The organism is Mycobacterium sp. IS-836 (genome assembly GCF_001954275.1).
Taxonomy (GTDB): domain Bacteria; phylum Actinomycetota; class Actinomycetes; order Mycobacteriales; family Mycobacteriaceae; genus Mycobacterium.
In genome coordinates this window covers 57672-112084 of sequence record NZ_MBEU01000062.1, presented here as the reverse complement: position 1 = coordinate 112084, position 54413 = coordinate 57672, and the positions used below count along the sequence as shown (strand labels likewise).

The 54413-nt window shown below is 67.5% G+C and carries 65 protein-coding genes (2 of these 65 cut by a window edge); 17 read left to right on the top strand and 48 right to left on the bottom strand.

The genetic code is table 11. The features are described from left to right. The 5 genes from A5747_RS17100 to mmsB form a co-directional block, all read left to right on the top strand. A protein-coding gene (locus A5747_RS17100) for an SDR family oxidoreductase (protein WP_076126304.1) crosses the window boundary here: on the top strand, positions 1-203 show its final stretch. Its footprint begins 676 nt before the window's first position; only the last 203 of its 879 coding nucleotides appear in the window; its start codon lies beyond the left edge, outside the window; its stop codon occupies positions 201-203. 16 nt (positions 204-219) lie between these two features. Beyond that, complete coding sequence (locus A5747_RS17095; protein WP_076126302.1) at positions 220-711, top strand: pyridoxamine 5'-phosphate oxidase family protein; 492 nt, start codon at positions 220-222, stop codon at positions 709-711. Between the two features lie 73 nt (positions 712-784). Next, on the top strand, positions 785-2305 hold the full coding sequence (locus A5747_RS17090) for a CoA-acylating methylmalonate-semialdehyde dehydrogenase (RefSeq protein WP_076126300.1): 1521 nt from the start codon (positions 785-787) through the stop codon (positions 2303-2305). Between the two features lie 6 nt (positions 2306-2311). Further along, the gene (locus A5747_RS17085) at positions 2312-3472 is read left to right on the top strand and encodes an acyl-CoA dehydrogenase family protein (protein WP_076126298.1); all 1161 of its coding nucleotides are present in this window, start codon (positions 2312-2314) and stop codon (positions 3470-3472) included. A gap of 12 nt (positions 3473-3484) precedes the next feature. Continuing rightward, positions 3485-4360: a 3-hydroxyisobutyrate dehydrogenase gene (gene mmsB / locus A5747_RS17080; RefSeq protein WP_076126295.1), complete on the top strand. Its 876-nt coding sequence runs from the start codon at positions 3485-3487 to the stop codon at positions 4358-4360. 15 nt (positions 4361-4375) lie between these two features. Here mmsB and A5747_RS17075 read toward each other — a convergent pair whose 3' ends face one another. The 11 genes from A5747_RS17075 to secY all read right to left on the bottom strand — a co-directional run bounded on the left by A5747_RS17075 (position 4376) and on the right by secY (position 14045). Next, positions 4376-4924 carry a TIGR03086 family metal-binding protein gene (locus tag A5747_RS17075; protein WP_076126293.1) on the bottom strand — a complete coding sequence of 183 codons (549 nt, stop codon included), beginning with the start codon at positions 4922-4924 and terminating at the stop codon, positions 4376-4378. 2 nt (positions 4925-4926) lie between these two features. After that, the gene (locus tag A5747_RS17070) at positions 4927-5424 is read right to left on the bottom strand and encodes a MarR family transcriptional regulator (protein ID WP_076126291.1); all 498 of its coding nucleotides are present in this window, start codon (positions 5422-5424) and stop codon (positions 4927-4929) included. 8 nt (positions 5425-5432) lie between these two features. Beyond that, entirely contained in the window at positions 5433-6479 is a 1047-nt protein-coding gene (locus A5747_RS17065) for a histidinol-phosphate transaminase (RefSeq protein WP_076126519.1), read from the bottom strand. Then, positions 6479-7498 (bottom strand): 3-oxoacyl-ACP synthase III family protein, encoded by a 1020-nt coding sequence (locus tag A5747_RS17060; RefSeq protein ID WP_076126289.1) that lies wholly within the window; start codon positions 7496-7498, stop codon positions 6479-6481. The genes A5747_RS17065 and A5747_RS17060 overlap by 1 nt, the downstream gene beginning before the upstream one ends. A gap of 7 nt (positions 7499-7505) precedes the next feature. Beyond that, positions 7506-8153: an SRPBCC family protein gene (locus tag A5747_RS17055; protein ID WP_076061587.1), complete on the bottom strand. Its 648-nt coding sequence runs from the start codon at positions 8151-8153 to the stop codon at positions 7506-7508. Next, on the bottom strand, positions 8134-9879 hold the full coding sequence (locus A5747_RS17050) for a thiamine pyrophosphate-binding protein (RefSeq protein WP_076126287.1): 1746 nt from the start codon (positions 9877-9879) through the stop codon (positions 8134-8136). The genes A5747_RS17055 and A5747_RS17050 overlap by 20 nt, the downstream gene beginning before the upstream one ends. A gap of 49 nt (positions 9880-9928) precedes the next feature. After that, positions 9929-10684 carry an anti-sigma factor gene (locus A5747_RS17045; RefSeq protein WP_233148077.1) on the bottom strand — a complete coding sequence of 252 codons (756 nt, stop codon included), beginning with the start codon at positions 10682-10684 and terminating at the stop codon, positions 9929-9931. Between the two features lie 78 nt (positions 10685-10762). After that, the gene (locus tag A5747_RS17040) at positions 10763-11308 is read right to left on the bottom strand and encodes a sigma-70 family RNA polymerase sigma factor (protein ID WP_076126283.1); all 546 of its coding nucleotides are present in this window, start codon (positions 11306-11308) and stop codon (positions 10763-10765) included. 63 nt (positions 11309-11371) lie between these two features. Next, a complete protein-coding gene (gene map / locus A5747_RS17035) occupies positions 11372-12175 on the bottom strand; it encodes a type I methionyl aminopeptidase (protein ID WP_076126281.1) in 804 nt (267 codons plus the stop codon). Between the two features lie 2 nt (positions 12176-12177). Further along, a complete protein-coding gene (locus A5747_RS17030) occupies positions 12178-12723 on the bottom strand; it encodes an adenylate kinase (RefSeq protein WP_076126279.1) in 546 nt (181 codons plus the stop codon). Then, entirely contained in the window at positions 12720-14045 is a 1326-nt protein-coding gene (gene secY / locus A5747_RS17025; RefSeq protein ID WP_076126277.1) for a preprotein translocase subunit SecY, read from the bottom strand. Before secY ends, A5747_RS17030 begins: the two co-directional genes overlap by 4 nt. 186 nt (positions 14046-14231) lie before the next feature. On the opposite strand from secY, the gene A5747_RS17020 reads away from it, so the two are divergent. Both A5747_RS17020 and A5747_RS17015 read left to right on the top strand, forming a co-directional pair. Then, positions 14232-15143 (top strand): class I SAM-dependent methyltransferase, encoded by a 912-nt coding sequence (locus A5747_RS17020; protein WP_076126275.1) that lies wholly within the window; start codon positions 14232-14234, stop codon positions 15141-15143. Positions 15144-15150: 7 nt separating this feature from the next. After that, positions 15151-16068, top strand: coding sequence for a class I SAM-dependent methyltransferase (locus tag A5747_RS17015; protein WP_076126273.1), 918 nt, complete (start codon positions 15151-15153; stop codon positions 16066-16068). A gap of 6 nt (positions 16069-16074) precedes the next feature. On the opposite strand, the gene A5747_RS17010 is transcribed toward A5747_RS17015, so the two are convergent. Together A5747_RS17010 and A5747_RS17005 are read right to left on the bottom strand one after the other, a co-directional pair. Then, entirely contained in the window at positions 16075-16740 is a 666-nt protein-coding gene (locus tag A5747_RS17010; RefSeq protein WP_076126271.1) for a GNAT family N-acetyltransferase, read from the bottom strand. Between the two features lie 9 nt (positions 16741-16749). Next, on the bottom strand, positions 16750-18120 hold the full coding sequence (locus tag A5747_RS17005; protein WP_076126516.1) for an FGGY-family carbohydrate kinase: 1371 nt from the start codon (positions 18118-18120) through the stop codon (positions 16750-16752). A 30-nt stretch (positions 18121-18150) separates the two neighbouring features. Here A5747_RS17005 and A5747_RS17000 point away from each other — a divergent pair, with 30 nt between their 5' ends. The 3 genes from A5747_RS17000 to A5747_RS16990 are packed head-to-tail and all read left to right on the top strand — an operon-like array spanning position 18151 to position 20668. Then, positions 18151-19131: an NAD(P)-dependent oxidoreductase gene (locus tag A5747_RS17000; protein ID WP_076126269.1), complete on the top strand. Its 981-nt coding sequence runs from the start codon at positions 18151-18153 to the stop codon at positions 19129-19131. Further along, on the top strand, positions 19128-19790 hold the full coding sequence (locus tag A5747_RS16995; RefSeq protein WP_369805122.1) for an L-fuculose-phosphate aldolase: 663 nt from the start codon (positions 19128-19130) through the stop codon (positions 19788-19790). The genes A5747_RS17000 and A5747_RS16995 overlap by 4 nt, the downstream gene beginning before the upstream one ends. Next, a complete protein-coding gene (locus A5747_RS16990; RefSeq protein ID WP_076126268.1) occupies positions 19790-20668 on the top strand; it encodes an MBL fold metallo-hydrolase in 879 nt (292 codons plus the stop codon). The genes A5747_RS16995 and A5747_RS16990 overlap by 1 nt, the downstream gene beginning before the upstream one ends. Here A5747_RS16990 and A5747_RS16985 read toward each other — a convergent pair. Next, positions 20641-21507, bottom strand: a complete 867-nt coding sequence (locus A5747_RS16985; protein ID WP_076126266.1) for an AraC family transcriptional regulator — start codon at positions 21505-21507, stop codon at positions 20641-20643. The two genes, A5747_RS16990 and A5747_RS16985, sit on opposite strands and share 28 nt — an antisense overlap. Positions 21508-21581: 74 nt before the next feature. Between A5747_RS16985 and A5747_RS16980 the strand changes: the two genes are divergently transcribed. After that, positions 21582-22220 (top strand): class I SAM-dependent methyltransferase, encoded by a 639-nt coding sequence (locus A5747_RS16980; protein WP_369805121.1) that lies wholly within the window; start codon positions 21582-21584, stop codon positions 22218-22220. Here A5747_RS16980 and A5747_RS16975 read toward each other — a convergent pair. After that, positions 22217-23449, bottom strand: coding sequence for a cytochrome P450 (locus A5747_RS16975; RefSeq protein ID WP_076126262.1), 1233 nt, complete (start codon positions 23447-23449; stop codon positions 22217-22219). The genes A5747_RS16980 and A5747_RS16975 overlap by 4 nt on opposite strands. Positions 23450-23456: 7 nt before the next feature. After that, positions 23457-24023 carry a TetR/AcrR family transcriptional regulator gene (locus tag A5747_RS16970; protein ID WP_233148071.1) on the bottom strand — a complete coding sequence of 189 codons (567 nt, stop codon included), beginning with the start codon at positions 24021-24023 and terminating at the stop codon, positions 23457-23459. 611 nt (positions 24024-24634) lie between these two features. Between A5747_RS16970 and A5747_RS16965 the strand changes: the two genes are divergently transcribed. Next, entirely contained in the window at positions 24635-25669 is a 1035-nt protein-coding gene (locus tag A5747_RS16965) for a dihydrodipicolinate reductase (RefSeq protein ID WP_076126260.1), read from the top strand. Here A5747_RS16965 and A5747_RS16960 read toward each other — a convergent pair. Together A5747_RS16960 and A5747_RS16955 are read right to left on the bottom strand one after the other, a co-directional pair. Beyond that, positions 25666-26880 carry a zinc-binding dehydrogenase gene (locus A5747_RS16960; RefSeq protein WP_076126258.1) on the bottom strand — a complete coding sequence of 405 codons (1215 nt, stop codon included), beginning with the start codon at positions 26878-26880 and terminating at the stop codon, positions 25666-25668. The genes A5747_RS16965 and A5747_RS16960 overlap by 4 nt on opposite strands. Then, positions 26877-27653: an SDR family oxidoreductase gene (locus A5747_RS16955; protein WP_076126256.1), complete on the bottom strand. Its 777-nt coding sequence runs from the start codon at positions 27651-27653 to the stop codon at positions 26877-26879. Before A5747_RS16955 ends, A5747_RS16960 begins: the two co-directional genes overlap by 4 nt. A 97-nt stretch (positions 27654-27750) precedes the next feature. Here A5747_RS16955 and A5747_RS16950 point away from each other — a divergent pair, with 97 nt between their 5' ends. From A5747_RS16950 to A5747_RS16940, 3 genes are read left to right on the top strand one after another with little or no spacing between them, the layout of a single operon-like run. After that, positions 27751-28704 (top strand): class I SAM-dependent methyltransferase, encoded by a 954-nt coding sequence (locus A5747_RS16950; protein ID WP_076126254.1) that lies wholly within the window; start codon positions 27751-27753, stop codon positions 28702-28704. Further along, the gene (locus tag A5747_RS16945) at positions 28701-29615 is read left to right on the top strand and encodes a class I SAM-dependent methyltransferase (protein ID WP_076126252.1); all 915 of its coding nucleotides are present in this window, start codon (positions 28701-28703) and stop codon (positions 29613-29615) included. The genes A5747_RS16950 and A5747_RS16945 overlap by 4 nt, the downstream gene beginning before the upstream one ends. A gap of 9 nt (positions 29616-29624) precedes the next feature. After that, positions 29625-30539: a class I SAM-dependent methyltransferase gene (locus tag A5747_RS16940; protein WP_076126250.1), complete on the top strand. Its 915-nt coding sequence runs from the start codon at positions 29625-29627 to the stop codon at positions 30537-30539. On the opposite strand, the gene sppA is transcribed toward A5747_RS16940, so the two are convergent. Further along, positions 30536-32341 (bottom strand): signal peptide peptidase SppA, encoded by a 1806-nt coding sequence (gene sppA / locus A5747_RS16935; protein WP_076126248.1) that lies wholly within the window; start codon positions 32339-32341, stop codon positions 30536-30538. The two genes, A5747_RS16940 and sppA, sit on opposite strands and share 4 nt — an antisense overlap. Before the next feature lie 38 nt (positions 32342-32379). Here sppA and A5747_RS16930 point away from each other — a divergent pair, with 38 nt between their 5' ends. Next, positions 32380-33306 (top strand): LLM class flavin-dependent oxidoreductase, encoded by a 927-nt coding sequence (locus tag A5747_RS16930; protein WP_076126246.1) that lies wholly within the window; start codon positions 32380-32382, stop codon positions 33304-33306. Here A5747_RS16930 and rplO read toward each other — a convergent pair whose 3' ends face one another. The 16 genes from rplO to A5747_RS16850 all read right to left on the bottom strand — a co-directional run bounded on the left by rplO (position 33307) and on the right by A5747_RS16850 (position 43883). After that, on the bottom strand, positions 33307-33747 hold the full coding sequence (gene rplO, locus A5747_RS16925) for a 50S ribosomal protein L15 (RefSeq protein WP_076126244.1): 441 nt from the start codon (positions 33745-33747) through the stop codon (positions 33307-33309). Next, positions 33744-33950: a 50S ribosomal protein L30 gene (gene rpmD / locus A5747_RS16920; protein ID WP_076126242.1), complete on the bottom strand. Its 207-nt coding sequence runs from the start codon at positions 33948-33950 to the stop codon at positions 33744-33746. Before rpmD ends, rplO begins: the two co-directional genes overlap by 4 nt. Next, complete coding sequence (gene rpsE / locus A5747_RS16915; protein ID WP_076126241.1) at positions 33947-34618, bottom strand: 30S ribosomal protein S5; 672 nt, start codon at positions 34616-34618, stop codon at positions 33947-33949. Before rpsE ends, rpmD begins: the two co-directional genes overlap by 4 nt. Before the next feature lie 22 nt (positions 34619-34640). After that, positions 34641-35009, bottom strand: a complete 369-nt coding sequence (gene rplR, locus A5747_RS16910) for a 50S ribosomal protein L18 (protein ID WP_139333486.1) — start codon at positions 35007-35009, stop codon at positions 34641-34643. Positions 35010-35047: 38 nt separating this feature from the next. Continuing rightward, on the bottom strand, positions 35048-35587 hold the full coding sequence (gene rplF / locus A5747_RS16905; protein WP_076061536.1) for a 50S ribosomal protein L6: 540 nt from the start codon (positions 35585-35587) through the stop codon (positions 35048-35050). Between the two features lie 17 nt (positions 35588-35604). After that, a complete protein-coding gene (gene rpsH, locus A5747_RS16900) occupies positions 35605-36003 on the bottom strand; it encodes a 30S ribosomal protein S8 (protein ID WP_076061534.1) in 399 nt (132 codons plus the stop codon). A gap of 19 nt (positions 36004-36022) precedes the next feature. Continuing rightward, entirely contained in the window at positions 36023-36208 is a 186-nt protein-coding gene (locus tag A5747_RS16895; RefSeq protein WP_011739072.1) for a type Z 30S ribosomal protein S14, read from the bottom strand. 4 nt (positions 36209-36212) lie between these two features. After that, on the bottom strand, positions 36213-36776 hold the full coding sequence (gene rplE / locus A5747_RS16890; RefSeq protein ID WP_076126237.1) for a 50S ribosomal protein L5: 564 nt from the start codon (positions 36774-36776) through the stop codon (positions 36213-36215). Next, positions 36776-37093, bottom strand: coding sequence for a 50S ribosomal protein L24 (rplX, locus tag A5747_RS16885; protein ID WP_076126235.1), 318 nt, complete (start codon positions 37091-37093; stop codon positions 36776-36778). Before rplX ends, rplE begins: the two co-directional genes overlap by 1 nt. After that, a complete protein-coding gene (rplN, locus tag A5747_RS16880; protein ID WP_076061527.1) occupies positions 37094-37462 on the bottom strand; it encodes a 50S ribosomal protein L14 in 369 nt (122 codons plus the stop codon). A gap of 175 nt (positions 37463-37637) precedes the next feature. Further along, positions 37638-38174, bottom strand: a complete 537-nt coding sequence (locus A5747_RS16875; RefSeq protein WP_076126510.1) for a DinB family protein — start codon at positions 38172-38174, stop codon at positions 37638-37640. A gap of 15 nt (positions 38175-38189) precedes the next feature. Further along, complete coding sequence (locus A5747_RS16870; protein ID WP_076126233.1) at positions 38190-39662, bottom strand: HNH endonuclease signature motif containing protein; 1473 nt, start codon at positions 39660-39662, stop codon at positions 38190-38192. Positions 39663-39697: 35 nt separating this feature from the next. Beyond that, on the bottom strand, positions 39698-40537 hold the full coding sequence (locus A5747_RS16865; RefSeq protein WP_083667624.1) for a DUF4436 domain-containing protein: 840 nt from the start codon (positions 40535-40537) through the stop codon (positions 39698-39700). A 302-nt stretch (positions 40538-40839) separates the two neighbouring features. Continuing rightward, a complete protein-coding gene (locus A5747_RS16860; RefSeq protein ID WP_083667622.1) occupies positions 40840-41799 on the bottom strand; it encodes a DUF4436 domain-containing protein in 960 nt (319 codons plus the stop codon). A gap of 209 nt (positions 41800-42008) precedes the next feature. Next, a complete protein-coding gene (locus tag A5747_RS16855; protein ID WP_076126229.1) occupies positions 42009-42905 on the bottom strand; it encodes a formylglycine-generating enzyme family protein in 897 nt (298 codons plus the stop codon). A 36-nt stretch (positions 42906-42941) separates the two neighbouring features. Further along, on the bottom strand, positions 42942-43883 hold the full coding sequence (locus A5747_RS16850) for a DUF4436 domain-containing protein (protein ID WP_076126227.1): 942 nt from the start codon (positions 43881-43883) through the stop codon (positions 42942-42944). A 210-nt stretch (positions 43884-44093) separates the two neighbouring features. Between A5747_RS16850 and pstS the strand changes: the two genes are divergently transcribed. Beyond that, positions 44094-45212 (top strand): phosphate ABC transporter substrate-binding protein PstS, encoded by a 1119-nt coding sequence (pstS, locus tag A5747_RS16845; RefSeq protein ID WP_076126225.1) that lies wholly within the window; start codon positions 44094-44096, stop codon positions 45210-45212. Between the two features lies 1 nt (position 45213). Here pstS and A5747_RS16840 read toward each other — a convergent pair whose 3' ends face one another. From A5747_RS16840 to rplC, 13 genes are all read right to left on the bottom strand, one after another. Continuing rightward, the gene (locus A5747_RS16840; RefSeq protein ID WP_076126223.1) at positions 45214-46134 is read right to left on the bottom strand and encodes a DUF4436 domain-containing protein; all 921 of its coding nucleotides are present in this window, start codon (positions 46132-46134) and stop codon (positions 45214-45216) included. A 53-nt stretch (positions 46135-46187) separates the two neighbouring features. Further along, positions 46188-46790: a hypothetical protein gene (locus A5747_RS25510; RefSeq protein ID WP_233148070.1), complete on the bottom strand. Its 603-nt coding sequence runs from the start codon at positions 46788-46790 to the stop codon at positions 46188-46190. A 28-nt stretch (positions 46791-46818) separates the two neighbouring features. Further along, on the bottom strand, positions 46819-49179 hold the full coding sequence (locus A5747_RS16830) for an arylsulfatase (RefSeq protein WP_076126221.1): 2361 nt from the start codon (positions 49177-49179) through the stop codon (positions 46819-46821). 74 nt (positions 49180-49253) lie between these two features. Beyond that, positions 49254-49652, bottom strand: a complete 399-nt coding sequence (gene rpsQ / locus A5747_RS16825; protein ID WP_139333432.1) for a 30S ribosomal protein S17 — start codon at positions 49650-49652, stop codon at positions 49254-49256. Further along, complete coding sequence (gene rpmC / locus A5747_RS16820) at positions 49649-49882, bottom strand: 50S ribosomal protein L29 (RefSeq protein WP_076126217.1); 234 nt, start codon at positions 49880-49882, stop codon at positions 49649-49651. Before rpmC ends, rpsQ begins: the two co-directional genes overlap by 4 nt. Beyond that, positions 49882-50298: a 50S ribosomal protein L16 gene (gene rplP, locus A5747_RS16815; RefSeq protein ID WP_076061509.1), complete on the bottom strand. Its 417-nt coding sequence runs from the start codon at positions 50296-50298 to the stop codon at positions 49882-49884. The genes rpmC and rplP overlap by 1 nt, the downstream gene beginning before the upstream one ends. Before the next feature lie 3 nt (positions 50299-50301). Further along, the gene (rpsC, locus tag A5747_RS16810) at positions 50302-51129 is read right to left on the bottom strand and encodes a 30S ribosomal protein S3 (protein ID WP_076061507.1); all 828 of its coding nucleotides are present in this window, start codon (positions 51127-51129) and stop codon (positions 50302-50304) included. Then, positions 51129-51737 carry a 50S ribosomal protein L22 gene (rplV, locus tag A5747_RS16805; protein WP_076126215.1) on the bottom strand — a complete coding sequence of 203 codons (609 nt, stop codon included), beginning with the start codon at positions 51735-51737 and terminating at the stop codon, positions 51129-51131. The genes rpsC and rplV overlap by 1 nt, the downstream gene beginning before the upstream one ends. Further along, positions 51734-52015 (bottom strand): 30S ribosomal protein S19, encoded by a 282-nt coding sequence (gene rpsS, locus A5747_RS16800; protein ID WP_007167837.1) that lies wholly within the window; start codon positions 52013-52015, stop codon positions 51734-51736. Before rpsS ends, rplV begins: the two co-directional genes overlap by 4 nt. A gap of 12 nt (positions 52016-52027) precedes the next feature. Then, complete coding sequence (rplB, locus tag A5747_RS16795; protein WP_076126213.1) at positions 52028-52870, bottom strand: 50S ribosomal protein L2; 843 nt, start codon at positions 52868-52870, stop codon at positions 52028-52030. Positions 52871-52899: 29 nt separating this feature from the next. Next, positions 52900-53202 (bottom strand): 50S ribosomal protein L23, encoded by a 303-nt coding sequence (gene rplW, locus A5747_RS16790; protein WP_076061501.1) that lies wholly within the window; start codon positions 53200-53202, stop codon positions 52900-52902. After that, entirely contained in the window at positions 53203-53865 is a 663-nt protein-coding gene (gene rplD / locus A5747_RS16785) for a 50S ribosomal protein L4 (protein ID WP_076126212.1), read from the bottom strand. Beyond that, positions 53865-54413, bottom strand: partial view of a 50S ribosomal protein L3 gene (gene rplC, locus A5747_RS16780; RefSeq protein WP_076126210.1) — the 3' portion only. It continues 105 nt past the right edge of the window; only the last 549 of its 654 coding nucleotides appear in the window; its start codon lies beyond the right edge, outside the window — the gene reads right to left on this strand; the stop codon is at positions 53865-53867. The genes rplD and rplC overlap by 1 nt, the downstream gene beginning before the upstream one ends.

The window sequence follows — 54413 nt, the reverse complement described above, 5'->3', positions numbered from 1 at the left end:
CTATGCGCGCGCTCGCCGAGGCCATCGGGCGCCAGCTCGATCTCCCCACGGCCTCGGTGCCCGCCGAGCATTTCGGGTTCCTCGGCGCCATATTCGCCCGTGATCAGCCGTCCTCGAGCGAGTTGACCCGGGACAGATTCGGCTGGCGGCCCACCCATCCGAGCCTGCTCGAGGACCTGGAGGCGGGGAACTACCCCCGCTGAGGCTACGGTCGCGACCATGATCAGCTGGAGAGAGTTCACGGCAGCAGCCCCGCGAATCGCGACCATATTCCTCCGCCGCCACGCCGCGACCGGCAACCTCTGCATCTTGGGCACGCTTCGCTCGGACGGGTTTCCCCGGATCAGCCCCATCGAGCCGAGGTTCTTCGAAGATCGGCTCTGGATCGCCGGGATGCCGGGGACGACGAAATTCCATGACCTGTCGCGCGATCCGCGCTTCTGCCTGCACACCGCCACCGTCGACACCGAGGTCAAGGACGGCGACGCAAAGCTGTTCGGCGTTGTTGAGGACGTCCAGGACAAGGACTTGCATCAGCGGTACGCCGAAGCGCTCTACGAACAGACCGGCTTCGACATTCGAGGGCAGGATTTCGATCACCTTTATCGGGCCGACTTGATCGGTGGGTCCGCGGTCGAGGTGACCGATGGCCACCTGGACATCACGATCTGGAAGGACGGCGAAGCCGAGCGCGTCGTGCGCAAGCACTGAGCGCCTTGCTACGCCCGAGCCAAGTTACTAGGATATCCAAGTATTCGCTGCGTAACGACGACTCGAGGCCACCATGACCACACAGATCCCGCACTTCATCGATGGGAAGCGCACCGCCGGCCAATCCAGCCGCACGGCCGATGTTTTCAACCCCAGCACCGGCGCGGTGCAGGCGAAGGTGCCGATGGCCGGTAAGGCCGACATCGACGCGGCGGTGGCCTCGGCCGTCGAGGCCCAAAAGGATTGGGCGGCATGGAATCCGCAGCGGCGCGCCCGGGTGATGATGCGCTTCATCGAGCTGGTCAACGCCAACAGCGACGAGCTGGCCGAGCTGCTGTCCCTCGAGCACGGCAAGACGGTCGCCGACGCCAAGGGCGACATCCAGCGCGGCATCGAGGTGATCGAGTTCTGCATCGGGATCCCGCATCTGCTCAAGGGCGAGTACAGCGAGGGCGCCGGCCCGGGCATCGACGTCTATTCGTTGCGTCAGCCCCTGGGTGTGGTCGCGGGCATCACGCCGTTCAACTTCCCGGCGATGATCCCGCTGTGGAAGGCCGGACCGGCCCTCGCGTGTGGCAACGCGTTCGTGCTCAAGCCCAGCGAACGTGACCCGTCGGTCCCGGTGCGTCTGGCCGAGCTGTTCTTGGAGGCCGGCCTGCCGCCCGGCGTGTTCCAGGTGGTGCACGGCGACAAGGAAGCTGTCGACGCCATCCTGCACCATCCCGACATCAAGGCCGTGGGCTTCGTCGGCAGCTCCGACATCGCCCACTACATCTATTCGACCGCCGCGGCGACCGGCAAGCGGTCACAGTGCTTCGGCGGCGCCAAGAACCACATGATCGTGATGCCCGACGCCGACCTCGACCAGGCCGTCGACGCGCTCATCGGCGCCGGCTACGGCAGCGCCGGCGAACGCTGCATGGCGATCAGCGTCGCGGTGCCGGTCGGTGAACAAACCGCGGAACGGTTGCGCGCCAGGCTCATTGAGCGAATCAACAACCTGCGCGTCGGGCACAGCCTGGACCCCAAGGCCGACTACGGTCCGCTGGTCACCGACGCCGCGCTGACGCGGGTGCGCGACTACATCGGCCAGGGCGTCGACGCCGGCGCCGAGCTGGTGATCGACGGCCGCGAGCGGACCAGCGACGACCTGACCTTCGGGGACGCCAACCTCGAGGGCGGATTCTTCATCGGCCCCACGCTCTTCGACCACGTCACCCCCGACATGTCGATCTACACCGACGAGATCTTCGGGCCGGTCCTGTGCATCGTGCGCGCGCACGACTACGAGGAGGCCTTGCGGCTGCCGTCGGAGCACGAGTACGGCAACGGCGTGGCGGTTTTCACCCGCGACGGCGACGCCGCCCGTGACTTCGTCTCCCGGGTTCAGGTCGGCATGGTCGGTGTCAACGTGCCGATCCCGGTCCCGGTGGCCTATCACACTTTCGGCGGCTGGAAGCGCTCCGGCTTCGGCGACCTCAACCAGCACGGGCCGGCATCGATCCAGTTCTACACGAAGGTCAAGACGGTCACGTCGCGCTGGCCGTCCGGCATCAAGGACGGCGCCGAATTCGTCATCCCCACAATGAATTAGGGCATCATGTTCACTCTGAACGATGACGAACGCGTCATCACCGAGACGGCGGCCGCGTTCGCCGCCAAATGCCTCGCCCCGCACGCTCTGGAATGGGATACCACCAAGCATTTTCCGACGGACGTGTTGCGCGAGGCCGCCGAGCTCGGCATGGCGGCGATCTATTGCCGCGATGACGTCGGCGGCAGCGGGCTGCGCCGGCTCGACGGGGTTCGGATCTTCGAGCAGTTGGCGATTGCCGACCCTACGACGGCCGCGTTCATGTCCATCCACAACATGTGCGCGTGGATGATCGACACGTTCGGCACCGACGAGCAACGGAAGGAATGGATTCCGCGGTTGGCGCCGATGGACGTCATCGCCAGCTACTGCCTGACCGAGCCGAACGCGGGGTCGGACGCCGGCGCCCTGAGCACGCGCGCCGTCAGGCAGGGTGGCGACTACGTGCTCGACGGGGTCAAGCAGTTCATTTCCGGCGCCGGAGCCTCCGACGTGTACGTCGTGATGGCCCGCACCGGCGGCGACGGCCCGCGCGGCATCTCGGCCTTCATCGTCGAAAAGGACACGCCGGGGCTGAGTTTCGGCTCGCCCGAGGAGAAGATGGGCTGGCACGCGCAACCCACCGCGCAGGTGATCTTCGAGGGTGTGCGGGTCCCCGCCGACGCGATGCTGGGCGGCGCGGATGGCGAGGGTGCCGGCTTCGGCATCGCGATGAACGGTCTCAACGGTGGTCGGCTCAACATCGCGGCCTGCTCGCTGGGCGGCGCGCAGTCCGCCTTCGACAAAGCGGGAGCCTATGTGCGCGAGCGGCAGGCGTTCGGCTCTCCCCTGCTCGACGAGCCCACGATCCGGTTCACCCTGGCCGACATGGCCACTGGGCTGGAGACCTCGCGAATGTTGTTGTGGCGCGCGGCGGCTGCGTTGGACGCCGACGACGCCGACAAGGTCGAGCTGTGCGCGATGGCCAAACGCTATGTCACCGATACCTGCTTCGAGGTTGCGGACAAAGCCCTGCAGCTGCACGGCGGCTATGGCTACCTGCGCGAGTATGGTCTGGAAAAGATCGTCCGCGATCTGCGGGTGCATCGAATCCTGGAAGGGACCAACGAAATAATGCGGGTCGTCATCGGGCGGGCCGAGGCCGCGCGGTTCCGGGCCGGCGTGTAGGAGAGGGAGCCAATGTCGGCGATCGCGTTCTTGGGACTGGGCAACATGGGCGCGCCGATGTCGGCGAATCTGGTTGCCGCCGGACACATCGTGCGCGGGTTCGATCCGGTGCCGGCGGCGGCAGCAGCCGGAGCCGCGGGTGGCGTCACCATATTCGACAGCGCCGCCGAGGCGGTCGCCGCGGCCGACGTGGTGATCACCATGCTGCCCAACGGCGAGTTGGTCAAGCGCTGCTACGTCGACGTGTTGCCCACCGCGCGGGCCGGCGCGCTGTTCATCGACAGCTCAACGATCTCGGTCAACGACGCCCGCGAGGTGCACTCGCTCGCGGAATCGCAGGGGGTTTCGCAGCTGGACGCACCGGTCTCCGGCGGGGTCAAGGGCGCCGTCGCCGGGACGCTGGCGTTCATGGTCGGGGGCGACGAGTCCGCGCTGGAGCGAGCGCGGCCGGTGCTGGAACCGATGGCGGGCAAGGTCATCCACTGCGGTGCGGCCGGGGCCGGGCAGGCGGCCAAGGTGTGCAACAACATGGTGCTGGCGGTGGAGCAGATCGCGATCGGCGAGGCATTCGTGCTGGCCGAGAAGCTCGGGCTGTCGGCGCAGGCGTTGTTCGACGTGATCACCGGCGCGACCGGGAACTGCTGGGCCGTGCACACCAATTGCCCGGTGCCGGGCCCGGTTCCGACATCGCCGGCCAACAACGACTTCAAGCCGGGATTCGCGACCGCGCTGATGAACAAGGACCTGGGCCTGGCGATGGACGCGGTGACGTCAACCGGCTCGTCGGCGCCGCTGGGCACTCACGCCGCGGAGATCTACGCGAAGTTCGCCGCCGACCATGCCGACGAAGACTTCAGCGCGGTGATCGAGGTGCTGCGGGGCGGCTGAGCCAGAAACGGTGCGTCACTGGACCTTTCGGCCCAAAAACGCGGCGAGTTGATCCGCGGTCACACGCTCGGGTGCACACGGCTGCTCCTCGGCGAAGGGCTTGCCCCGCCCGCGGAACTGGGGCCCGACGAACGCCCGCACCGCGGCGAGTTGCTCGGCCGCCAATTCCGGATCGAGATCCGTCGGCTGCCCGGTGGCGGTCGCGAGGTCCCACGCGTGGGTCAGCACGTCGCTGGTGCGCAGTCCGATGAACATTTGTCCGGGGATCTCGGCGAATGGCAGCTTGAACATCATGGACATCCCGTCCGGACCAGCGAAGACGGCCTGTGCCGCGGCGGCGGACCCCCGGTGCGCCGCCGCGAGGTCGTCGGGCCGGGCCGGCGGCTCAATGGGGGTCTCCGCCCAGAGCCCAACGTGCTCGTTACCGCCGATGACGTGTTCGATCAGATCCCCGATCGCCCACTCCGAGCAGGGCGTCGGGGCGCCCAGCTGGTCGGGGCTGACGTTGGCGAGGACGCGGGCGAACGCGTCCTGAGCGCGCTGGTGAGCAGTGAGTGCGTCCATGCCTAGAAGTCTCCCGCGTTGCGCCGCAGACTTTCAATGGACGACACCAACGCCTGCGATTCGTCGGCCTTCATCCCGATGTCGGCGAACACCTGCTCGTTGAGGGTGACGGTGGCGTCCTCGACGGTGGAGCGGCCGAGATCGGTGATCTGCACCAGGGTCGTCCGGCCGTCGGTGGGGTGCGGCACCCGCTGAACCAGCCCATCGGCCTCCAGCCGGCGGATGGCATGGGTCACGCTGGTGACGTGAACCTGCAGCCGGTCGGACGCCTTGGTGATCGGCAGCGCGCCGGTGCGGCTGAAAGCCAGCAACCGCAGCAACTCGAAACGGGAGAAGCTCAAGTCATAGGGGCGCAGCGCGCTCTCGACGCGAGCCAGCAGGATCTGATGGGCGCGCATCACCGACGTCACCGCGACCATCCCCTGCGAAACATCGCCCCACCCGGCACGCTCCCAGTTGGCGCGTGCCGCCGCGATCGGATCCCGTTTGGAGGCGGCCACGCCCTTTCTTACCGCACTTGGAGCCCCGGCGTGGACTTTCCCACCGCGGACAGCACCGCCTGTGTCGACGCCCGGTTGCCCACGGTGACGCGTGCGCCGCCGTCCGCGTAACAGCGAACCTGCAGTCCGCTGTCGGCGAACGCCTCGCGCCACAGCCGACCCCTCGACGGCAGGTACACGAAGTTGGCGTGGGCGTCGGTGGTGTATATCCCCAGGGCGCTCAGGCGCATCCGGAGGTAGCGACGCTCGGCGGTTATCGATCGGATCCGTTGCAGCAGTTGGCCTTCGGCGTGGTAGGACGCCGCGACCGCGGGCAGGCTGGTCATCGCGATGCCGAACGGCAGCTGCTGGGACCACAGCATGCGGGCCAGCTCGCCGGAGGCCAGACCGTAACCGATCCGCAGGCCGGCCAGCCCGTAGGCCTTGGAGAAGGTCCGTACCACCACGACGTTCGGGAAGCGCCGAACCAGCGCCGCCACATCGATGCGGTGCTCGGCCGCGGCGAACTCGATGTACGCCTCGTCGAGCACCACGGCGGTATCGCGTGGCACGCGGCGCAGGAATCGGAACAGCTGGGCCGCCGGCTCGAGCGTGCCCGTCGGGTTGTGCGGCCGGCACACCACCACCACCCGCGCGGCCGCGGCGGCGTCGGCCAGCCCGTCGAGGTCGTTATGACCGTGCTCATCGAGCGCGACGGTCACCGACCGCAGCCGCGTCATCTCGGCGATGATCGGATAGCCGTCGAAGGTCGGCGTCGACATGGCGATCGCGTCCCCCGGCGCGGTCAGCGCCTGCAACGCCTGCAGCACCACCCCGGTCGCCCCGGCGCCCAGCACCACCTGGTCGGCGGGCACGCCGATGCGCCCGGCGATCAGGTTGCGCAACCGCTCGGGCAGAAACTCCGGATAGCGGTTGGCCGCATCGATGGAGCGGATCAATACCGACCGCACCGCCGGCAGCGGTGGAAACGGGTTTTCGTTCAGCGACAACGCATGCGGATCGATCGCGTCGGGAAACGCGTCGTCGAACTCGACCGCCAGGGGGCCCGCGACCATCAGCCTCGTCCGCCCCACCGCACCGCGGCCGCGCCGGCGAAATCACCGGCGTGCGCGAAGCCCGCCATCATCACCACGTCGCCCGCCCGGACCTGTCCGTCCGATATCGCGCGGTCGAGGTTCACCGGGATCCCGGCGCCGAACAGGTTGCCGCACTCTTCGAAGGTGTCGCGGTGACGTTCCTTGGGCAACTCGAGCGCTTCGCGCCAGTTGCGCAGGAACGCCCGGTTCGGTTGGTTGGTCACCAGCAGGTCGATTTCCTTGGCGGGCAGGCCGATTCGGTCGCAGACCGCCAGCGCGACCTCGGGAACCTGCCGGTTACCCCGGGCGAGCACCTTGGTGATCTTGTTTTCGGTGAACCCGATGCTGCCCTCGCCGAGCCCGGCCGCCCACCACTTGCGGGGCGGGTCGTAGGAGAGCGTCATCTCGCCCGCGTATTCGCCGTAGGTGCGGCACTCGACGTCAAGGATGGGCGAGTCGTCACCGACCGTGACCAACCCGACAGCCGCGCCGTCACCCGGCACCGCCGACTGCGCCTTGCGCCTGATCGTCGGTTGATCGAAGAACTGACCGGCCGCGTTCTGCGCGATGGCGATCAGCGCGCTGTGACCCTCGCCGGTCGACAGCAGCTTACGAGCCACGTTGAGCGCCAACACAAATGCGGCACAACCGCCGTTGTTCAGGTCCAGCACCCAGGAGGGTCGCAGGCCAAGCCGGTGAGCGATGCCGCCCCCTTCGCCGTAGAAGGCCATGTCCGGCACCTGGGTGTGGGTGATCAACACGTCCACGCCTTCGACGGCGTCGTGGCCATGGCGTTCGATCAGCCCCTGCGCGGCTCGTTCGATCATGTCGATCGCGGTCTCGTCCGGCGCGACGTGATGGCGGTACTTCGGGGCGCGGAACATGACGTTGTCGCGCAGGTCATCGGATTCGGCGAATTGCGCGTAGTACTCGGCGCCGATCGGCTCACCCGGCAGATAGGTGGAGACGTCGATCAGGCTGACGGCGGGCTGGCTCACGGTGTCCTCAGCTCATCCATTTCGGGGTGACCGGCAGGCCGTTGCGGTGGCGGTACTCGGCGATTGCCTTGAGGTTCTTCATCTCCAGCAGGTGGCCGGCGCCGAACATGTCCCAGAAGTCACCGACCCACACCGGGCGCCCGGGCGGCGCGGTCTCCGGATACGGGTTGTGGTCGTAGAACGGATGATGGCAATTGGTCCACAGCACAACCGAACCCGGCTTGTCGAGCACCACCTGAGCGTCGATGACGCGCATCAGATAGATCATCCACAGGTGCTTGCCCTGATCCCAGGCGCAGTGGTAGTCGACGGTCCGCGCCTGCTCGTTGACGACGGTGCGGGTGTAGATCTCGGTTTCCGAGCCGAGCCGGTCGTGGGCCAGCCACAGGCCCGGCTCGTCGGTGGTGGTGAAGCCGCGCAGGCTGTACGTCCACTCCTCGAGGCTGCGCGTGTCGGACATGTACTCGAACAGCTCGTCGGGCGGGCAGTCGATGTAATCGTTGACGGTGCAGTATTCGCCGAACACCTGGTCGTGCGGGTAGACCGAACGCATCATCTCCATGATGATCGGTGTGGCCTTTTCCCTGGGGCTGGTTTCGATGCGGACGACCCCGTCGATGGGTGTCGGAATGTCCTCAAGCGCTGGCAGCGACATCGGTTCGGTTCTCCTTCGAGGTTGGAATCTTTTCTGGGGCAGTGGCTTTGGTCGGCGCCTGGGCGAGGAACGGTGCGAACGGAGGGATTTCGTCGGCGGCGCACTCGACGCTGACCACCGCCGGCCCGTCGGCGTCCAGGGCCACGCGCATCGCGGCGGCGAACCCGCCCAGATCGGTGGCGTCAACGGATGTCAGGCCCGGGAACATGGCGGCCAGGCCCGCGCCGAGCCGGCTGGGACGGAATCGGTTGTAGCTGTAGAGATCGTCGTAGAACAGCTGCTCGCGAGTCACGCACATGGCGTGGGCGTTGTTGTTGAACAGCACGAACGTCACGGGCAGCCGGTACTGCACGGCGGTGTGCACCTCCATGCCGTGCATGAAGAACGCCCCATCGCCCGCGATCACCACGGTGCGGCCCCGGGACCGTCCACTCGTGGCTCGCCCGAACGCCATCCCGATGCCGGCCCCAAAGCTGTATCCCATGCCGCCCATGCCGAGCGCGACCGCGAACCTGCCGCCGCGGCGCGCACCGAGGTAATGGATCGCCGCCGCGCCGGTGTTGCCGGCGTCGACCACGATGTCCGTCCCGTCGGGCAGCGCATGGTCCAGCACCGCCATGGCGTCGCGGTAGCGCACACCATCGCCCTCGCAGGGAGGCGGCGTCAGCTCGGTGCGCCGCACCACATCGGGCACCCGCACGCCCGTCGGTCGTCCCCGCCCCGTCAGCGCCTGGGTGAGCATGCGCAGCGAGCCGCGCAGGTCCTCGGTGTGCACGTGAGTGCACGAAACATACGGCGGCGCGGACCCGATCGAGACCGTCCGCACCGCGGCCAGCGCATCGTCCAGTCCGGTCCGCGCGGTGACCGACAGCCGGGTGCCGACCACGAGGCAGACGGCGCTCGCCGCCACCGCTTCGGCCACGCCCGGGTGGCCCATCACGCCGGTCACGCCGAGCGACGACGAGGACCCGAGGCCCGGCGTGCCCGCGACGTCCTTGGCGTCGGGCACGGTGGCCACCCGCGCCCGCAACACCGCACGCAGCGCTTCGAGCTCGGCGCGGGCGTTATCGCGGGCGACCTGCTCGCCCGCGATGATGGTGACCGGGCCCTCAGCGTCGCGTAGCACCGGAACGATCGGAGCCGGATTGCCGATGGGACGCAGCTCACGGGCTGCATTGGCGCCGTCACCATCAATGTCGACGTATCCCTGCTGAATATCCTTGGGCAACAACAACACTGCCGGGCCGCCGGTGCGTGCCGCGGCAATGGCCTCCGACAGCGCGGGCGCGATGTCGGCCGGCGAGAGCACCCGCCGGCACCACAGCGACACCGCGGAAAACACCGCCTCGGCGTCCAGCGAACCGTTGCTGCCGCTGGTGTCCTGAAAACTGCCCCGGCCGTCCATCGTCGTGGCGGTTTGGCCGACCAACGCCAACACGGGAACGCGGCTTGTCAGCGACTCCCCGAGGGCCGCAACCAGGTTCAGCGCGCCGCCGCCCGAGGTTGCCGCGACCACACCCAGTCCGGCCCCGCTGCGGCTGTAGCCATCGGCCATGGTGGCCGCGGAGAATTCGTGCTTGGCCAAAATCGCCGTGATGTCTGTACGGAAATGCGCGGCGTCGTAGAGATCCTCGATGTTGGCACCATCCACGCCGAAGATGTGGTCGACTCCGATGGACGCGAGACGCTCGACGACGTGGTCGACCACGCGCTGCTCCCGAGGCATGTGTGTAACACGACTCGCGGGTAACTTCAGTTCACCGCGGGTGCGAAGTTTAGAGCGAGCGCTGCAGCAAGACCTGTCCGGTATCGGCGGATACCACCTGCACGGCGGCGATCTGGTCGATCGGCGTCGAGATGCTGCCCGCGGGCGTGGCGGTGTGGCCCGGTTCGGCCACCCAGGTCGCCAGCCGCGTCTGGCTGCCGTCGCGACCGACCACGACCATCGCGAGCGTGTCGTGGTGCGCATAAATCGGTGCGAGGCAGACGCACTTCAGGTTGATGAATGTCCCCCAGTGCTGGCTGGACAGCGACACCGTGGAGGTCAGCAGGGTGGTGCCGACCTGCGACATGTCCTGCGCGGACGCGACCTGTTGCGGCGGCGTCGAGAAATGCCCCTGCACGCCGACCAGCACCCCGACCCCCAACACGGCGGCCGCAGCGGACGAGGCCACCCAGGTGGTCACGCGGGTACGGCGGCGGCGCCAGCGCACCGTTGCCAGCAACGACGGCAACAGTTCCGGCGACATCTCCGGCGGGGCCGCTTGGGCGGGGCCGGATTCGCCGATCGCGGCCACCTCGTCATGGTCGAGTTGCGAGAGCAGGGCGGGCACGCCGCTGAGTTCGGCGACCGCCTCGCGGCACGCCGGGCAGCCGGCCATGTGCGCCTCGAATTCGCGGCGGTCGACGGCAGACAACGACCCCAGCACGTATGCGGCATCCCACATCGCGTAACGGTGGCTGTCTTCGATAGTCAAGCCAAGTACCTCGTTGTCACCGGGCGGGCCGATGCCCCATTGCGGCGTCCTCATGTCATCCATCTCCCGTCACCCTCAAGTATTCGGAGCCGACGACCGCCCGGATGGATCCTCGAACACAACCCCGGGCCGTCATCGCGTGACTCCAAGTTCCTGCAGAGTGAGCCGCAATGCCCGTACGGCATAGTGTAGTCGCGACTTCACTGTTCCTTCCGCGATCTCGAGATCCGCAGCAATCTGCGCGGTGGTCCATCCGCGGTAGTAGGAACGCTCGATGACGGCCCGGTGCTCCGCGGATAGTTGCACCATGGCGTCGGCGATCAGCAGCCGATCCAGCGCCGCGTTCACCTCGTCGGGCGTGGATTGCTCCGGCGCGCCCGCCTCGTCCAGCGAACCGACCACGTTGCGGTACCGCGCACTGCGCCGGTCGTCGATGATCATGTTGCGGGCCACGGTGAACAGCCATGCCCGCGCCGACCTGTCGGTGTCGCCGATGACTTCGGGGTGTTGCCACGCCCGCAACAATGTCTCTTGGACCACGTCTTCCGATTGGCTCGGGTCTCCGGTCAGGCGCAGCGCATAGCGCCACAAGACTGCGGCATGTTCGTCGTAGAGCGCCTTCATCAGAGCGGCTTCGGCAGACCCGGACGCCCTCCAAGTGCCGGCAACCCGAGCCACTCGATCACCTCCTGCCAACTGGAACGAGTCGAGCAGGTATTTAGTTCACTAAAGCGTCGGGGGTCAGGACGCGAGCGTCAGAATGCGCGGCCCGGTCTCCGTCACCGCGACGGTGTGTTCCCAATGTGCCGCCCGTGAGCCGTCGGTGGTAGTGACCGTCCATTGGTCGTCCAACACGGAGGTTTTGCCCGTGCCAAGCGTCAGCATGGGTTCGATGGCCAGCACCGATCCGGGGGCCAGTAGCGGGCCCCGACCCGGTGAGCCCTCGTTGGGCAGGAACGGGTCCATGTGCATGTGCCGGCCGATGCCGTGGCCCCCGTACCCCTCCACGATCCCGAATGCGCGGCCGTAGCGAGCCTCGGCGGCATGGGTGCCGGTCTCGATGGCAAACGAGACGTCGGTCAGGCGGTTCCCCGCCACCATCGCCGCGATGCCGGCTTCCAGCGATTCCCTGGTGGCCGCGCACAGCGCGTCGTCGGCCGGATCCAGCGCGCCCACCCCGAAGGTGATCGCCGCGTCACCATGCCAACCGTCCAGGACCGCGCCGCAGTCGATGGATACCAGATCCCCGGGCGCCAGCGTTTCCGCGGCGGACGGGATGCCGTGCACCACCCGATCGTTGACCGACGCGCAGATCGACGCCGGGTACCCGTGATAGCCCAGGAACGACGGGATCGCGCCGGCCTCGCGGATCACCGACTCCGCGATCTGGTCCAGGCTTAGCGTCGACGCCCCCACGACAGCCGCCGCGCGCACGGCGTCCAGCGCGGCCGCGACCACGGCGCCTGCGGCGGCCATCGCGTCGAGTTCCGCCGCACTGCGCTGCGGCACGACCCTGCGACCCCGCAGCCGTGCCAGCGGGCTCATCGCTACTTGCCCAGCGCTTGCAGCGCGCGGGCGAACACCTCGTCCATCGAGCCCACGGCGTCGACGGTCTTCAACTGGTCGCTGTAGTACTCCAGCAACGGGGCGGTCTCGTCGCGGTAGACGTTCATCCGATTGACGATGACGTCGTCGGTGTCGTCGGCTCGGCCCCGGCCCTTGAGCCGCTGGAACAACTCCTCCTGCGACACCCGGAACTCCAGCACCGCGTCGATGTCGGTGCCACGGCGTCCGAGCATTTCATGCAGCGCTTTGGCCTGCTCGAGCGAGCGCGGATACCCGTCCAGGATGAAACCGTTGGCCGCATCCGCATCGTCCAGCCGGTCGTCGACGAGCTGGTTCGTGAGGTCGGAGGGCACCAGGTCACCGGCGTCCAGATAGCGCTTGGCTTCCAGGCCGAGTTTGGTGCCGTCCTCGATGTTGCGGCGAAACAACTCGCCCGTGGAGATTTGCGGGATCCCGAGCTTCTCGGCGAGCCGTCCTGCCTGCGTCCCCTTGCCCGCGCCCGGCGGTCCCAGCAAAACGACTCTCACTTGAGGAACCCTTCGTAGTTGCGCTGCATGAGTTGACTCTCGATTTGTTTGACCGTATCCAAACCGACGCCAATCATGATCAGAACCGCCGTACCGCCGAAGGGCAAGTTCTGGACCGCTCCGCCATTGCCGATCTGCAGGAACAGGTTCGGCAGCACCGAGATCGCGCCCAGGTAGATCGAGCCGGGCAGGGTGATCCGGCTCAGCACATAACGCAGGTAATCGGCGGTCGGCTTGCCCGGCCGGATGCCCGGAATGAAGCCGCCGAATTTCTTCATCTCGTCGGCGCGCTCGTCGGGATTGAAGGTGACCGAGACGTAGAAGTACGTGAAGAAGATGATCAGCCCGAAATAGATGCCGATGTAGACCGGGTCGCTCGGGTCGGACAGGTAGCTGCCGACGAACTTGTCCCACCAGCTATTGCCCATGCCGCCACTGCCACTGCGGATCAGCTGGGTGATCAGGTGCGGTATGTAGATGAGCGACGACGCGAAGATGACCGGAATGACGCCGGCCTGGTTGACCTTGAGCGGCAGATACGTCGACGTTCCGCCGTACATGCGCCGCCCCACCATGCGCTTTGCGTATTGCACCGGGATGCGGCGCTGGCCCTGCTCGACGAACACCACGCCGACGATGATGATCAGCGCGGCCACGCACACGGCGGCGAAGATGACGCCGCCGCGGCTGTCCAGGATGGTTTTGCCCTCGGAGGGAATGCGCGCGGCGATACCGACGAAGATCAGCAGGGACATGCCGTTGCCGATGCCACGTTCGGTGATCAGCTCGCCCATCCACATCACCAGCGCCGCGCCGCCCGTCATCACCAGCACGATGACGACCAGCGTGAAAATGCTCTGATCGGCGATGATGTCCAGCGAGCAGCCCTGCAGCAGCCCGCCGTTGGCCGCCAGGGCCACGATGCTGGTGGCCTGCAGGACGGCCAGCGCGATGGCCAGATAGCGGGTGTACTGCGTCATCTTGGCCTGGCCGGACTGGCCCTCCTTGCGCAGTTCCTCGAACCGCGGGATGACCACGGTGAGCAGCTGCACGATGATGCTGGCCGTGATGTACGGCATCACCCCGACCGCGAACACGGTGAGTTTGAGCAGCGCGCCGCCGGAGAACAGGTTGATCAGCGAGTAGATCTGTCCCGCTTCGCCGCCGCTGGCCTCTTTGATGCACTGCTGCACGTTCGGGAAGTTGACGCCGGGCGACGGCAGTGCGGCGCCGAGCCGATAAAGGACGACGATGCCAAGAGTGAAGAGAATCTTCCGTCTCAGGTCGACTGTCCGCAGCGATGAGATGAAAGCCGAAAGCACTCTTCCTCCTGCGCAGCCGTGGGTGGCCCTCCGTCACGCGCCCAACACCCGCAGGCCAGGACGTACGGCCGTCCTATATCTCCAGCGCGTCAAATCGTGTACGAGACTAACAGCTGACTTGCGTAGGCCCCGCAAGGCGTAGAGTTCTGGTGGCTCGTTGCATTTGCTAAATAAGTGGGGAGCGCGATGACACGGACCGATCAAGACAGCTGGGACCTGGCCTCCAGCGTGGGTGCCACCGCGACGATGGTCGCCGCGGCGCGGGCGCTGGCCAGTGGCGGAACCGACCCGATCATCAACGACCCGTACGCCGCGCCGCTGGTGCGCGCGGTCGGGCTCGATTTCTTCCGCCGCCTGGTCGACGGTGAAATCGTCTCCACCGAAAAGCCCGACGGCGGCGAACGCGACCTGGCGCTCGAGACCGATTCGATCGCGGTGCGCACCCGCTTCTTCGACGACTTCTTCCTGAACGCGGCCCGCGACGGGGTTCGCCAATCGGTGATCCTGGCCGCCGGCCTGGACGCCCGCGCCTATCGGCTGTCCTGGCCGCCCGGCAGCGTGGTGTACGAGGTCGATCAGCCCCAGGTCATCGAATTCAAGAGCGCCACGATGGCGGCCCTGGGCGCCGCGCCGTCCGCGGACCGGCGAACCGTCAGCATCGACCTGCGAGAAGACTGGCCGGAGGCGTTGCGCGCCAGCGGGTTTGACGTCACGCAGCCGACTTCCTGGAGCGCAGAGGGCCTGCTGATGTACCTGCCGCCCGAAGCCCAGGACCGGCTCTTCGACAACATCACCTCGATGTCCGCGCCGGGAAGCAAGCTGGCCACCGAATACCATCCCGACTCCGGTATAGCGATGTCCGATCGCGCCGCCGAATTCAACCACCGGTGGGCCAATTTGGGCTGCGACATCGACCTGTCCGGGCTGTTCTTCGACGGCGAGCGCAGCAACGTCATCGAGTACCTGAGCGGTCGGGGCTGGCAGGTGCACTCGCGGCCACGGCGGGAGATGTTCGCCGATTACGGTCTCGTCTTCCCGGACGACGACGAGCTGGCGCAGTTGCGCAACATCACCTGCGTCACCGCAACCCTCGGTTAGGACGCCCATGACACAGAGCGACACCAAGCGATTCGACGGCGACAGTTGGGATTTGGCGTCCAGCGTCGGAGCCACCGCCACCGCGGTGGCAGCCCGGCGGGCGATGGCGTCCAAGGGCCCGAACCCGCTCATCGACGATCCATTCGCCGAGCCTCTGGTGAACGCGGTGGGTGTGGACGCCTTCATCCGGATGATGAACGGGGAAATCGAAGTCGCCGAGGACGATCCGGCCTTCACCCCGCGCCGCCTCGGTGAGGGGATGGCCGTTCGCACCCGGTTCTTCGACTCCTTCTTCATCGAGGCGGCCGAGGCCGGGATACGCCAGGCCGTCATCCTGGCTTCCGGCCTCGACACCCGCGCCTACCGGCTGCCGTGGCCGGCCGGCACCGTCCTCTACGAGATCGACCAGCCGAAGGTGATCGAGTTCAAGACCCGCACCCTGGCCGACCTCGGCGCGGCCCCGACCGCCGACCGCAGGGCCGTCGGGATCGACCTGCGCGACGACTGGCCGGCGGCGTTGCGCGACACCGGATTTGACACCACGCGGCCCGCGGCCTGGATCGCCGAAGGCCTGCTGGGGTACCTGCCGCCGGACGCGCAGGACCGCTTGTTCGACAACATCACCGCGCTGAGCGCCGCGGGCAGCAGGCTGGGCACCGGCTACGTGCCGAACATTCGCGAACGCATCGAAAGGCGGGGGCAGGAGATCAGCGAGCGCTGGCGGCGCCTCGGATTGAACCTCAACTGGGCCGACTTGGTCTATCCCGGCGAGCGCAACGACGTGGTCGACTACCTGGGCGACCGCGGCTGGCGGGCGACGGTGCACAGCACGCAGGAACTCTACGCCGCCAACGGTTTTGAATTCCCGGACCAATCGATGGTCGCGTTCGGCGATATCCGATACGTGTCGGCAGAGCTGACTTAGGCTGACTTAGCCCGGTTTGGCCGCCGGGGTCCGGACCACCAGCGGAACGGCGGGGAAACACCACGCCATCTCCGAGCGCGACTTGCGCAGCGCGGCGGTGCCGTAACCCTTCTTCCGGTGGTCGGGGTGGATCCAGATCCGCACGTTCACCTCGCCGTTGACCAGCTCGCCGAACACCATGCCGACCTTCTGCCCCGAATCGACGGCCACGAACCACGCTGCCTCTTCGTCGTCGACACGTCGCAGCGCGGCGCGGATCTCGTCGTCGAGGTTGCCCGCCGGTCCGCCGGAGCCGTCGCCGGCGGCGCCGACGTCCTCGGTTCGGGTGGCGAAGATGTCGCGGTCGTGCTTGGCGGAAAAGGGCCGCAGCTGCAGGGTCTCGCCCGAGCTGGCCGGCCGCTCGCCCACCGTGAAGCTCAGCTGTTTGTTCAGGTCCTCGAGTTCGGCGAGGATCTGCCTGCGCGAGTTGATGGTGAGTTGGTCGAAGGACATGCTCATCACCGCCTCGGCGGCCACGTGCGACGTGTCGAGCAATTTGACGATCGCCTCGACCGCGGCCGCCTTGTCCTCGGACTCGACCACGACGTCGGCGATTTCATGCCTGCGTTCGAGGGCGTTCAACAGGGCGTCGGCGATCTCGCGGCGGGCGGCTTTGCGGTCGTGGTCGGTCATTGCACAAGCCTAGAACGCGCCCGGCGGTGTCGCCGGGGGTATCGCCTCGGATCGCCGATTTCCCAGCTCCAGGAACCGGCGATAGCGGTCCTCGACCGCCCCCACCCAGGCGGGGTCGGGGTCGACGACGCGGTCGGTGGCGGCCCAGCGGGCCGCGTCGTCGATCGTCGTCTCCAGGCCGGCGGCGATGCGGGCGAGGAAAGCCGCTCCCAGCGCCGCGCCCTCGGCGACCGCGGACACCTCGACCGGCCGGCCGGTGGCGTCGGCGATGGCCTGCATCCAGGGCTGTAGGCGGGTACCACCGCCGGTGGCGACGATGCGCGATACCGACGCGCCGCTTAGCTCGATGAGCTGACGAACGACGAAGCCCGACGCCTCGTATGCGGCCCGGCGCAGCGAGGCGGCGTCGTGGGTGAGATCCAGGGCGTCGAGCACGGCGCGCCGGTCCGGGTCGTGGAACGGCGTGCGCTCCCCGCGAATGTACGGCGACCACACCGGCACCCGGCGCGGGTCGACCGACTCGGGGTCACCCGGCCCGAGGAGGCGATCGACCCAGCCGAGAAACAGCCCACCGGCATTGCTGGCGCCGCCGATCTTGCTCAAGCCGGGGGCGGTGTGCGGGATGGTCCACAGGCCGGGCACCTGCCGTGACTCGGGGATCGTGTTCCACACGATCAGGGTGGTGCCACACAGCACGAGGACGTCGCCGTCGCGGTCGGCGCCGGCGACGATCTGTTCACACAGCGCGTCGATGGCGCCGATCGCCAATACGGCGTCCGTCCCGGGGAGCTGCCCGGCGGCCGTTCCGATCGTCTCCACCCGGGGCATCTGCTCGACGGTCGCGCCGCGGTCGGCGCATGCCGCCGGGTCCCAGCCTGTCCCGTCGAACAGGGGGAAGGCGGTGGCCGCCGTGGCGACGTCGATCAGCGCTTCGCCCGCCAGGGCGTGGTTGGCCACCGCCGGTGCCGGCCAGTATCCGGCCGCGCCGGGGGCCTCGGCGGCCGTCCAGCGCAGGAACTCGGCGGCCTCGCCCAGCGCCGGCAGCGGCTGTTGGTCGGCGCCCGGCACCCGGCCCCTCTCGTCGCCGTATAGCAGCCCCGGTGTCAGCGGCGTGCCCGCGGCGTCGACTGCGGTCAGCGAGGGGACCATCGCCGCGACCGCCACCGCCCTCGCATCCGGACGGTCCAGCTGCGCAAGGGCGGCCGAAGGCCCCCGGCGCCACGCCTCGTCGGCGTCGTGTTCCAGCCGGTTGGGCGCCGGAACCCGCAAGGCGTGCGGAATCCGCACCCGGGCCGCCACCCGGCCGTCGGCGTCCGCGGCCACCGCCTTGACCGCGGTGCTGCCCACGTCGATGCCGATTGTCAGGCCTTCACGTGACACGGGCGTCACCGTACGCCAGCATTGGGGTTCGTGACGTCAAGACCGCGCGCCTTGGTGACCGCCCCGCTGCGTGGACCGGGGTTCGCCAAGCTGCGGGAGCTGGCCGACGTGGTGTACGACCCGTGGATCGACCAGAGCCCGCTGCGCATCTATGGCCCGGAGCAGCTGGCCGAGCGGATCACCGCCGAGGCTGCCGATGTGGTTGTGGTGGAAAGCGACTCGGTCCGCGGCCCGGTGTTCGACTTGGACTTGCGCGCCGTCGCGTCCACCCGCGGCGACCCCAACAACGTCGATGTCCCGGGCGCCACCGCCGCCGGGATCCCGGTGCTGAACACCCCGGCGCGCAATGCCGACGCGGTCGCTGAGATGACGCTGGCGCTGCTACTGGCCGCCACCCGTCACCTGCTGACGGCCGACGCGGATGTCCGCGGCGGCAACATGTTTCGCGACGGCATCATCCCGTATCAGCGGTTCCGCGGCTGGGAGATCGCCGGGCTCACCGCCGGGCTGGTAGGCCTCGGTGCCGTCGGCCGCGCGCTGCGCTGGCGGCTGGCCGGGCTGGGCATGCGGGTCATCGCCTACGACCCGTACAACGACGAAGCCCGCCACGGCCTGGACGAACTGCTGGGTGAGGCCGACGTCGTCTCGCTGCACGCGCCGGTCACCGACGACACGGCCGGGATGATCGGCGCCCAGCAGTTCGCGGCCATGCGCGACGGCGTGGTCTTCCTCAACACCGCGCGGGCTCAGCTGCACGACACCGACGCGCTCGTCGACGCCCTACGCGCCGGCAAGGTGGCCGCCGCCGGCCTGGATCACTTCGTCGGCGAATGGCTGCCGACCGATCACCCGCTGGTGGCCATGCCCAACGTCGTCTTGACCCCGCACATCGGGGGTGCCACGTGGAACACTGAGGCTCGGCAGGCGCAGATGGTTGCCGACGACCTGGAAGCGCTGTTGTCCGGCAAGACACCCGCCAATATCGTCAACCCGGAGGTGCTAGGGCCATGACATCCGTGAAATACGTGGCCGACCCGGAAACCGCGGTGCTGGACGCCGCCAAGGACATGCTGCGCCGGGGCCTGGTCGAGGGAACCGCCGGCAACATCTCGGCCCGGCGCTCCGACGGCAACATCGTCATCACGCCGTCGTCTGTCGACTACCGGGACATGCAACTCGACGACCTGGTGCTCGTCGATCCCGAGGGCGCCGTGCTGAAGGCCGCGGAGGGCCGGGCGCCGTCGTCGGAGATGAAGCTGCACCTGGCCTGCTACCGGGCTTTCGACGACATCGGCAGCGTCATTCACAGCCATCCCGTCTGGGCGACGATGTTCGCCATCGCCCACGAGCCGATTCCCGCCTGCATCGACGAGTTCGCGGTCTATTGCGGCGGCGACGTTCGGTGCAGCGAATACGCCGCGTCCGGCACACCAGAAGTGGGCCTCAATGCGGTGAAGGCGCTCGAGGGCCGGGGCGCGGCGCTGATCGCCAATCATGGCCTGGTGGCCGTGGGACCGCGCCCCGACAAGGTCATGCACATCACCGCGCTGGTTGAGCGCACCGCGCAAATCGTCTGGGGCGCAAGGGCTCTCGGTGGGCCGGTGGATATCCCCGAGGACGTGAACCGCAACTTTGGGATGGTCTACGGCTACCTGCGCGCCAACGCCTGATGGGCCGGGTCCGGTTCGGCCGCGCGAGCGTGGCGCGGGTACTGGAACTTCCGCTCGAATTGGGTACCCGGTTCTTCCCCGCGACCCCGCCGTCCGGGTGGCGGGACAACGCCGACCTGCTGGTGCCGGACTTCTTCGATCCCGACACCGATCAGTGGCACGCCGCGGTCCAGAGCTGGGTCATCGAGGTCGACGGGCTGACCGTCGTCGTGGACACCGGCGTCGGCAACGACCGCGAGCGCCCGCACATGCCGTTCCTGGACCACCTGAACACCGGGTTCCTGGCGGCGCTTCGGTCGGCGGGCATCGACCGCAGCGCGGTGGACGTGGTGGTCAACACCCATATCCATTCCGACCACGTCGGCTGGAACACCATGCGCGAGAACGACGCCTGGGTGCCGACGTTTCCCAACGCCCGGTACCTGGTGCCGGCCGCCGACTACCACCACTTCTCGCCGGACGGACCCGCGGGCCAGGAGCCCGGCAATCAACTCGTGTTCGCCGACAGCGTCTTGCCCGTCGATGGGCAGATCGTGCAATGGTCGGATGACTATCGGATCAGCGAGTCGCTGCGGCTGCGGCCCGCGCCCGGCCACACGCCGGGTTCGTCGGTGCTCTGGCTGGACGCGGGTCGGCCCGCGGTTTTTGTCGGGGATCTCACCCACAGCCCGCTGCAGCTGCGCCGTCCCGACGACGCCTGCGCCTTCGACGTGGACGCCCCCGCCGCCGCGGTCACCCGTCGCCGGATATTCACCGAGGCCGCCCGCGCGAACGCCGCCGTGATACCCGCGCACTATGCCGGCCGCGGTGGTGCGACGATTCGCGCCGTCGAGGATCGCTTCGATGTCGACTACTGGCTGGACATCGAATCCCTGTGACGCCATTCGCGGGGCGAGGCGCCGTGCGCCCGGCCGAATAGCCGGCTGAAGTAACCGGGATCGGGCAGGCCGACCCTCCTGGCGACCTCCGCGACCGGCAGGTCGGTTTCCGCGAGCAACGCGCGAGCCGTGGCCATCCGGCGTTCGGTGATCCACTCCCCGACCGTGCGCCCGGTGCGGCGGCGCACCACGGTGGTCAGGTGTCCCGGGGTCATGCCGAGTTCGTCGGCGACGTCGCGCAGCGACAACGGCTCGGCATGACGCCGGTCGATGACGTCGAACACCTCGGCCAGCAGCGGTTCGCCGCTGCGCCGCAGCTCGGCCACCACGGGCCCGGCCAGCCGCGCGAGGTCGATAAGCAACAGGGTCAGATGTGCCAGCGCCGCCTGCCGATAGCCGTCCTGGCGCGCAAGCAGCTCGGCTTCGATCGAGCGGATCGCCGCATCCCACGCCGCGCGCCGGGCCACGGGAACATCCAGGCGCAGTATCCCGCCGACCTGGCCGTGCAGGAACGGAAACAGCAGCGGGTGCGCCCGCCACGCCGGCCAGGGCGATCGCGCGTCTTCACCCAGCGCGGCGGGGTCGAAGAACACGGCGACCCCGGCGTCTCGATGCTCGAGCCGCTCCGGGTCGAGCACCTGACCCGCGGCCGCCACATGGACCAGCCCGGCCGCGGGAAGGTACCAAAGCGCGGGAAAGTCGTGAATGTGGCGACCGCGCTCGACGAAATCCTCGGGCCCCGACCGCACCACCGACACCGGCGGCGTATCCGGATCGGTCCGGTACTCATAGATCGGCACGCCCGCACGCTGCCGAACCATCCGAGCTGGCCGCGTCATGTAGCCAAAGATAGTCCTACTTTCACCGATGATCGCCCAATTCTCGGTCAGTACACCGGTTCACCATGGATGCTGTGACGAAACATCATCCACATGACTACCTGCCCGCCGCCGGCCACGACGCGCTGCTGCCCTGCTACGACCTGATCTCACGCCTGCTGGGCATGAAAAGGGTCCACGAGTCTCTGATCGCGCAGGCCGAGCTCGCCGACTGCCGTCGTGTCCTGGAAATCGGCTGCGGCACCGGCAATCTCATCATTCGGGCCAAACGCGACTACCCTCACTTGGACGCGGTTGGGTGCGACCCCGACCCGCGGGCGCTTGACCGGGCGCGGAGAAAGACGAACGGGATCCGCTTCGAGCGCGGCTATGCGGAGCGGCTGCCGTACTCCGACGGGGAATTCGACCGGGTGCTGTCGTCGATGATGCTGCACCATGTGAGTGACGACGCGAAAACCGCTGCGGCGGAGGAGATCTTCCGTGTTCTGCGCCCGGGCGGCAGGCTGCACCTGGTCGATATCGGCGGCGACACGGCCGCCCAGGGCGGCGTGCTGGCGCGGCTCATCAGGCGTAGTCCGCACGCCGCCGCCAATCTCGGCGACGCGATTCCGCGCCTGCTGCGCGGTGCCGGTTTCGACTGCACCGAAGTCGCCACGCATCGGCAACGCGTGGTCGGACAGCTCACCTACTATCGCGCGACCCGTCCTGCCTAGCGCTGGCCAAGACTGACCGGGAGCGATTCGTATACGGTCATGTTGTTGCAGAGATCGGGGAGCGTCATCCTTGGCTCCCCGACTTCGATGGCGCCGGTGTTGAGCAAGATCTCGTCGAGGGCGGCCCGGATTTCCGCCCGCGCAAGCATCGCACCGAGACAGTGATGAGCGCCGCCCCCGCCGAAGGACTGGTGGGGGTTGGGATCGCGGCGAATGTCGAACCGGTATGGATCCTCGAAGACGTCTTCGTCGCGGTTGGCCGAGCGCAACATCGTGACCACGCGCGCACCCTCGGGGATCAGGACGTCGCCGATCATGACATTCATGGCTGCTCCACGCACCCAGAACATGATCGGCGTGGAATAACGGATCACCTCCTCGACCGCCGTCCGCCGCGCATCCGGGTCGGATCGATAGACGGCGATCTGGTCCGGATTGGCCGCGAAGGCGCGCATGCCGTCGCACAGCGCGTTTCGAGTCGTGTCGGCGCCGGCCAAGCCGAGGATGAAGAAGAAGATTTCGAGTTCATTGGAGGGCAGCAAGAAGCTCTCGCCCGATTCTTCCGTGATCTCGGTGGTGCACAACGCACTCCATATGTCGTCCACGGGATGGTCACGCTTGTGAGCGGTCAGCGAGCTGGCGTACTGGAACAGCTCCATGAAGGGGAGCAAGTCATCCCCGTCGGGCACGGACATCTGCGCGCCGGCAGTCTTCAACACCCGATCGATCAAGCCGAATACATGCGGGCGGTCGGAATCGGGAATCCCGACGATGTCGCCGATCACCGAGATTGGCAATCCCGCAGCCAGATCGACGAACTCACCACCGCCGGCCTCACGCAGGGCGGCGGCCATCGTCTTGGCCCGAGCCCGGATGCCTTCCTCCAACTTGGCCACCGCGCGTCGGGTGAACGCGCGGGCAATGACCTTGCGCCGAATCGTGTGATCCGGCGGGTCCATGCTCACGATCGCCGGATAGGCATCGAACAGCGCTACGTCCTGAATCAGCGGTCCGCGGGTCGCCGTAAACGACTCGTGATCGCGGTGCACTCGCGCGACATCGGCATGTTTCGTGCACACCCAAAACTCGCGGCCCACAGTGGATCTGACGCGGTCGGTGAGATGCTGATGAAACACCGGTGTGCTGGCGCGCAGCTCGGCGAACATGTCGTCGGGAAAGCGCGAGGCCCACACTGACGGCTCGGCGAGATCGATTGCCGTGTCTGTCATGTGCGCTTCACTTTTCGAGCTCGCCGCGCAGGCCCGCCATGATGAGGCGCAATCCGTACATAAACGCCTTGTCGTCGACCCCTCGGGCCGCGCCACCCGCGCGGCGCCTGTGCTCGAGTTGCACGGATCCCAGTAGGTGGATGTACAACGCCGCGTGCGCCGCCTCGAAATGCTCGGCAGTCAAGCCGGATTCGCGCAGAATTTCGCGAGAGGCGAGATCCATCGCGGTGGCCGCGGTGGTGTGCGGATGCTCCTGCAGTAGAGCCGCGATCCCGGGCACGCCGACCAGCACCTTCCACGCGCTGGCATAGAGCGCGATCAAACGTGCTTCCCAGTCGCCTTCCTCCGGAACCTCGATCTGTGCGAGCACCGCTTCGATCAGCAGATCGAGCAGTTCCCGCTTGTCGCGAACGTGGTAGTACACCGACGAGGCCGCCGTGCCGGCCTCCGCTGCCAGCTCGCGCATCGTGACCCGGCTGACGCCCACGCGCTTCGCCAGGCGCAGCAAGTGCTTCGTCAGGTGGGCCCGGTCCAGGGCCCCGTAGCGAAGCACCGGCGCATTGGACACCGCCACCACACGCCCCCTTTCGAACAGCGTTCGGTTTCGAACAGTATTCAGATTAGAACAATGTTCGCCTCCGCTCGTCAAGCACGGCTCCCCGGTTGACCACTGAACCACTCGGCGCGGACAAAGTGGGCTGCGACGCGGGCGTGCCAGTCCCGATGCCGCCCAGGCGCGATTACTCCGCGCGCGTCCCAAAGTCTTCACATCGACGCAACTTGCCGAAACTAATACGCCGTTACTGTCACCACTCCAGATGCACTGTCGCACTGCGCCCATCGGGGGTCAGAAAGGGAAGAACTGATGAAGAGGGCAATAACGGGCCTGTCGGCGGCAGCAGCCATAACACTGGCACCCCTCTGCATGCCACCAGCACAAGCACACGCCGACGATCCTTGTGCCAGCATCACCGAACCCGCTGGCCATCAGGCTTGCATCGACAAATCTAATCCCGTGCGCAGATACCATTTGGGCCATTGCGAGGGGGCGAGCCCCATTGACGGACAGATGGGCCAAGTTTGTGGGTAACCTCTGGGTCCGAAAGTCTGCGCCTCCCGACGAGTCGACAACTCTGTAACTGGGAAATCGCGCTGGTTGGACGTAGTCAACGGTTACGGTGAGCCATGGCACCCTACCGCGTGGTTCAGTGGTCCACCGGCAACATCGGCAAGCGAGCGCTCGGCATCCTGCTCGACCGCGAAGACTTCGACGTGGTGGGCGTCCATGCCCTGGGTGCGGACAAAGTGGGGTGCGACGCGGGGACACTCGCGGACCGGCCCCCTACGGGAGTCACCGCGACCAGCGATGTCGACGCGTTGCTCGACCTCGCGCCGGACTGCGTGAACTACATGCCGCGTGCCATCGACTACGACTTGGTGGAAACGATGCTGCGCCGCGGCATCAATGTCGTCACCACGGGCGACTTCGTGACCGGCACCCATCACCCGGTCGAACTCCCGGCGCTCGAAGAGGCGGCGCGACAGGGCCAAGCGACGTTCCTGGGAACGGGATTCGAGCCGGGCTTCATCAACGTCGTCGCCGGCTTCCTCACCGGCGCCTGCGCGCGGGTGCGCAGCGTCAAGCTCGTCGAAACGCTGGACTGCACCACCTATCCCGTACAAGACGTGTGGAAGGTCCTCGGATTCGGCAAACCGCCCCGCGAGCCGGTGACACACCTCGACCCGGCGAGGCAACGCTACGGCCTCGGCTACTTCGAGACGCTGGACATGATCGCCACCATGCTGGGTACCGAACTCGATTCCAAGGAGGCGTTCGTCGAGCCCGCAGTGCTCACCCGGGATCTGAATCTGGGCTGGGTGGACTACGCCGCGGGCACCGCCGGGGGTCAACGCCGTACGTATCGCGGCCTTCGCGGCGGTCGCCCGGTGGTCGAGCTGGCCATCTGCTGGACCATGAGCGACGACGCGCTCGAGCCAAAATGGACCGACCCCAAGGGTTTTAGCGTGGTGATCGAAGGCGAGCCGTATGTCGACGCGACGATCCGGTTCGGCCACCCCGGCGAGGACGTCATGACCGTGCTGATGGACAGCACCGCCGTCGCGGCCGTCAACGCCATCCCGTTCCTGTGCGACGCACGACCGGGCGTCATCACCCCGATCGACTTGCCCATCACCGGATCCCCGGGTGCGCTGGTCTAGCGCTGGTCGAACGCGACCTTGACGGCGCCGCTGTCGCCCTGGTTGGCGATCGCGAGGAAGGCGTCGCGCCACTGTTCGAGCCGGAAGGTGTGGGTCAGCATGGGCCCCAGGTCCACCCGGCCGGCGCGGACCAGGTCGAGGTAGTGGGCGATCGCGTGCTGACGCCGCCCTGCGACCTCCTCGATCCCGAACGCGTTCGACCCGACCCAGCTGATCTCCTTGAAATACAACGGACTCCACTCCCACCGGCCGGGCGCGTGGACGCCGGCCTTCACCAACGTGCCTCGGGAGCGCAGGACCCGCACCCCGACCTCGAACGTCTCGGGCTTGCCGACGGTGTCGTACACGACGTCGATCGGTCCCGGGTAGGCCATGGGCAGACCCTGCAGCGGTTGGCGCAGGCGGCCACCGCCCCAGGCCACGAGCTCTTCGACGACGGCCAGACGCGGTTCGTGCGCCAGCACTTTGGCGGCCCCGAACCGTCGGGCCAACTCCGCCTGGGCATCGAAGCGCGCCACCACGGCGACGGCCACCTCGGGATACAGCGCCCGCAGGATCGCGACCGCGCACAGCCCCAGCGAGCCGGCCCCGTACACCAGCGCCCGCCCCGAGTGCGGCGGCGGGTGGCGGGTGATCGCGTGCAAGGACACCGAAAACGGGTCGGCGAACACCGCCAGCTCGTCGGGAATCGAGTCGGGAACGCCGAACAGCATGCTGTCGTGGGCGGGCATCAGCTCGGCGTATCCACCGGTGACATCGGCGGACACCCCGGTGTGGATGCCGGGCTTGATGTCGCCGTCGGTGAAGCTCCAGCACAGGCTGTAGTCGCCGCTTTCGCAAGCGGGGCAAGGCGGTTCGATGCCGCGCGGCCCGCAGGACAGCCACGGGTTCAGCACGACCCGCTGCCCGATCTCCAGCCCGCGTGCCTTGGGCCCCAAGGCGACCACGTCGGCGACCACCTCGTGGCCCATGACTTGGGGGAAGGAACAGAACGCGGCCATGGCGTTGTCGACATCGTCCTCGCCGAAGTCCATCAGGATCTGCTTGGAATCCGAGCCGCAGATGCCGGTCAGGCGGGGGCGGGTGAGCACCCAATCCTGATGCGGCAATTGCGGATCCGCGACTTCCTGCAGTGCGACCGGGCTGTGGGTCAGTGCGTCGTCGGGTCCCGGCGACGGCTCCGGCGGGACGCCGTAGACGAGCGCCTTCACCGCGGCGCCATCGCGGCCGTGCCCGCTATGAACGCATCGAGGTCGGCGTTCTTGGCGTCCACCACGGCCTTCATGTCCGGCACGTAGTGCTCGAACGTGTCGCTGCCCAGGGCGTCGATGATCCCTTCGGCCACCTCGTCGGCGGGCACCTTGGGCCCCTGGTAGAGCGGCTCCTCGCTGCCCGGCTGATCCCAGATCTCGGTGTCGACCGGCCCGGGCTCGATGAGCTTCACCGAGACCCCGGTGCCGTGTAGGTCCACGGCCATCGCCTCGCTCCAGCCGCACAACGCGAATTTGCTTGCACAATAAGCGGTTTCGTGAATGATGCCGAGCCGGCCGCCGACGCTGGACACGTTGACGATCAGGCCCGAGCCGCGCGCCAGCATCCGCGGCAGCAGCGCCAGCGTCAGGCGCATCGGCGCGAAGAAGTTGGTCCGCATGACGTTCTCCACCTCGTCCGGATCCAGGTCGGTGACGGGCCGACGCTTCGGCATCGCGGCGTTGTTGATCAGCACGTCGATGCCGCCGAGGTCGTCCCACGCACGCAGCGCCAGGGCGCGCAGGGCGGCGGTGTCGGCCAGGTCGGCCACCCACATCGCCGAGTCCGGCGTGCTCCGCCGGCAGTCGGCCAGCACCTCGTCGAGGCGAGCGCGCCTTCGGGCGATCAGTCCCACCACCGCTTCGCGGGCCGCGAGCTGTCGCGCCAGGGCCGCCCCCAGACCCGACGACGCGCCGGTGATGAGCACCCGTTTACCCGCTGCCGCGTATGCCATCAGTCAAGGTTGCCGCGAAATGGAATAGGCGTACAGTGGTTGACGCTTGTTATATTGGCTAAATATTAGACTGACTACATCCGGGTAGGGGGAGAAGATGACTTCCACGAGGTATGAGGGTGACACCTGGGACCTGGCGTCCAGCGTCGGCGTGACCGCGACGATGGTCGCGGCGGCGCGGGCGGTGGCGAGCCGGGACGACCGCCCGCTGATCGACGACCCCTACGCGGAGCCGCTGGTCAGAGCGGTCGGCGTCGACCTTCTCACCAGGCTGGCGACCGGTGAGGTGAGTCCCGACGATCTGAACGACGTGCACGACGGCACCGCGGAATCCGCGGGGTCCCCCGGGGCCATGTCGCGGATGGCCGACAACATGGCGGTGCGCACCAAGTTCTTCGACGAGTTCTTCATCGACGCGACGAACGCGGGCATCGAGCAGGTCGTGATCCTGGCGTCGGGCCTGGATTCCCGCGCGTACCGACTGCAGTGGCCGGCCGGAACCATCGTCTACGAAGTCGACCAGCCGCAGGTCATCGAATTCAAGACCCGCACGCTGGCCGAATTGGGGGCCGCGCCCACCGCCGAGCGGCGAACGGTCGGGGTCGATCTGCGCGACGACTGGCCCGCCGCACTGCGCGCCGCCGGATTCGACCCGGCCCGGCCGACCGCGTGGAGCGCCGAGGGTCTGCTTGGCTACCTGCCGCCGGAGGCGCAGGACCGCCTGCTGGACACCATCACCGAACTCAGCGCGCCCGGAAGCCGGTTCGCCACCGAGAGCGCGCCCAACCCGCAGCCCGGTGACGAGGACAAGTTGAAGGAACGGATGCAACGCATCGCCGAGCGCTGGCGTGCGCACGGCTTCGATCTCGACATGGCGGGGCTGGTCTACTTCGGTGAACGCAACCAAGCGGCTCCCTATCTGGCCGATCGCGGCTGGGCACTGAACGGAATCACCATTCGAGAGCTGTTCGCGGACAACGGACTTCCACCCTTCGAGGACGACGACACGCGCATGGGCGACATGGTTTACGTGAGCGGGTACCTGAAATGACGGTCGACTCGGGACGCAGCGACGGCGACACCTGGGGACCTGCGCAGAGCGTGGGAGCGACCGCGACCATGGTCGCCGCGTCGCGCGCCGTGGCGTCGCAGGGACCCGATGCGCTGCTCGACGATCCACTGGCCGACCCCCTGGTCCGCGCCGTGGGGTTGGACCCCTTCGTCCGCATCATCGACGGCGAGCTCGATTTTGAGGACGACCCGCTGTTCAACCGCAAGGCGCGGCGCGAGCAGATCGCGGTGCGCACCAGGTTTTTCGACGACTTCTTCATCGGCGCCACCAAAGACGGTGTGCGGCAGGCGGTGATCCTGGCGTCCGGGCTGGACACCAGGGCCTACCGACTGCCGTGGCCGGCGGGCACGGTGGTCTACGAGATCGACCAGCCGCAGGTCATCGCCTTCAAGACCGACACGCTGGCCGGCCTCGGCGCCGACCCGACCGCCGAACGCCGCACCGTCAGCATCGACCTGCGCGACGACTGGCCGGCGGCGTTGCGGGAGAGCGGCTTTGACGTCGGGCAGCCGACCGCGTGGAGCGCCGAAGGTCTGTTGCCCTATCTGCCCCCGGAGGCCCAGGATCGACTGTTCGACAGCATCACCGCGCTGAGCGCGCCGGGCAGCCGGCTGGCCACCGAACACGTACCCGACCCGAACGCGTTTACCGACGAGCGGTTGCAGCGTATCTCCGAGCGGTGGCAGCGCTTCGGTTTCAACCTCAACGCGGCCGACCTGTTCTACCGCGGCGAGCGCAACGTCGTCGTCGACTACCTGACAACGCACGGCTGGCAGGTGATTGCCCATCCCGCCCGGGAATTGTATGCCCGCAACGGGTTTGAGTTCCCTGAGGACGCGATGGCCGCCGCGTTCGGTGACTTGAGCTACGTGGCCGCGACGCTGCAGTAGGGTTACGTCGTGCCACGCTCTCATGACGACCACTGGGATCTGGCGTCCAGCGTGGGCGTGACCGCGACGATGGTCGCGGCCGGCCGCGCCATGGCGACGAAGGATCCGCGCGGTTTGATCAACGACCCGTTCGCCGAACCACTGGTGCGCGCGGTGGGGGTGGATTTGTTCACCAAGATGATGGACGGTGAGCTCGACTTCGACGCGATCGAAAACGCCTCGCCGGTGCGCATGCAGGCGATGATCGACGGAATGGCGGTGCGCACCAAGTACTTCGACGACTACTTCCTCGCCGCCACCGCCGCAGGCGTTCGTCAGGTGGTGATCCTGGCGTCCGGATTGGACTCGCGCGCCTTCCGGCTGCCGTGGCCCGGCGGCACGGTCGTCTACGAGATCGACCAGCCCCAGGTGATCGAGTTCAAGACCACCACATTGGCCGGCATCGGGGCCCAGCCCACCGCCACCCGGCACACCGTCGCCATCGACCTGCGCGGTGACTGGCCGGCGGCGCTCCGGGCGGCCGGGCTGGACACCACCGCGCCGACGGCCTGGTTGGCGGAAGGCCTGCTGATCTACCTGCCGCCGGAGGCCCAGGACCAGTTGTTCGACAACATCACGGCGCTCAGCGCGCCCGGGAGCACTGTCGCCACCGAATTCGTGCCGGGCATCATCGATTTCGATGTCGAGCGGGCCCGGGAGATGTCCGGTTCCTTCCGGGATCACGGCGTGGACATCGACATGGGGTCGCTGGTGTATACCGGCCAACGCAACCATGTCGTCGACTATCTGCGGACGTCGGGGTGGGACGTCGAGGGCGTGACGCGCACCGAACTGTTCCAGCGCAACGGCATCGACGTCCCCCCTCCCGAAAACGACGACCCGCTCGGCGAAATCATCTTCATCAGCGGCGGCCTCATCGGCTAGAAGCGCCACTCCCCTGGCCACAGCACGTGGGTGCCAGTCATCGTCCGCCCGGCGTCCTCGAGTATGCCGGCAACCGACCGGCCCAGCAGTGCGCCCAGCGCGTCGGGCAGCGACGCCGCGGCCGGTTGCGACGACGCGCGGGGTCGCACGAAGTCCAGCAGCGACGAGCCCGGGTAGCTGACGATATGGACGTCGGTGTCCTCGTCCAGGCCGGCCAGGACCTTGGCCCGGCGCATGGCGGTTCGCAGGCCGCCGAGTTCGTCGACCAGACCGCGCTCCAAGGCGTCGGCACCCGTCCACACCCGCCCTCGTGCGACGGCATCCACGGCTTCGGCGCTCAGCTTGCGCCCCTGCGCCACCCGCTCCACGAAGTTGGCGTAGACCACGTCGGCCTGGGCCTCCTGATGGGCCCGCTGCTGCGGCGTGAACGGCGCGTCGATCGACCAGGCATCGGCATTTGCGTTGGTGCGCACGGTATCCGAGGCCACCCCCAGCCGTCCCTTCAGATCGCGAACAACGAACTTTCCGCTGTACACACCGATGGACCCGGTGATCGTGCCGGGACTGGCCACGATCGCGTCGGCGCCCATCGAGATGTAGTAGCCGCCGGACGCGGCGACCGAGGCCATGGACGCCACCACCGGTTTGCCGCGTGCGCGGGCCCGTGCCACCTCGCGCCAGACGGTCTCCGAGGCGAAGAGTGAGCCGCCCGGGCTGTCCACTCGCAGCACGATCGCGGACACCGCGTCGTTGGCGGCCGCCTCGCGCAGTGCCGCCGCGATGGTGTCGCCGCCGACGGCCGCGGCGCCGAAGGGCAGGAATTGGGGCCCGCCGCGCCCGTCGACGATATGGCCCGCGACGGTGACCAGGGCGAGCGTGGGTTTGGGACGGCGGCCGGGAATCGGCGGCAAGGCCGGGGCCAACCTGGACTGGGCCGCGCCGGCGTACCGCGACAGGTAGAGCCGCGGCGGAGCGTTCTCATCGGAGTCGATGGATTCCGGCGAAATGCCTTCCACACCAATCAGTTCCGCTATCCGCGCGTAGGCCTCGTCGCGGAAGCCGATCCGGTCGACCAGACCGGAGGCGACGGCGTCATCGTGTAATAGCGGGGCCCGGTCGGCCAGGGCGTCGAGCGCACCCGAATCGATGCTGCGTGATTCGGCGACCCCCTGCCACACCTGGTCCTGCAGGCTTTCGAGCATCCGGGTGACGGCTTCGCGGTGAGCCTCGGTGAACCCGCCCTCGGTGTATCGGTTGATCGCCGACTTGTATTCGCCGCGCGCGACGAACTCGGCTTCGATGCCGGCCTTGTCGAGCGCGTCCCGCAGGAAGGTAACGCTGCTGGCGAAGCCGACCAGGCCGACGCTGCCCGACGGCTGCATCCACACTTCGCCGAATGCCGAAGCCAGGTAGTACGACAGCGTCCCCGGATAGGTCTCGGCCCACGCCAGTGACGGCTTGCGGGCGGTGAAGGCCGCGACGGCTTCCCGCAGCTCCTGAACCGCCGCCGGCGGCGCCGCAGCAAGCTGCACGCGGGCAATCAGCCCGGCGACCCGCGAGTCCGCGGCGGCCCGATGGATCGCGGCGACGGCGTCACGCAGCGCCATCGGCCGGCCGCCCCCGGTGATGAACGCCAGCGGGTCGAAGCCCGAGCTTTCCGGCGGCACCGTGCGCAAGTTCAATTCGAGAACGCAGCCATTGGGCACGCCGTGGTGGCGCGCGGTATCGATGCGGCCGGCCACGGCACGCACCTCGTCCCCCCACCGTGCGATGCCGGGAAGCGAAGGCAGGAAGCCGAACATGATCGCAGCCTACCGATCGGCCGCCGTACGGTGGTGGGGTGAGGTTCTCGATCGCCATCCCCCAATTCGACTTCGACGGCTTCGATGACGCCGGGCTGCGCTTGTATCTCGCGCGCGCGGAGGAACTCGGGTTCGAGGGAGGCTGGGTGCTCGAGCAGATCATCGGCGATGCACCGCTGCTGGCGCCGCTGGAGCTGCTCGCGTACTGCGCGGCCTGCACCGAGCGACTGCGCCTCGGGGTCGCGGTGCTGGTGTCCTCGCTGCATGATCCGCTTCAGTTGGCCTCGGCCGTGACCGCCGTGGACCGGCTCAGCCACGGCCGCCTCGACGTCGGCGTCGCACCCGGCGGCGGATTTCGCAGGTTCGCCGCGTTCGGCGTCGAGAAGTCAACCTACATAAGCTATTTCACCGAGGGCCTGGACCTGATGAAGGCGGCCTGGTCCGACGAGCCCCGGGTGAGCTTCCACGGCCGGTTCCGTGACGTCGACGACCTTCCCATCCAGCCCAAGCCGGTGCAGCGGCCGCACCCGCCGATCTGGTTCGGCGGCCTCGCTCCCAAGGCGCTGGCCCGGGCCGTGCGCCACGGCGACTCGTTTTTGGGTGCGGGCTCCTCGACCACCGAAGCGTTCGCCGAAGCCGTCGGCATCCTGCGCCGCGAACTCGACGAACAACATAAAGACCCGGCGCGCTTCACCATCGGCAAACGGGTCTATCTGATGATCGACGACGATGCCGCGCGGGCGCGTGAACGGGTGCTCGCCGGGCTGCGCCGCATCTACGGCGAAATGTCCGGCATCGACGCGGTTCCGGTGTCGGGCACCCCCGACGACGTGGCACGCGGACTGCGCGAGGTGATCGACGCCGGGGCGGAGATGCTGCTACTCAACCCCGTCGCCACCGATGTCGCGGAGAACGGCGCGCAGATGGAACGCCTTGCCGCGGAGGTGATTCCGCAGCTGCGCTGACTACAGCTCGGTGACCGAACCGCCTGCGGCGGTGATTTTCTCGCGTGCGCTGCCGCTGAACTTGTGCGCGGACAGGTCGACCTTCACGGTCAGCTTGCCGTCGCCGAGAACCTTGACCAACGCGTTCTTGCGAACCGCGCCCTTGGCCACCAGGTCGTCCACACCGACCGCACCGCCCTTGGGGAACAGCCGATTGATGTCCCCGACGTTGACAATCTCGTATTCGGTGCGGAACCGGTTACGGAACCCCTTCAGCTTGGGCAGCCGCATGTGGATCGGCATCTGCCCGCCCTCGAAGGTCGCCGGCACCTGCTTGCGGGCCTTGGTGCCCTTGGTGCCACGGCCCGCGGTCTTGCCCTTGGAGCCCTCACCGCGACCCACGCGGGTGCGGGCGGTTTTCGACCCGGGCGCGGGCCGTAGGTCATGCAGCTTGAGTGTCATTTGGTCTTACCTCCGGCGCCCGCCTCGGCCGGCTCCACCTCGACGAGGTGGCTCACGACCGCGATCAGGCCGCGCGTCTGCGGGTTGTCTTCGCGGACCACCGAATGGCGAATCCGGTGCAGTCCCAGCGTGCGCAGGCTCTCGCGCTGCTTCCAGCGCGTCCCGATGGTGCTGCGCACCTGGGTGATCTTCAGCTGACTCATGGCTGCGCCTCCCGGGCCGCGGTCGCACTCGCCAGCGCCTCGCTCTCCCGTCGCGCCTTGAGCATCCCGGCCGGGGCGACGTCCTCGATCGGCAGTCCGCGGCGGGCGGCCACCTCTTCGGGACGCTGCAGCAGCTTGAGTGCGGCGACGGTGGCGTGCACCACGTTGATCGCGTTGTCGCTACCCAACGATTTGGCCAGGATGTCGCGCACCCCAGCACATTCCAGCACCGCGCGGGCCGCGCCGCCGGCGATCACACCGGTACCCGGACTGGCGGGGCGCAACAGCACCACGCCGGCGGCCGCCTCACCCTGGACCGGGTGAGTGATGGTGCCGCCGATCAACGGAACCCGGAAGAAGCCCTTGCGTGCCTCTTCCACACCCTTGGCGATCGCGGCCGGGACTTCCTTGGCCTTGCCGTAACCGACGCCGACCATCCCGTTGCCGTCACCCACGATGACCAGGGCGGTGAAGCTGAATCGCCGACCACCCTTGACCACCTTGGAGACGCGGTTGATGGCGACGACCCGTTCCAGGTAATTGCTCTTGTCGCCGTCACGGTCGCGGCCGCGGCCGCCGCCGTCGCGCCTGCCACGGGAATCGCGGCCGTCACCGCGCGCGTCGCGGCCCTCTGGGGCGCCTTGCCCGCCGACCGGCTGCTCCGCCATTATGCGGTCCTTCCAGTTGTCATCAGAAACTCAATCCGTTCTCGCGTGCGGCATCGGCCAGCGCCGCGATCCGTCCGCCGTAGGTGTAGCCGCCGCGGTCGAACACCGCGCTCTCGATGCCGGCGGCCTTGGCGCGCTCGGCGATCAGTTGACCGACCCGCACGCTGTGGGCTTTCTTGTCACCGTCCACGCCGCGCACATCGGCCTCGATCGACGACGCGGCGGCCAGCGTGGTGCCGTTTTCGTCGTTGACCAATTGCACGTGAATGTGCCGCGCGGACCGGTGCACGACCAGCCGCGGGCGCTCGCCGGTGCCCGAGATCTTCTTGCGCAGGCGCGCGTGCCTACGCACCCGCGAGATCCGCCGCGCTTCGGACACGCTCTGCCCCACCGACTTTCGCACGGCGGCAGCTTGTGATTTCGCCATGGCTACTTACCTGTCTTTCCGACCTTGCGGCGGATCTGCTCGCCCTCGTAGCGCACGCCCTTGCCCTTGTAGGGGTCGGGGCGGCGCAGGCGGCGGATATTCGCCGAAATCTGGCCGACCTTTTGCTTGTCGATCCCGGTGATCGTGAATTTCGTCGGCGACTGCACCGCGAACGTGATGCCCTCGGGGGCCTCGATCACCACGGGATGGCTGTATCCCAGCGCGAACTCGAGGTTGGAACCCTTGAGCTGCACCCGATAACCGACACCGAAGATCTCCATCTTGGTGGTGTAACCCTCGGTGACACCAGTGACCAGGTTGGAGACCAGGGTGCGGGACAAGCCGTGCAGGGAGCGGTTGCGCCGCTCGTCGTCGGGACGGGTGACCACGATGGCACCGTCGTCGTTGCGCGACACGGCGATCGGCTCGGCGACCTTCAGATCCAGGGTGCCCTTGGGTCCCTTCACCGAGACGTTCTGGCCTTCGATCGTGACGTCGACTCCGGAGGGGACCGGAATCGGCTGCTTACCAATGCGCGACATGGCTTTTCCTCAACCCCTCACCACACGTACGCGAGGACTTCGCCGCCCACGCCCTGTCTGGCTGCCTGACGGTCGGTCAGCAGGCCCGAGGAGGTCGAGATGATCGCCACGCCCAGGCCGCCGAGCACCCGCGGCAGATTGGTGGATTTCGCGTACACCCGCAGGCCAGGCTTGGACACCCGGCGCAAACCGGCGATGCTGCGTTCGCGGCTCGGCCCGTACTTGAGCTGGATGACCAGCGACTTGCCGACCCGAGCATCCTCGGTCCGGTAGTCGCTGATGTAGCCCTCGCTCTTGAGGATCTGGGCGATGTTGGCCTTGATCTTCGAGTGCGGCAAGCTCACCTCGTCGTGATACGCCGAATTGGCGTTGCGCAGACGTGTCAAGAAGTCCGCGATCGGGTCGGTCATCGTCATAGTTGCGTCCTATGTCCCGTCACCAGCTGCTCTTCTGCACGCCGGGCAACTCACCCGCGTGCGCCATCTCGCGCAGGCAAATCCTGCAGAGCCCGAACTTGCGGAACACCGCGCGCGGACGGCCGCACTTGCTGCAGCGGGTGTAGCCGCGCACCGCGAACTTCGGCTTGCGCGCGGCCTTGTTAACCAGTGCCTTCTTAGCCATCTAGTCAGTTCTCCTTGAACGGAAAGCCGAGGGCCCGCAACAGCGCTCGTCCTTCGTCGTCGTTTGTCGCCGAGGTGACGACGTTGATGTCCATGCCGCGGACCCGGTCGATCTTGTCCACGTCGATCTCGTGGAACACCGACTGCTCGGCCAGCCCGAAGGTGTAGTTGCCGACGCCGTCGAACTGCTTGGGCGAAAGCCCGCGGAAGTCACGAATTCGTGGCAGCGCGATTGACGTGAGGCGGTCCAGGAACTCCCACATCCGGTCGCCACGCAAGGTAACCCGCACGCCGATCGGCATGCCCTCGCGCAGCTTGAACTGGGCGATCGACTTGCGTGCCTTGCGAATCTCGGGGCGTTGCCCGGTGATCAGCGCAAGGTCGTTGACCGCGCCGTTGATCAGCTTGGCGTCTCGGGCCGCGTCACCGACCCCCATGTTGACGACGACCTTCGTCACCGTCGGGATCTGCATGACGTTGCCGTAGCCGAACTGCTTGTGCAACGCATCCCGAATCTCGTTGCGGTAGCGCTCTTTCAGGCGTGGCTGCACCTTCTCAGCGGTTGTCATCAGATGTCCTTGCCGTTGCGCTTGGAAATGCGGACCCGCTTGCCGGTTTCCTCGTCGAGCCGGTAGCCGACGCGGGCGGGCTTGCCATCCGAGTCGACCACCATCACGTTGGAAACGTGGATCGGGGCTTCCTGGGTGACGATGCCGCCCGACCGGGCCCCGCGCTGAGTGGTGGAAACCGCGGTGTGCTTCTTGATCCGGTTGACGCCCTCGACCAACACCCGGCCGCGTTCCGGATAGACCTTGAGCACCTTGCCCTTGGCGCCCTTGTCCTTACCGGCGATCACCAGGACGGTGTCGTCCTTTTTGACCTTCATCTACAGCACCTCCGGGGCCAGCGAGATGATCTTCATGAATCGCTTCTCGCGCAGTTCGCGGCCGACCGGGCCGAAGATACGCGTCCCGCGCGGGTCGTTGTCGGGCTTGATGATCACCGCGGCGTTCTCGTCGAACTTGATGTAACTGCCGTCGGGACGCCTGCGCTCCTTGACGGTGCGCACCACGACGGCTTTGACGACCTCACCTCGTTTGACGTTGCCACCCGGAATGGCGTCCTTGACGGTGGCAACGATGACATCGCCGATGCCGGCGTAGCGTCGCGACGAACCGCCGAGCACCCGGATGCACAAGATCTCCTTGGCGCCGGTGTTATCGGCGACCTTCAGCCGCGATTCCTGCTGAATCACTCGATCTCCTGACCTGGTTGCGTGTGCACGGCAGGGGAAACCCAAAACCTGACGTGCGCGGTCTGTGTGGCCGAAGGGCACGCGGGGCCGATTCGCACCGGCCGAGGTCTGCCCAAGGCAACCCCTAGAGTCTAGGGGACGGCCAGCTCAGAGCCAAATTGTCGGCGAATTGCCGTCAGCGGGCGATTTCGCCGATTCTGCGGATGTCGCCGAGGTGGTGAACGCCTTCGTGCATCGCCTGGCGCACCAGCCACCGCGCGGTGCGTACCTCCCCCGGCAAACGGGTGGCCGCGCGGTCCCAGCCGTCGTCGCGCACCCGCGCGATTTCGTCGCGGAAACCCGCCGCCGCCCTCGCCAGCTCCTCGAGCGTGGCTTCGATGTCGCACTCGTTGTACCGGAAACGGCGGGCCCGCAAATCGTTGAACATCGGCTCCAGGGCGGGCTTGTCCTCGGTGCGGACGCGGTAAAGCCGGATGGTGAAGGCGACGTAGACGTCGCGCAGGTGGCAGAGGTACTCGGCGGCCGACCACACCTCGGGACTGGGCCGAACCCGGCGAACCTCCGCCGGTATCGCGCGCACGGCATCGCGCGCCGCGTCCGGTATGCCGGCGATGACGCCGACCGCGTCGTCGATCCGGGTCTCGGCGAATGCGATCCCACAGACGTCGCAGACGTGATCCTCCTCGGCGAGCGGCGGCAGCGGCGCGGGCATGGGAACATCCTCCACCTAGAACGGTGGCGGTTCGTCGTCTTCCGGGGGTGGGGCGGGTCCGGCCAGCAGCGCCTGGCGCTCCAGGCGGGCCCGGCGGTTGTGGTTGCGTTCGATGGCGACGGCGCTTGCGCGGTTCTGGGCGCGGGTGCGCCGCCGCTTGGGCATCATCGCGGTGCGCTCGGCGCAGTAATCCTGGGGCACGTCGACCTCGGCGGCGGGCATGCCACCCATCGAGCGACACAGGCTGGGGAACAGCAGCGCGCTGCCCGGGGTGGTGACATATGTCCGGCCGGCGGGCGAGGTCAAAATCAGCGTGCCATCGGGCAGCTGCTGTTCGGTCCAGCCGAAAAACGTCTTAACCAGATGATGGGTGCGGCAATAGCACTTGAGGTTGCTCGCGTGGGTGGGCCCGCCCTGGCTATAGGGGATGGTGTGGTCCACATCGCAGTCGACGGCCGCTTGGTCACAGCCGGGCCAGCGGCACGTCAGGTCCCGGCACCGAACGAAATCGGCCAGCGCGGCCGAGGGCACATAACCATTTTCGGGTGGGGCATCGCTGGGGTGGATGAGCGGCATCAGCTTGGCCGACTTGGCTAGTTCGGCCACCAGCTCGGGTGGAATCAGCACGTCGGCGCCCAGCTCCGAGCCCGGGGCGCTACCGCGGCCGTCGAGGGTGGCCTGCTCGGCGATCACGTGGATCACCACCGGCGAGGCCGGCCGGCGTTTTCCGGCGGCGCAATCAGGCCGCCCGCATCGGCATCCCAGCCGGTCGGCCCCGACGGCCAGCGCCCCGAGGGCATCGGAGCGGCGCTGCTGCTGGCTGCGCGGGTCATGCTCGCATACCGTGGCGGCCAACGCGTTCAACCGCTGGTCCAGCGCGTGCGCATCTGGGGTCAGCATGCTGCCATGGATCTCCGAGACTCCGTCCGCGACCCGATCGCCGATCCAGATCTCGCGGTCGCCCTGGCTCTTTCGGCGCTGGCGCACCGCATCCGCGTCGGCCCTGGCGACGATCTTGTCGACCTGCCCGGCCAATCGGCCCTGGGTCATCGACGGCCACCGCACCACATTGGCGGCCAGGGTCGCGTCCACCGCCGCCAGCACGTCGGCGTCGGTGATCAGATCGGTGCGATACATCAGTGTCTGGAACATCCGATAGTCGATGTCGCCGGCGCGAAAAACCGCTGCCACCTCCGGTAGTCGCTCGCGCATCGCCAGCGCGTACCGCATGAAGCTGCCGGCCAGCGCCAGGCTGATCCGAAACGCCGCGGCCACTTCGGCCCCCACCGCGGCCCACGTGTCCACTGCCCAGTCGGGCCGCTCGCCGCGCTGGGCCCGCCGCATCTCGAACAGTTCGCCAATCGCGTCCAGCCGAGCCGCGGCCGCCTGGGCCTCGGCTCGCCACGACGCGCACATGCGGTCCACCAGCGCCCGCGAGCCCTCGGTTTGCGGGGGCTGCCAGTACTCGTGCAGCCGTTCATCGAACATGTGTTCGAGTATGGCACGTCCTTACGACAACCGCCCTAGCTCGAGTGCCGGTACCAGGCGGCGATGTACAGCACCAGCGCCGTGGCCAGCGCGATCAGCACCCAGATCACAACGGCTTGGTCGACCCACGAACCAGCAGGCGGGGTGCCGGGCAGGATGTTTCGCAACGGCACGACCGCAAACAGCATCGCCGCGTACCAAGTGGAAAAGGGCGGCAAGAATTGTCTTCTGCCGGTAAGCATCTGAATGGCCACGAACAGCGCCAACGTCGGCAGCGTGATGAGCACCAGGCAGATACCGAGGTCGAAGACCAGCGGACCCTTGGCCCGCTTCACCGTCACGACGACGTTGTCCGGGCGATCCGAGTCGTGGCTATCCCGCCCGACTCGACTGGCCGAGATATTCCAGCCCTCCAGCGATCCGGTCACTTCGACCCGGGCGGGTATGTACTGACGGTTCTCGCCACTTCCGACGAGAACGTCCGCTTGGATGGTATCGGTCCGGTATGAGTCGAAAGGCCAGTCACCGGGGTCGCCGTGCACCTCGATGGTGGTGGTGACCCGCGCCGGCGACTTGCCGGCCGGGAATTGCAGGTCTCCCAGGTCGTTGTGCGGGAGGAAACGCACGGACATGTCGGTGTTCAATACGTTGAGGCGATGGTCGACCATCGAATCGTCCGGCAGCACCTCTACCTTGACGTCGACGCGCTTTGCGATGGTGTCCAACTTCTCCAAGCGCACCAACACCACGGTGTTGTCGGTGGTGCTCACGTCCGGGTCGGGCAACGGACCGGGGGCGCTGGCCAACCAGTGATAGCCGAGCAGGGATAGGACGTAGACGACCACGACGCCCACGATGATGGAGACATCGAGCACGAGGTGTCGTCGTCGCGGTTTATGAGCCGTTTTCTCGGACTGCGACGGTGCCTGTTGCTGGGTCGCAGTGGGTCGCGGGGCCGGCGGAGCTTGACTGCCATTGGTGGGGCCCGTAGCGGGCGCCACGGTTCCCGGCGCGAGGAACTTCGGCGCTGCCTCGGCTGGCGGATCATCCGCGGCAGCAGCTAAGTCTCTGAGCACCGACACGAAGTAAAACGCTATCAACGGTGCTGTTTGCTGGCAGCGCGTAGAACTATGCCCTTACAAGCATTTAACAGCACCGACACCGGCGCAAGCGAAAATCAATCTCCTTGCCGGACCCAGGCGAAGATGTACAGACTCATCGCCGTCACCAAGGCGATCAGCACCCACTGCACGATGGCTTGGTCGATCCACGAGCCCGGCGGTGGGGCGCCGGGGAGGATGTTGCGCAGCGGGACGATGGCGAACAGGTTCGCGGCATACCACGTCGCGAACGGCGGCAGGAATTTTCTCCTGCCCAGGGCCATCGGAATGGCCACCAACAGCGCCAGGGTAGGCAGGCTGATCAACACCAAGCAGATGCCTAAGTCAAAGATCAACGGCCCCTTGGCCCTTCGCAGGGTGACGACGACGTTCCCGTTGTCGCTGGCGCGAGAGGTCGGCAGCGCGGCGGGGTCGTGGACGCGGTGGACGCTGATGTCCCAACCGTCCAGCTCCCCCGTCACTTCGACGCGGGCGGGCACTTTCTTGGGGTTGTCGCCCGCTCCGACGAACGCATCGGCCGAGATCGGCTCGGTCTGGTACGAGTCGAACGGCCAGTTGCCGGGATCACCGCGCGCCTCGACGGTGGTGCTCAGTTGTGCGGGCGCCTTTCCCTTCGGGTAATGCAGGTCCCCGAGGTCGCTGGTCGGATACAGACGCACGGCGACATCGGTGCCCAGCACGTCGTAGCGGTTGTCGTACGCCGAAACCCCGGGATACACAAGCACATTCACCGAGAGACGGTGTGCGACGGGCTTCAGCTCCTCGACGCGCAGCTGCACGATGGTCGCGTCGCCCCCGCCCTGGCTTAGATCCAGCGGCGGCAGCGGGCCCTCCGACCTTTCCAGCCAGTGAACGCCCAGCAGCGACAGGGCGTAGGCGGCAATGACCGTCACCAGGACACCAAAACCGATCGCGATGCGGGGTTTCGACGGTTTCGGCTTCTGCGGTGGCTTCCCGTTGCCCGACGGCGCCGTCGACGGGACCGCGGGCGGTGCCGGCCGCGCTTGCGTGGTCATCGTTGCTGGGGCCGGTCTGGAAGTGGCCGGAGCGATCCAGTTCGTCGGGACGCCACGGCCTCAGATGCTAGCGAACGGTCGCGCCGCCCGCGCGGCGAAATCGCATGTCGGTCCGCATATGGCGGTTCCGTCATCCTCCCGACATCCACCGTTCACCTGGCGGACGGGCGACCCGAGCCGGGCGCGACCGGCGACGGGCCACGACGTTGCTAGCCGGACACCGGATTGGCCACGCAGCGAAACCCAATATGGGTCGTCGCGGTGTCCTGTGACTGCGGCGACCGCGCGGCGGGACGGTAGCGATGGCAATACTCCGGAGCGCACAGGTGCGACCCGCCCTTCAACGTCTGGCTGACGGCCGGGTCGGCGGGTCCCGCGGGTGCGCAGCAGGCCTTCGGAGGTTGGTCGAGCCGGTGGTGCGCGGAAAACTCGGTGGCGGTCCACTCCCAGACATTGCCGATCATGTCGACGAGGCCAAAACCGTTGGGGGGGAACGTCCCCACCGGCGACGTCCCCGTCCAGCCGAGCGCACCGTCGTTGCGATACGGGAAGCTGCCCTGCCAGGTGTTGGCCATCAGCCGGCCGCCGGGCTTCTCCTCCTCACCCCACGCGTAGGTCGTCGTGGTTGCGCCGCGCGCAGCGTACTCCCACTCGGCCTCGGTCGGCAGCCGGCGCCCGGCCCATCGCGCGTAGGCCGCGGCGTCGGGATAGGCCACCTGGACCACCGGATGGTCGGCTCGGTCGGCGGTGCTGTCCGGGCCGTCGGGACCGAACGGATGACGCCATGTCGCACCCGGCGCCCAGCCCCACCACTGCCGCCAGTCGCGAAGATCGACCGGGCCCGGCGTCGGGCGGAAAACCATCGCTCCCGGGCACAGGTCGGCCGGGTCCGCACCCGGGTACAGAGTCGGATCGATCGGTTGCTCGGCGACCGTCACATAGCCTGTGGCGTCGACGAATTCGGCGAATTGCGCGTTGGTCACCGGGTGCCGCTCCACCGCGAATGCAGCGACGGTCACGGTGTGGATCGGCGCCTCTTCGGGGTAGAAGCTGGTCGACCCCATGCGGAACGATCCGCCCGGGAGGTCGACCAGCTCGGTGAGCACCCCTTCAGGGTAGGACTGCTGGCTATGCGAAACGCTTCAGTCCGATTGCCGGTACCAGGTGAACATGTACAGGGCCATCGCCGCGACGAGCGCCATCAGCACCCAGATCACCAGAACCTGGTCGATCCATGCGCCCGGAGGCGGAGACCCCGGAAGGAAATTGCGTATCGGGATCACGGCGAACAGCATGGCAGCGAACCACGTCACGAAGGGCGGCACGAATTTCCGTCTGCCCAGCGCGATTTGAATGGCCACGGCAAAAGCCAGCGTGGGTAGGGCGAACAGGACAAGGCAAATGCCCAGGTCGAAGATCAGCGGCCCCTTAGCGCGATGCAACGTGATGATGACGTTGTCCGGGCGATCCGCCTCCTGGCTGGCTTCACCCACGCGCTGGACGCTGACGTCCCAACCGTCCAACGCCCCGGTCACTTCCACCCGGGCGGGTATGTACTGGCGGGCGTCGCCCTGCCCAACGAGCACCTCCGCCGACAGGGTGTCGGTGCTGTAGGAGTCGAACGGCCAGTTGTTCGGATCGCCATGCGCCTCGATCGTGGTGGCAACCTGCGCCGGCGACTTCCCCGCCGGGTATTGGAGGTCTCCGAGATCGTTAGGGGGGTCCATACGCACCGCGGTGTCGGTCTTAAGGACGTCGAGGCGCTTGTCGAACATGGAATCCTCGGGGATCACAAGCACCTTCACGGTGAGGCGATTCGCGACGGTTTCCAGCTTTTCGAGACGCACCAGCACGACGGTGTCGCCGGTGGCGTTCAAGTCCGGCGGCTTGATCGGTGCCGCCGATTTGGACAGCAAGTGGACGCCGAATAGCGACAGGCCGTAGACGATGATGAAAGCCACCAGGATGCCGATTACCAACAGCGTGCGCCGTCCCCCCCGTTTGGCGGGAGCATCGGGCGCGGCCTCGGGCGTCGGCGTGGGAGGCGTCGGGGGCGGGGGTGCCGGTGGGGCTTGATGGGTCATCGGTCAGCACCTCCGTGGGATTGCGGTGGCCCGGCGGGCAAGCACACGAGGATTCGATGGTAGCGAACCGGTGCGGTCCGCGCGGAGAATCGAAATTTCCGCGATCAATAGGCAATTTCCGGCGACCGCCGGACGGCTGCTCGCCCCCCAGCGAACCCGTTCATTCGGTGTTGGTTTGCCTGTTAATTCACTGGCGGTAAATGTCTGTGTGTGAAGCACAAGCGATCAGCCGCCGTCAGCGTGCTCGCGGTTGGTGCCATCGCCCTTGCCGGCTGCAGCAACTCCCATGCAACCCTGGCCTATGCCGCCGGGGCCAAGGTGGACTGCGGCGGCAAACAGGCCCTGGCCGCCAGCGGCTCGACCGCGCAGGCCCACGCGATGAGCCGATTCGTCGCGGCCTACACCAAGGTCTGCGCCGGGCAAACGCTCAACTACACCGCCAACGGCTCGGGCGCGGGAATCAGCGAATTCCTCAGCGGCAAAACCGATTTCGGTGGATCGGATACACCCCTCTCGGACGACCAATACCCCGCCGCCAAGCAGCGATGCGGAGGCGCCGACGCCTGGAACCTGCCGGTGGTCTTCGGCCCGCTGGCCATCACGTACAACCTCAGCGCCGTTGACTCGTTGGTCCTCGACGCTCCCACGCTGGCCAAGATCTTCAACGGCACCATCACGCGCTGGGACGACCCGGCCCTGACGGCGCTCAACGCATCCATGCCCGCGGAGGACATCCGGGTCATCTACCGCAGCGACGCGTCCGGCACCACCGACAACTTCCAGTCCTACCTTCAGGCCGCGTCGGGCGGTGCCTGGAGTAAGGGCGCCGGCAAGATGTTCAACGGCGGCGTCGGCACCGGCGCCGCGGGCAACGTCGGCACCTCGGGGGCCGTGAAAACCACCGAGGGTGCGATCAGCTACAACGAGTTGTCTTTCGCGCTGCAGCAAGGGCTTTACGCCGCCGAGATCAAGACCCCGGCGAGCCGTAGGTCCTTGCGCCCGGTCCGGATCGGCACCGACACCGTCGGCAAGACCATCACCGGCGCGAAGATCATCGGCAACGGCAACGACCTCGTCCTCGACCTTTCGTCGTTCTACAACCCCGCCCAACCCGACGTCTACCCGATCGTCTTGGCCACGTACGAGATCGTCTGCTCCAAGTACCCCAGCCCCGACGTGGCCCAGGCGGTCAAGGCATTCCTGCAGGCGGCCATCGGCCCCGGCCAGATCGACCTCAACAAAAGCGGTTACATCCCGCTGTCGCCCGACTTCCAGGCACGCGTATCCGGCGCCGTCGACGCCATCACCGGAGCCCCGAACCCGCAGTAGGTCAGGTCTTTTGTCTTCGCTCCCGTTGCCGCCACCAACCGACCAGGAAGAGTGCCATCGCGACCACCAGCCCGATCAACACCCACAGCACGACGGCTTGGTCGATCCACGAACCGTACGGTGGGCTGCCGGGCAGGATATTGCGCAGCGGGACAATCGCAAACAGCATCGCGCCGTACCAGGTCGTCATCGGCGGTAAGAACGGCGTCCGGCCCAACGCCACGGGAATGGCCACCCACAACGCCAGCACCGGCAGGGCGATAAGGACCAGGCAGATGCCGACGTCGAAGATCAGCGGCCCCTTGGCCCGGTGCAACGTGATGATCACATTGTCCTGCACGTTCGGGTTGGCATCGTCGGGGTCGTGCACGCGGGTAACGGTGGCGTCCCAGCCGTCGAGCTTCCCGGTGGCTTCGACACGGGCGGGCGCCTTTTCACGGTTGGGTCCGGAGCCGGTGAACACGTCGGCCGCGATGACCTCCGTCTTGTAGGAGTCGAACGGCCAGTTACCGGGATCACCCTGCGCGGCGATGGTGGTGCTGACTTGCGCCGGCGCCTTGCCCACCGGGTACTGCAGGTCCCCCAGGTCGTTCTCCGGATACAGCCGTACCGCGGCATCGGTGGTGAGCACGCCGAAGTTCTTGTCGTACAGCGAATCCTTCGGATAGACAAGAACATTCACCGTCAAGCGGTTGGCGACGGTATCCAGCTTCTCCAGGCGCACCTGCACGACGCTGTCCTCGGCCTCGACCTTGCTCAGGTCCACCGCGGGCAGCGGGGGCGCCGACTTGGCCAGCAGGTGTACGGCGATCAGGGAAAGGACATAGACGACGATGACGGCCACCAGGATCGCGAACGCGAGCGCGAGCTGCCGGCCACGCCCCCCGGGCGGCGCCGGCGGCGGCAGAGGTCCGGCGGTCATCGAGGCATCACGGGGCCAGATGCTAGCAGCGGCCCCACAACGAAAACGGACTTTCAGGGGATTACTACCGCGAACTGCTGCGTCACGGTCGATTTCGCCGCATCGAAGCCGGGCGCTCCCGCGGGGCCTTCAAGATGGATGACCACCAGGTACGCCCTGGTGTTGGTCCAGATGTGGGTGATGCGGTCGGCGAAGGCTGTGCCGGACCCGATGGTGCCGTTCAGCAGCTGGCTGCTGTAGCCGCAGAACTGGGCCGGTGCGACGGTGAGGCGGACGTCGGGTTTGGCCGTGCGCAGGTCGGTGGCGTAGCGCAGGAAAGCTCCGCCGGGATCGAGGTCCGTCGGGGTGATGGTCACCTTCACCGACATCCCTTCCGGGCCGGTCGATGTCAGCGCCACGTCGCCGCTGCCGGTAGTCGAGTTCCAGCCGTCCGGCAGCGGTGTGACGATCACCGGCGCCACCGGATCCGCCACCGCCGCCCTGGCCATGCTCCCGCTGGTCGGCGGTGGCGGCATGCACGCGACGGCGTTGGGCGGGATGTGGTCGGGCAGGGTGACTTCGACGCCCGGCACCGGCTCGGCCGGATCGGGGGGTCTGGATGTCACCGGGGTGGCGGAACCACCGGTGGTCCGCTCGCAGCCGGCCGCCACGCCCACGCACAGGCAGAGCAGGCCAATACCCAGCTCAGTCGCGCGAAAACGCAAGCGCAACTTCGGCTTCCACGTCGATGTACGGCCGGCCGGACAGGTCGACGTCGACCTGCTTGATGGTGCCACCGGTGAACTCGAACGGCGCCTTGTAGCGACTGGAGACTCCGGAACCGCCGTTGCGCCCGACGGTGATGCCGGCACCGGCCAGCCCGAACGTTCCGGGATGGGTGCTCACATCGGCGAGCGTGCCGACTTCCTTGTCGTCGACGAAGAGCGTGAGGTCACCGAGCGGAGTGTGGCTGTTCGCCACGGTTCCGGTCCGCAGATAGCCGACGCCGAACACGTGCCGGCCCAACGGAACCGGGTCGGACGACGAAACCAGCTGCTGCCTCTCGCCGAGGAAGTTGTAAACGTAGTGCAGGCGACCGTCCTGGATGAACAGCACGTGCCCGCCGTGGGCGCCGCCCTGCTTGAACAGAACGCCTTCGGCGCCGGTGGTATCCACGGTCACGTCGGCCAGCACGGCAAACGACCGGCCACGGATCTCGGCGGCGGCGCCGATGCCGACGTCCGCGCAGTTCGGATAGTAGGTGTAGCTGGTCCGCTCGCCGACCAGGTACGGACGGAAACGTGTCAGCGTTTCCATCAGGTCCAGATCGGCCAGCGGAAGGCCGTTGTACTTGTCGGCCTCGGAAAACCACAGCGCCTTAAGCTCTTCCAGCTTCTCGGGTTGCTCGGCGGCCAGGTCGTGGCATTGGCTGCGATCGGCCTCGATGTGGAACAGCTCCCAGCGGTCGGCGTCGAAATGCGACCACCCCGCCGGTGTCGCCGCGTGGATCGTGTTGGCGAACCAGCCCTGGTGCCAGATCCCGCGGGTACCCAGCATGGCGTAGAACTGGGTCTCCTTGCCGGTATCGGCGTTCGGATCGGCCAGGGCCGCTTTGAAGCTCACGCCGTCCAGCGGCTTCTGCGGGATGCCCTTGACCAACTCCGGCGGTGTCATGTCCAACAGGTCGTAGACCGTGGGCGTGATATCGCAGACGTTGACATAGGTGTCGCGGACCTCGCCGTGTGCGGCAATGCCGTTGGGCCAGGAGATGATCGCGGTGTCGGCGATCCCGCCTTCATGCGAGGCGTAGCGCTTGAAGAGCTTGTAGGGCGTGTTAAACGCCATCGCCCAGCCGATCGGGTAATGGTTGTAGGTCTCCGGGCCGCCGAGGTGGTCGAACAGCTTCATGCTCTCTTCGACCGTGTCGATGTAGCCGTTGAAGAATTTGCCTTCATTGACCGACCCGTTCGGACCGCCCTCGCCGCTGGCGCCGTTGTCGGAGATCACCACGATGATGGTGTTGTCCAGCTGGCCGGATTCCTCGAGATAGTCCAGGATTCGGCCGATTTGGGCATCGGTGTAGCTGAGGAAACCGGCGAAGACTTCGGCCATCCGGTTGAACAGCTTTTTCTCCTCGTCGTTGAGCGAATCCCACGGCCGCACAGTGTCCTGCATCGGCCACGCCTGGCCCTGGGGTCCCGTCACGTCCAAATACGGGTTGACGGGCGACAATTCGGTGTCCGGCGGCACGATCCCCATCGACTTCTGCTTTTCCAGCACGATCTCGCGGTAGCGCTCGTAACCCATGTCGAACCGGCCGGCGTATTTGTCGGCCCATTCCTTGAAGACGTGGTGCGGCGCATGACCGGCGCCGGGGCACACGTAGCTGAACCACGGTTTGTCGGGCGCGATCACCTTGGCGTCGCGGATGAACTCGATGGTCTTGTCGGCGATGTCCTTCGACAGGTGATAGCCGTCCTCCGGCGTGCCGGGCGGATTCACCGGGTGGTTGTCGTACACCAAGTCGGGATACCACTGGTCGGTCTCGCCGCCCAGGAATCCGTAGAACCGTTCGAAACCGCGCGAGGTCGGCCAGTGCCGCTTGGTCGACGCCATGCTGGACTCTTCGAGCGGCGTCAGATGCCACTTGCCGACGCAGTAGGTGTTGTAGCCGCGTTCGGCGAGCGCTTCGGACAGCAGCGCGGTGTCGGGCGGAATGCGACCGTTGCAGTTCGGGAAGCCGTCGGTGAATTCCTCGATGGTGGCCATACCCACCGTGGTGGCGTTGCGACCGGTCAGCAACGACGCACGGGTCGGTGAGCACAGCGCGGTGGTGTGGAATTGGGACAGGCGCACCCCGCGTTCGGCGATCCGCGTCATGGCGGGCATCTCGACCAGGCCGCCGAAGCAGTCCCAGGTCGCGATGCCGGTGTCGTCCCAGACCAGATAGAGGATGTTCGGCGAGTTCGGTGGCGCGGTCGGCGCGGCGTACGGACCCCAGTCCGGCTCCGAATCGCGAATATCCAGCTCGATTTTGCCCTGAAAGGCTCGGGAGTCAGTCGACATGCGCCGAGCGTAACGCCACTGCGAAGATCGCGATCTTTTTTCGCCGTGGCGTTACGCTCGATGTCGCTTCGGGGCTACTTGGCCTTTTCCAAGATCTCGACAAGCCGCCAGCGCTTGGTCGCCGAGGTCGGGCGCGTCTCCATCAGCGCGACCCGGTCTCCGATACCGGCGGTGCTGTTCTCGTCGTGCGCCTTGACCTTCTTGGTAGTCCGGATGATCTTGCCGTACAGCGGGTGCCGCATGCGGTCTTCCAGCTCGACCACGATGGTCTTCTGCATCTTGTCGCTCACCACGTAACCGATGCGCGTCTTGCGCCGGCCCCGGGTCTTCGGGGCGGCCGGTGTGTGCTTGGGACCCTTGTCCGTCGAGGCGGTGTCCTGTGCGGCGGCGCGCTTAGGAGCGGCCTTCGCCGCCGCTTTCGCCGGGGCCTTTTTTGCGGCGGTCTTGGACGCGGTCTTGGATTCTGCCATCACGATTCCTTACCGTCGGGCCCGGAAGCCAGGCCCAGTTCTCGTTCGCGCAGCACGGTGTAGACGCGCGCGATTTCGTGGCGCACGGTCCGCAACCGGCGGTTGTTGTTGAGCTGCCCGGTCGCCATCTGGAAGCGGAGGTTGAACAGCTCCTCCTTGGATTCGCGCAGGCGCTCGGTCAGCTCGTCGTCGGTGAGCTCACGCAGTTCGCCAGGCGAAATTCCCACTGCCATCAGAACTGATCCTCTCGGGTAACGATGCGTGCCTTGATCGGCAGCTTGTGGATCGCGCGGGTGAGCGCCGCACGGGCGGTCTGCTCGTTGGGGTAACTGAGCTCGAACAGGATCCGGCCCGGCTTGACGTTGACAATCCACCACTCCGGCGAACCCTTACCCGAACCCATCCGGGTCTCCGCGGGCTTCTTGGTCAGCGGGCGGTCGGGGAAGACGTTGATCCACACCTTGCCGCCACGCTTGATGTGGCGGTTGATCGCGATACGCGCGGACTCGATCTGCCGGTTGGTGACGTAGGCGTGCTCGAGCGCCTGGATGCCGTAGTCGCCGAAGTTCACCTGGGTGCCGCCGCTGGCGATGCCGCGCTGGCGGGGATGGTGCTGCTTGCGGTGTTTGACTTTGCGGGGAATCAACATAATTCAGCTCTCCGTGCTCTGCGGTTCGACGGGCGCCGCGGCCTCGGGGGCGGGGGTTTCCTCGGCGCCCGCAGCGCGGCCGGCCTCGGTGCTGGTCGCCGTGGTGCCCGACGCGCCACTGCGGCGCGGACGGGTGCCCGAGGGCCGCTCGCGGCGCGGGCGGTCGGCGCCCGCCGGTGCGGCGGCGGCCAATTCGCGCTTGCCGCCGACGATGTCGCCCTTGTAGATCCACACCTTCACACCGATCCGGCCGAAGGTGGTCTTGGCTTCGTAGAGGCCGTAGTCGATGTCGGCGCGCAGGGTGTGCAGCGGCACGCGGCCCTCGCGGTAGAACTCCGAACGGCTCATCTCCGCGCCGCCGAGGCGCCCGGAGCACTGCACCCGGATGCCCTTGACGTTGGGCTGCCGCATCGCCGACTGGATGGCCTTGCGCATCGCGCGGCGGAACGCCACCCGGTTGCTCAGCTGCTCGGCGACGCCCTGGGCCACCAATTGTGCTTGCGACTCAGGGTTTTTGACCTCGAGGATGTTGAGCTGCACCTGCTTGCCGGTCAGCTTCTCCAGGTCGGCGCGGATCCGGTCGGCCTCGGTGCCGCGGCGGCCGATGACGATGCCGGGACGCGCGGTATGGATGTCCACCCGGACCCGGTCGCGGGTGCGCTCGATCTCCACGTCGGCGATCCCGGCGCGCTCCAGGCCGGTGGACAGCAGCCGACGGATCGCGACGTCTTCCTTGACGTACTCGGCGTACTGCTTGTCGGCGTACCAGCGCGACTTCCAGTCGGTGGTGATCCCGAGCCGGAAGCCGTGCGGATTGATCTTTTGGCCCACTAGTCGGAGCCTCCCTTCGCTTCAGAAGTCTCTCCGGCTTCCGCGGATTTGCCCTCTGGTTTGACCGCAGCCTTCTTGGCGGCCGCCTTCTTGGCCGGGGATTTGGCCGCCGATTTCGCGGGAGCCTTCTTGGCGGGAGCCTTCTTGGCCGGCGCCTTCTTGGCGGCGGCCTTCTTGGCCGGGGCCTTCGCGGCGGCCTTGCTGGCCTCGGCGCGGCGCGCCCTGGTCGACTTCGCGGACCGCTGGTCCCTGGCGGGCCGGCTCTCCACCACGACGGTGATGTGGCTGGTGCGCCTGCGGATTCGGAACGCGCGGCCCTGGGCGCGCGGACGGATGCGCTTGGAGGTGGGGCCCTCGTCGGCGTAGACGGTGGCGACCACCAGGGTCGCCGGGTCCAGTCCGTTGTTGTTCTGCGCGTTGGCCGCGGCGCTGGCGATCACTTTGGCGACCGGTTCACTGGCGGCTTGCGGGGCCCAGCGCAGGATGTCCAGCGCGTCGGCCACCGAGCGGCCGCGAACCAGGTCGATGACCCGGCGCGCCTTTCTCGGCGACACCCGGACGAACCGCGCCTTGGCGACCGCCGAGGGAAATTCCGTAGTGGTGCTCATCGACGCTTGGCCTTTCGGTCGTCCTTGATGTGCCCCTTGAAGGTTCGCGTCGGCGCGAACTCACCGAGCTTGTGGCCGACCATCGCCTCGGTGACGAACACCGGGACGTGCTTGCGCCCGTCGTGCACGGCGAAGGTGTGGCCGATGAAGTCCGGAATGATCGTCGAACGCCTCGACCAGGTCTTGATGACCTGCTTGGTGTTCTTCTCGTTCTGCGCGTCCACCTTCTTGAGCAGGTGGTCGTCGACGAACGGACCCTTCTTCAGGCTGCGTGGCATGGTTCGCTACTCCTACCGCGAGTGCTTCTTGCCGGTGCGCCGGCGCCGGACGATGAGCTTGTTGCTTTGCTTATTCGGGTGGCGGGTGCGGCCCTCGGGCTGACCCCACGGGCTGACCGGGTGACGGCCACCGGAGGTCTTGCCCTCGCCACCGCCGTGCGGGTGGTCAACCGGGTTCATGACCACACCGCGGACGGAAGGACGCTTGCCCTTCCACCGCATGCGACCGGCCTTGCCCCAGTTGATGTTTGCCTGCTCGGCGTTGCCCACCTCGCCGACCGTTGCGCGGCAGCGCACGTCGACCCGGCGGATCTCGCCGCTGGGCATGCGCAGCGACGCGTAGCTGCCCTCCTTGCCGAGCAGCTGGATGCTCGACCCGGCCGACCGCGCGAGCTTCGCGCCACCGCCCGGCCGCAGCTCCACGGCGTGGACCAAGGTACCGGCCGGGATGTTGCGCAACGGCAGGTTGTTGCCCGGCTTGATGTCGGCGTTGGCACCGGACTCCACCACGTCACCCTGCGAGAGCCCTTGCGGCGCAATGATGTAGCGCTTCTCGCCGTCAAAGAAATGCAGCAGCGCAATGTTCGCGGTGCGGTTCGGGTCGTACTCGATGTGCGCGACCTTGGCGTTGACACCGTCTTTGTCGTTGCGGCGGAAGTCGATCACCCGGTAGGCGCGCTTGTGACCGCCACCGCGGTGGCGGGTGGTGATCCGGCCGTGGGCGTTGCGCCCACCATGACCGTGCAGCGGGCGCACCAACGACTTCTCCGGCTCCGACCGCGTGATCTCGGCGAAATCGGACACGCTGGCGCCGCGACGGCCCGGGGTCGTCGGCTTGTATTTGCGAATTGCCATGTCTAATCGTGTCTTTCTCTCGCGCGCGGCTAGGCCGGTGCTCCGAACAGGTCGATCGGCTTGCTGCCCGGCGCCAGCGTGACGATGGCGCGCTTGGTGTTCTTGCGCTTTCCGTAACCGGTCCTGGTGCGCTTCCGCTTGCCCTGCCTGTTCGCCGTGTTCACCGATGCGACCTTGACCGAAAAGATCTTCTCGACGGCGATCTTGATCTGCGTCTTGTTCGAATCCGGGTGCACCACAAAGGTGTACACGTTGTCATCGAGCAGGCTGTAGGACTTCTCGGAGATGACCGGAGCCAGGATGATGTCGCGGGGGTCAGTGATGGTCGCCATCTACGCCGTTACCTCCTCGGCAGAACTCGTGCCGGCGGCGATGTAGGCGCGCAGCGCCTCAACGCTGAACACCACGTCGTCGGAGCGCAGCACGTCATAGGTATTGAGCTGATCGGGCGCCAGGATGTGCACGCCGGGCAGGTTGCGCACGCTTTTCGCGCCGGCCTCGTCGCTGCGGCCGATGACGACCAGCACCTGCTTGCGGTCGGTGAGGGTGCCCAGGAATGCCTTGGCGCTCTTGGTTGACGGGGTCTGACCCGACACCAGCTCGGTGACGGCGTGGATGCGCCCGTTGCGTGCTCGGTCGGACAACGCCCCGCGGAGTGCGGCGGCGATCATCTTCTTGGGCGTGCGCTGGCTGTAGTCGCGCGGCTTGGGGCCGTGCACGACACCACCGCCGGTGAACTGCGGGGCCCGCGTCGAACCCTGCCGGGCCCGTCCGGTTCCCTTCTGCCGGTAGGGCTTGCGGCCGCCGCCGCGGACGTCGCCGCGCGTCTTGGTCGAGTGCGTGCCCTGCCGGGCCGCCGCCCGCTGCGCGGTGACCACCTGGTGCATCAGCGCGATATTGGCCGGCGCATCGAACAATTCGGCGGGCAGCTCGACGGAACCCTCGACCTTGCCGTCGGGTGTCTTGACGTCGATCTTCAGGGTGTTGGCTGCCATCACTTCTCACCTCGTTTGATCGCGCTGCGGACCATCACGAGCCCGCCGGTGCGGCCGGGGATCGCGCCCTTGATCAGCAGCACGCCGTTCTCCGGATCGACCTTGTGCACCAACAGGTTCTGCACCGTCACCCGGTCGTTGCCCATCCGGCCGGCCATCCGGGTGCCCTTGAAGACGCGCGCCGGAGTGGCGCAGCCGCCGATGGAACCCGGCCGCCGGTGCACCGCCTGGGCGCCGTGGCTGGCGCCCTGACCGCGGAAGCCGTGCCGCTTCATGGTTCCGGCGAAGCCCTTGCCCTTCGACGTGCCCGTCACGTCGACATAGGCACCGTCGGCGAAGATCTCGGCCGTCAACTCCTGGCCGACCTCGTATTCGGCCGCCGCGTCCGGGTTGTCCAGGCGCAGCTCCGCCAAGAAGCGGCGCCGGTTGACGCCCGCCGCGCTGTACTGGCCCGTCACCGGCTTGTTGACCTTGCGCGGACTGATCTCCCCGTACGCCAGCTGCACGGCGCTGTAGCCGTCGCGCTCCGGCGTGCGGATGCGGGTCAC

Excerpts from the sequence above, each read along its gene's own strand:
- A5747_RS17085 (WP_076126298.1), top strand. The coding sequence starts at position 2,312 with ATGTTCACTCTGAACGATGACGAACGCGTCATCACCGAGACGGCGGCC.
- A5747_RS16875 (WP_076126510.1), bottom strand. The coding sequence starts at position 38,174 with ATGCCCGCGCCGCTGCCGCCGCTCGCCGAGGAGGATCACGTCTGCGAC.
- A5747_RS17090 (WP_076126300.1), top strand. The coding sequence starts at position 785 with ATGACCACACAGATCCCGCACTTCATCGATGGGAAGCGCACCGCCGGC.
- A5747_RS16955 (WP_076126256.1), bottom strand. The coding sequence starts at position 27,653 with ATGGCATACGCGGCAGCGGGTAAACGGGTGCTCATCACCGGCGCGTCG.
- rpsH (WP_076061534.1), bottom strand. The coding sequence starts at position 36,003 with ATGACGATGACCGACCCGATCGCGGACTTCTTGACACGTCTGCGCAAC.
- rplD (WP_076126212.1), bottom strand. The coding sequence starts at position 53,865 with ATGGCAGCCAACACCCTGAAGATCGACGTCAAGACACCCGACGGCAAG.
- rpmC (WP_076126217.1), bottom strand. The coding sequence starts at position 49,882 with ATGGCAGTGGGAATTTCGCCTGGCGAACTGCGTGAGCTCACCGACGAC.
- A5747_RS16830 (WP_076126221.1), bottom strand. The coding sequence starts at position 49,179 with ATGTCGACTGACTCCCGAGCCTTTCAGGGCAAAATCGAGCTGGATATT.
- rplP (WP_076061509.1), bottom strand. The coding sequence starts at position 50,298 with ATGTTGATTCCCCGCAAAGTCAAACACCGCAAGCAGCACCATCCCCGC.
- A5747_RS17050 (WP_076126287.1), bottom strand. The coding sequence starts at position 9,879 with ATGCCTCGGGAGCAGCGCGTGGTCGACCACGTCGTCGAGCGTCTCGCG.
- rpsE (WP_076126241.1), bottom strand. The coding sequence starts at position 34,618 with ATGGCGGAGCAGCCGGTCGGCGGGCAAGGCGCCCCAGAGGGCCGCGAC.
- rplV (WP_076126215.1), bottom strand. The coding sequence starts at position 51,737 with ATGAGCACCACTACGGAATTTCCCTCGGCGGTCGCCAAGGCGCGGTTC.
- rplB (WP_076126213.1), bottom strand. The coding sequence starts at position 52,870 with ATGGCAATTCGCAAATACAAGCCGACGACCCCGGGCCGTCGCGGCGCC.
- A5747_RS17055 (WP_076061587.1), bottom strand. The coding sequence starts at position 8,153 with ATGTCGCTGCCAGCGCTTGAGGACATTCCGACACCCATCGACGGGGTC.
- rpmD (WP_076126242.1), bottom strand. The coding sequence starts at position 33,950 with ATGAGTCAGCTGAAGATCACCCAGGTGCGCAGCACCATCGGGACGCGC.
- A5747_RS16990 (WP_076126268.1), top strand. The coding sequence starts at position 19,790 with ATGGGCCGGGTCCGGTTCGGCCGCGCGAGCGTGGCGCGGGTACTGGAA.
- A5747_RS16975 (WP_076126262.1), bottom strand. The coding sequence starts at position 23,449 with ATGACAGACACGGCAATCGATCTCGCCGAGCCGTCAGTGTGGGCCTCG.
- A5747_RS16950 (WP_076126254.1), top strand. The coding sequence starts at position 27,751 with ATGACTTCCACGAGGTATGAGGGTGACACCTGGGACCTGGCGTCCAGC.
- A5747_RS16860 (WP_083667622.1), bottom strand. The coding sequence starts at position 41,799 with ATGACCACGCAAGCGCGGCCGGCACCGCCCGCGGTCCCGTCGACGGCG.
- A5747_RS16965 (WP_076126260.1), top strand. The coding sequence starts at position 24,635 with ATGGCACCCTACCGCGTGGTTCAGTGGTCCACCGGCAACATCGGCAAG.
- A5747_RS17045 (WP_233148077.1), bottom strand. The coding sequence starts at position 10,684 with ATGAGGACGCCGCAATGGGGCATCGGCCCGCCCGGTGACAACGAGGTA.
- rplW (WP_076061501.1), bottom strand. The coding sequence starts at position 53,202 with ATGGCGACCATCACTGACCCCCGCGACATCATCCTGGCTCCGGTCATC.
- A5747_RS16995 (WP_369805122.1), top strand. The coding sequence starts at position 19,128 with ATGACATCCGTGAAATACGTGGCCGACCCGGAAACCGCGGTGCTGGAC.
- map (WP_076126281.1), bottom strand. The coding sequence starts at position 12,175 with ATGAGCCCGCTGGCACGGCTGCGGGGTCGCAGGGTCGTGCCGCAGCGC.
- A5747_RS16840 (WP_076126223.1), bottom strand. The coding sequence starts at position 46,134 with ATGACCGCCGGACCTCTGCCGCCGCCGGCGCCGCCCGGGGGGCGTGGC.
- A5747_RS17015 (WP_076126273.1), top strand. The coding sequence starts at position 15,151 with ATGACACAGAGCGACACCAAGCGATTCGACGGCGACAGTTGGGATTTG.
- A5747_RS16870 (WP_076126233.1), bottom strand. The coding sequence starts at position 39,662 with ATGTTCGATGAACGGCTGCACGAGTACTGGCAGCCCCCGCAAACCGAG.
- rplE (WP_076126237.1), bottom strand. The coding sequence starts at position 36,776 with ATGACAACCGCTGAGAAGGTGCAGCCACGCCTGAAAGAGCGCTACCGC.
- mmsB (WP_076126295.1), top strand. The coding sequence starts at position 3,485 with ATGTCGGCGATCGCGTTCTTGGGACTGGGCAACATGGGCGCGCCGATG.
- rpsS (WP_007167837.1), bottom strand. The coding sequence starts at position 52,015 with ATGCCACGCAGCCTGAAGAAGGGTCCGTTCGTCGACGACCACCTGCTC.
- rplX (WP_076126235.1), bottom strand. The coding sequence starts at position 37,093 with ATGAAGGTCAAAAAGGACGACACCGTCCTGGTGATCGCCGGTAAGGAC.
- A5747_RS16985 (WP_076126266.1), bottom strand. The coding sequence starts at position 21,507 with ATGACGCGGCCAGCTCGGATGGTTCGGCAGCGTGCGGGCGTGCCGATC.
- A5747_RS17010 (WP_076126271.1), bottom strand. The coding sequence starts at position 16,740 with ATGACCGACCACGACCGCAAAGCCGCCCGCCGCGAGATCGCCGACGCC.
- A5747_RS17095 (WP_076126302.1), top strand. The coding sequence starts at position 220 with ATGATCAGCTGGAGAGAGTTCACGGCAGCAGCCCCGCGAATCGCGACC.
- A5747_RS17065 (WP_076126519.1), bottom strand. The coding sequence starts at position 6,479 with ATGGTCGCGGGCCCCCTGGCGGTCGAGTTCGACGACGCGTTTCCCGAC.
- rplO (WP_076126244.1), bottom strand. The coding sequence starts at position 33,747 with ATGACACTCAAGCTGCATGACCTACGGCCCGCGCCCGGGTCGAAAACC.
- A5747_RS17020 (WP_076126275.1), top strand. The coding sequence starts at position 14,232 with ATGACACGGACCGATCAAGACAGCTGGGACCTGGCCTCCAGCGTGGGT.
- sppA (WP_076126248.1), bottom strand. The coding sequence starts at position 32,341 with ATGTTCGGCTTCCTGCCTTCGCTTCCCGGCATCGCACGGTGGGGGGAC.
- A5747_RS16850 (WP_076126227.1), bottom strand. The coding sequence starts at position 43,883 with ATGACCCATCAAGCCCCACCGGCACCCCCGCCCCCGACGCCTCCCACG.
- rplF (WP_076061536.1), bottom strand. The coding sequence starts at position 35,587 with ATGTCGCGCATTGGTAAGCAGCCGATTCCGGTCCCCTCCGGAGTCGAC.
- A5747_RS16895 (WP_011739072.1), bottom strand. The coding sequence starts at position 36,208 with ATGGCTAAGAAGGCACTGGTTAACAAGGCCGCGCGCAAGCCGAAGTTC.
- A5747_RS17075 (WP_076126293.1), bottom strand. The coding sequence starts at position 4,924 with ATGGACGCACTCACTGCTCACCAGCGCGCTCAGGACGCGTTCGCCCGC.
- A5747_RS16945 (WP_076126252.1), top strand. The coding sequence starts at position 28,701 with ATGACGGTCGACTCGGGACGCAGCGACGGCGACACCTGGGGACCTGCG.